This is a genomic window from Sanguibacter sp. HDW7 (assembly GCF_011300875.1).
Taxonomy (GTDB): domain Bacteria; phylum Actinomycetota; class Actinomycetes; order Actinomycetales; family Cellulomonadaceae; genus Flavimobilis.
This window is the reverse complement of the sequence record NZ_CP049862.1, coordinates 1,709,004-1,766,674: the sequence shown is the minus strand read 5'-3', so window position 1 is coordinate 1,766,674 and position 57,671 is coordinate 1,709,004. Positions and strand designations below refer to the sequence as shown.

Below are 57,671 nucleotides of genomic sequence, written 5' to 3'. Positions count from 1 at the left end.
CCGTAGCCACCGGGGGCAGGTGCATAGCCGCCCGACGTCGGGTACGGCTGCGCTGCCGGGGCTCCGTAGGGCTGCCCGGCAGGGGCTCCGTAGGGCTGCCCCGCGGGGACACCGTAGGTCGGGGCCGCGGTGGGGGGCGGAGGCGCGCCCGGGCCGGGCGTGGGCGTGCTGTACGGGTCGCTCCCTGGCATCGTCATGGCGCAAAAGTAGCAGGACGGCCGCGTGGAAGCGTTCTCGGTGCGGCCTCGTCGCGCCCAGGCATGTCGGTGCCCCGCGACGCAGTCGGCGCGGGGCACCCGGTCGGCCCGTCGGACGGGCGGAGCGTCAGTCGGCGCGGCGTGCGGCGACGACCTCGATCTCGACCTTCGCACCGCGCGGGAGGGCGACGACGGCGAAGGCTGACCGTGCCGGGAGGACCGGCCCGGTGAAGCGCGATGCGTAGACCGCGTTGACGTCGGCGAAGTCGTCGATGTCGGTGAGCAGGACCGTCGTCTTGACGACGTCGTCCAGGGTGAGGCCGTCCGCGGCGAGGACAGCCGCGACGTTCGTGAGCGACCTCGCGGCCTGGGTCGCGGCGTCGGTGCCGTCGACCTCGCCCGTGGCGGGGTCGATCGGGAGCTGGCCGGAGACGTGGACGAAGGGGTGGGCGACGACTCCCTGGCTGTACGGGCCGATCGCGCCGGGGGCGGCCTCGGTGGTGAGCGCGTGGGGGGCGGGGATCGTGGGCATGGTGCTCCTCGGTGGTGCAGGTGCCCGGTGCGGGGCGTTGCCCCGCACCGGGCAGGGTGTCAGTCGACGGTGGCGATCTCGAGCTTCTGACTGCGCCGGACCTTGATCTCGTAGGCCAGGAGCAGGCCTCCGACCCAGAGCGGGCCGACGACGAGCGCGGTGCGGTAGGCGTCGTTGAAGGCCATGAGGACGACGACGAGCAGCATGAACGCGAGCACGACCCAGGTCGTCACCTCGCCTCCGGGCATCTTGAACTGGAGCTTGGCGGCGGCCTCGGGGCCGATGCGACGGCGGAACTTGCGCTGGGTCACCATGATCATCGACCAGTTGATGATGCCTGCGATCGTCGCGATGGACATGAGGTACTTGAACGCGAAGTCGGGCCAGATGAGGACGACGATGACGGCGAGGACGGTGACGGCCGAGGACGTGAGGACGCCGGCGACCGGGACGCCGTTGGGGGACATCTGCTTGAGGTAGGCCGGGGCGTTGCCCTGGTGGGCGAGCGAGTAGAGCATGCGGCCGTTGGAGTAGAGCGCCGAGTTGTACACCGACATGACGGCGGTGAGGACGACGAGGTTGAGGATGTGGGCCGCCCCGGAGATCCCGACGTTGTCGAAGATCTGGACGAACGGGCTCATCTTTCCGTCGATGGTGCCCCACGGGATGACGGCCATGATGATGGCGAGCGCGCCGATGTAGAAGATGAGGATGCGCCAGATCACCTGGTTGATCGCCTTGGGGATCGAGCGACGGGGCTCGTCGGCCTCGCCGGCGGTGATCCCGATGAGCTCGGTCCCGCCGAAGGAGAACATCACGACGACCAGTGCGAGCAGTATCCCGCTGCCGCCTTGTGCGAAGAACCCGCCGTCGTCGACGAGGTGCGCGAACGAGGGATCGGGGAGCCCGGGGTTGTTGTTGATGCCCCAGACGACGACGACGAGGCCGAGGACGATCATGCCGATGACGGCCGCGACCTTGATCATGGCGAACCAGAACTCGAACTCGCCGAACGCCTTGACGCCGATGAGGTTGATCGCCGTGATGGACACGAGGAAGAAGGCCGCGGAGAGCCACTTGGGGACCCCGGGGAACCAGTAGTTGACGAAGCCGCCGACGACGGCGAGCTCGACCATCGCGACGGCGATGTAGTTGAACCAGTAGTTCCAACCGGAGACGAACCCTGCGCGGGCGCTCCAGTTCTTGTACGCGTAGTGGGAGAACGCCCCCGAGTTGGGGTCGTCGACGGACATCTCGCCGAGCGCGCGCACGACGAGGAAGATCATCGCGCCGCCGACGAGGTAGGCGAGGAGGATCGCGGGGCCGGCGAGGCCGATGGACTCGGCGGAGCCGTAGAAGAGGCCCGTGCCGATCGCGCCGCCGAGGGCGATCATCTGGATGTGGCGGTTCTTCAGCTCTCGCTTGAAGCCGCCGGTGGTGCCCTCGGGCGCGGTCGCGCGCTCGGGCGTGGTCTGGGTGGACATGCAGGTACTCCGGGTTCGCCGTTGAAGTGGGAGCAGTGCGCGCCGGGTCCGTGGGGTGACGGCCGGCGTGGCGGCGGCCCGGGGTGCTGGGCCGCCGCCGTCGGGGGTGTCAGTCGCGCACGGGGCGCAGGCGGGCGGTGAAGTGCCGCAGGACCTTGGGGGCCTCGATGATCTCGTAGCCGGGCACCGTCTCCGCGCGGTCGCGGATGGCGATGATGGCGTCGGCGATGACGTCGAGGTGCGACTGCGTGTAGACGCGACGGGGCATGGCGAGTCGCGTGAACTCGGCGATCGCCTGCTGCGGCTCGCCTGTGACGGGGTGCGGGTCGAGAAGGTAGGAGCCGATGTCGCAGGCGCGGATGCCGGCCTCGAGGTAGAGCTCGACGGCGAGGGCGTGTCCCGGGAAGCGGTGCCAGGGCACGTGGGGGAGCACGGCGCCCGCGTCGACGAAGACGCCGTGGCCGCCGACCGGGTCCTGGAACGGGACGCCGGCTGCGCGCAGGCGCTCGCCGAGGTACTGGTTCTGTCCGATGCGGTAGGCGAGGAAGTCCTCGTCGAGGCCCTCCTCGAGCCCGATCGCGAGGGCCTCGATGTCGCGGCCCGCGAGGCCGCCGTAGGTGAGGAAGCCCTCGAAGGGCACGACGGCGCCCTTGAGCTTGGCGACGAGCTCGGGGTTGTCGCGGACGGCGACGAGACCGCCCATGGAGACGATCGCGTCCTTCTTCGCCGACATCGTGAAGACGTCGCCGCAGTCGAAGGTGGCGCGGGTGATCTCGCGGATCGTCGCGTCCTTGAACTCGGGCTCGCGCTGCTTGACGAACCAGGCGTTCTCGGCGAAGCGCGCCGCGTCGATGACGAGGAGGATCCCGTGGTGGTGCGCGACGGCGGCCACCTCGCGCATGTTGGCGACGGAGACGGGCTGGCCGCCGACGGAGTTGTTCGTGATCGTCATGACGATCGCGGCGATCTGGTCGGCGCCCTTCTCGGCGATGAGGGCCTCGAGGGCGGGCACGTCCATGTTGCCCTTGAAGTCGGCGGGGATCGCGGGGTCGCGGCCCTCGGCGCAGACGAGGTCGACGGGAAGGCCGCCCGCGAGGCCGACGTGGCCGCGGGTGGTGTCGAAGAACGTGTTGGAGACGACGATCTGTCCGGGGGTGACGATCGAGGGGAAGAGGACCTTCTCGGCGGCTCGGCCCTGGTGGACGGGCTGGACCCAGTCGTACCCGAAGATCTCGTCGGTCGCCTTCATGAGGTGGTAGTAGCTCTTCGACCCGGAGTAGGCCTCGTCGCCGAGCATGATGCCGGCCCACTGCTGGTCGCTCATCGCGCCCGTGCCGGAGTCGGTGAGGAGGTCGATGTAGACGTCCTCGGCGCGGAGGCCGAAGCTGTTCCAGCCGGCCTCGGCCATGCGCTCGCGCCGGTACTCGGGCGTGGTCATGCGGATGGGTTCGACCATCTTGATCTTGAACGGCTCGGGGATGTACTTCAACGCTCTCTCCTTCGTGAGGGTGCACGTGGGGGCTGCGTCGCCCCGCGGGCCGCCTCTTCGCGACTCGCTTCAACGCTTGTTGAGAACCGTACAGAGACTGTTGAACTCTTCAACGGGACTTTGGTCACCTCAACACCTGTCGGCTATCTCGGGTACTGTGAGGGTTCCCGACGACGGGTGACGAGCAGGGAAGAGGATGATCGTGGGACCCCAGGCACCAGTGGAGACGAACGGCGTCGTCGCGACGCTCGCCCAGCTCGCGGAGCCGCTCGCGGCGATCATCCCCGGCGACTGCGAGGTCGTCATCCACGACCTCGGACGCCTTCCCGACTCGATCGTCGCGATCGCCGGTGGCCTCACGGGGCGCACCGTCGGCAGCCCCGCGACCGACATGCTCCTGCGCGCCGTGGCACGCGGCGAGGCGCGAACGACGCTCGGCTACACGAGCCGCACGGACGACGGGCGCGAGCTGCGTTCGTCGACGATCGTCGTGTCGGGAGCGGACGGCCGCGCGGTCGCCGCCCTGTGCATCAATGCCGACGTCTCGGCGTGGCGCGCCGTCGCGAGCCTCGTCGAGACGATGCTGCCCGCTGCCAGCCACGAGAGCGGCGGCACCAGCTCCGCGGAGGAGTACCCGCGGGACGTCGACTCGCTCGCCCACGGCCTGCTCTCCCGCGCGCTCGCCGACGTCGAGGTGCCCGTCGAGCTCATGCAGAAGCGGCACAAGCTCACTGTCGTCCAGGACCTGCGCGACCGTGGTTTCTTCCAGCTCAAGGAGAGCGTCGAGACCGCGGCGAAGGCTCTCGCGGTGAGCCGGTTCACCATCTACAACTACCTCAACGAGCTCGGGCCCGAGGAGTCCGCGGGCATGTGAGACGCGGGCGGTCGGGCGCGTTCGTACGCCGTCGTGGCCGTAGCATGGTGCGACGTGAACCCGACGATCGGTGTCCTGGCGCTCCAGGGCGACGTCCCTGAGCACGTGAAGGCCCTCGAGGCCGCAGGTGCGCGCGCTGTGCGCGTCCGCCGTGCTGCCGAGCTCGAGCAGGTCGACGGGCTCGTCCTGCCGGGCGGGGAGTCGACGACGATGAGCAGGCTCCTCGACGTGTTCGAGATGCGCGAGCCGCTGCTCGCGCGTCTGCGCGACGGCATGCCGGCCTACGGCTCGTGCGCGGGGATGATCCTGCTCGCGGACCGGGTGCTCGACGGCACGGCCGACCAGCGCTCGCTCGGCGGCATCGACATGACGGTGCGGCGCAACGCCTTCGGACGGCAGGCCGACTCGTTCCAGACGACGCTCGACCTCCGAGGTGTCGAGGGCGGCCCCGTGCCGGCGACGTTCATCCGGGCGCCCTGGGTCGAGGAGGTCGGCGCGCGCGTCGAGGTGCTCGCGACCGTGGGGGACGGCCCGGCCACCGGTAGGATCGTGGCAGTCGCGCAGGGCCCTCTCATGGCGACGTCGTTCCACCCGGAGATCACGGGCGACGCCAGGGTTCACGCAATGTTCGCAAGACTCGTCTCGAAGGAGCGGTAAGGCATGTCCGGTCACTCCAAGTGGGCCACCACGAAGCACAAGAAGGCGGCGATCGACGCCAAGCGCGGCAAGCTGTTCGCCAAGCTCATCAAGAACATCGAGGTGGCTGCCCGTACGGGCGGCGGTGACCCCGGGGGAAACCCCACGCTCTTCGACGCGATCCAGAAGGCCAAGAAGACCTCGGTCCCCAACGACAACATCGAGCGTGCCGTCAAGCGCGGCTCGGGTGCCGAGGCCGGTGGCGCGGACTACCAGACGATCATGTACGAGGGCTATGCGCCCGGCGGCATCGCCGTCCTCGTCGAGTGCCTCACGGACAACAAGAACCGTGCGGCAGCCGAGGTCCGCGTCGCGTTCTCGCGCAACGGCGGCCAGATGGCCGACCCGGGCTCGGTCTCGTACCTCTTCTCCCGCAAGGGTGTTGTCGTCGTCCCCAAGCAGGGCACGGACGAGGACGCCGTCATGGAGGCGACGCTCGACGCGGGCGCCGAGGAGGTCAACGACGAGGGCGACTTCTTCGAGATCCTCTCCGAGGCGACAGACCTCGTCGCGGTGCGCACGGCGCTCCAGGACGCAGGCATCGAGTACGACTCGGCCGACACGGTCTTCCACCCGTCGTTGGAGATCGAGGTCGACGTCGACCGTGCCCGCGCGGTGCTGCGACTCATCGACGCGCTCGAGGACTCGGACGACGTCCAGAACGTCTACTCGAACTTCGACGCCTCGGACGAGGTGCTCGCGGCGCTCGACGAGGACTGACCATCACTCCGGCGGCGCGTCGACCTGCGGGTCGACGCGCCGCCGTCGTCCCCGGACGGGGCAGGAAGGGGCTGACGTGAGGGTGCTGGGTGTGGACCCTGGGCTCACGCGCTGCGGCGTGGGCGTCGTCGACTCGTTGCCGGGCCGCCGGGCGAGGCTCGTCGCTGTCGGTGTCATCGAGTCGCCGCCGTCGCTGAGCCTCGACCTGCGGCTCCGCACGATCGCCGACGGGCTCGACGCATGGCTCGACGAGCACGTCCCCGACGTCCTCGCGGTCGAGCGCGTCTTCGCGCAGCACAACGTCTCGACGGTCATGGGTACCGCGCAGGCTGCGGGGCTCGCGATGGTCGCCGCGGCGCGTCGTGGCGTCCCTGTCGCGATGCACACGCCGTCGGAGGTCAAGGCCGCCGTGACGGGCAACGGACGGGCGGACAAGGCGCAGGTCCAGTCGATGATCGCGAAGATCCTCGGGCTCGCCGAGGCGCCGCAGCCTGCGGACGCGGCGGACGCGCTGGCACTCGCGGTCTGCCACCTGTGGCGCCCCTCGGGTGCGCTGCAGGGCGGTGACCATCACGAGCTGACGCCCGCCCAACGGGCATGGGCGGCCGCGGAGGACGCGGCGCGCCGCGGCGGGGGACGTCGGTAGCTCTTGCTACGGTGGTGCGGTGTTCGTACAGGTGTTTGAAGCGGTTGGTGCCATGCTGGTAGCCGACCCGGAGGGAGCGTCGTGATCGCCTCGGTACGTGGTGAGGTGCTCGCGGTCGGGATCGACCGCGCCGTCGTCGAGACGGGAGGCGTCGGGCTCTCCGTGCTCGCGACGCCGTCGACTCTCGCGCTGCTGCGTGTGGGGGAGCACGCGCGCCTCCACACGACGCTCGTCGTGCGCGAGGACTCCTTCACGCTCTACGGCTTCGCCGACGTCGACGAGCGCGAGACCTTCGACACCGTGCAGACGGTCTCGGGCATCGGCCCGCGGACCGCCCTCGCTATGCTTGCGGTGCTCTCGCCCGACGCCCTGCGGGGCGCGGTCGCCGACGGCAACCTCACGACGCTCATGAAGGTCCCCGGCATCGGCCGCAAGGGTGCTCAGCGGCTCGTGCTCGAGCTCGGCGACAAGCTCGGACCCGTGCGCGGCGGCGCGGCGGCAGAGGCTGCCGTGGCGGTCGTCGACCACCGCGTCAAGGTCGTCGAGGCGCTCGAGGGCCTGGGCTGGACGGCGCGGACCGCGGAGGACGCGGTGAGCGACGTGCTCACGGCGCGCGGTCACGCGGCGGACGAGCCGCTCGCCGAGGGCGACGTGCCCGACGTCCTGCGCGCCTCGCTGCGCATGCTCGGGGGTCGTCGTGGCTGAGGCGCCCGCGGAGCGGCTCCTCGACGGTGGTGCCGACGAGATCGAGCGTGCGGCGGAGGCCGCGCTGCGACCCCGCAGGCTCGAGGAGTTCGTCGGGCAGAAGACCGTGCGCGACCAGCTCTCCCTCGTCCTCCACGCCGCGCTCGGGCGTGGAGGCACCCCCGACCACGTGCTGCTCTCGGGGCCGCCCGGCCTCGGCAAGACGACGCTCGCGATGATCATCGCTGCGGAGCTCGGGACGTCGTTGCGCGTGACGTCGGGCCCCGCGATCACGCATGCGGGCGACCTTGCGGCGGTCCTTTCCTCGCTCGAGGAGGGCGAGGTCCTCTTCATCGACGAGATCCACCGGCTCGCGAGGCCGGCCGAGGAGCTCCTCTACATGGCGATGGAGGACTTCCGCGTCGACGTCGTCGTCGGGAAGGGGCCGGGCGCGAGCGCGATCCCGCTCGCGCTGCCGCCCTTCGTCGCGGTGGGAGCGACGACGCGCGCAGGGCTGCTGCCGGCCCCGCTGCGCGACCGCTTCGGCTTCACAGGTCACCTCGACTTCTACGACGCTTCCGAGCTCGAGCAGGTGCTCGTGCGGAGCGCGGGCCTCCTCGGGACGGTCCTCGAGCACGACGCCGCCGCCGAGATCGCCGGTCGCTCGCGCGGCACGCCTCGCATCGCGAACCGTCTGCTGCGTCGCGTGCGGGACTGGGCGCAGGTGCGTGGCGACGGCCGGCTCGACCTGCGCGCCGCGCGTGCGGCGCTCGAGGTGTACGAGGTCGACGTTCTCGGCCTCGACCGCCTCGACCGCGCGGTGCTCTCGGCGCTGTGCACGCGGTTCGGTGGCGGACCTGTCGGGCTCTCGACGCTCGCGGTCGCGGTCGGTGAGGAGCCCGAGACCGTCGAGACGGTCGCCGAACCGTTCCTCGTGCGCGAGGGGCTCATGAGCCGGACACCGCGTGGTCGGGTCGCGACTCCCGCGGCGTGGGCACATCTCGGGCTCGACGCACCGGCGTGAGCGTCGCGCGGGAACCTCGCGCGAGCGGCGGGCGTTGGACCTCGCGAACCGCCGCTAGACTGCGGCAGGCGAAGTCCACCCCCGAAGGAGCATCCTCGTCATGACCGACGTCACGAACCTCGCAGCCGGCGCAGCCGGTGGCGGCGGCGACATCTTCCTCTACGTCGTCCTCGGCGCCCTCGTCCTCATGATGTTCTTCGGCTCACGTCGGGCCAAGAAGCAGCAGCGTGAGGCGACGGCCTTCCGCGACAGCCTTGAGATCGGCACCGAGGTCATGACCGGCTCCGGCTTCTTCGGGACGATCGTCGAGGTCGAGGGTGACCGCATCACGCTCGCGTCGGTCGACGGCGCACGGACGACGTGGATCCGCCAGGCGGTGGCCAAGGTCGTCGAGCCGGTCGTCGAGGACGACGATGCCCTGACGTCCGACGACGAGCTCGACGGCACCGACGGGACGGACACGCCCGGGTCGTCGCAGGACGGGCGACCGACGAACGACTAGGCTCGGCGCGCGGCCCCTCGGGCGCACGTCGACTGAACCGGACCAGGCCTCCTGGTCCGCACACGGGAAGAGATCACTCTGGTGGCGAGCAGTACGAAGAAGACGCGTCCGCTGCGGACGCTCATCAGCCTCGCGATCCTCATCGCACTCGCTGCCGGCGGTCTTGCCGCAGGCGTGAAGTGGGGAGACGCGGACTGGACCCCGAACCTGGCGCTCGACCTCGAGGGCGGGACGCAGATCATCCTCACCCCGGTCGCGACCGACGGCTCGACGATCACCGAGGAGGACATCCGCCAGGCGATCAACGTCATCCGCCAGCGTGTCGACGCCTCGGGTGTCGCTGAGGCCGAGATCTCGAGCCAGGGTGGCCAGAACATCGTCGTCGCGCTCCCGGGCAAGCCCGACCAGGCGACGCTCGACCTGGTGCGTCGTTCGGCCCAGATGAACTTCCGTCCCGTGCTCGTCCAGGACTACGGCTTCGCTGCCGAGCCGACGCCGACCCCGTCGGCCACCGCGACCGACAAGGCCACGGACCAGGCAACGGACAAGGCCACCGACAAGGCTTCTGACGAGCCCACGACGACCGAGACCTCGGGCGGCACCGGCGGCAAGACGAAGGCCACCGCGACGTCGACCGACAAGGCGACGGACAAGGCCACGGACGGAGCGACCGACAAGGCCACCGACAAGGCCACGGACGAGCCCACCGCGACGCCGACGACGGCCCCGACGGCTGACCCGTCGAACCCTTCCGACCTCGCGCAGATCACGCCCGCGATCCAGAAGCAGTTCGACGACCTCGTGTGCGACCAGTCGAAGCTCACGGGTGGTGACTCCGGCGACCCGAAGGCGCCGCTCGTCACGTGCTCCGACGACGGCATCTTCAAGTACATCCTCGGCCCGGTCGAGATCCCCGGCACGCAGATCAAGAACGCGCAGTCCGGCCTCAAGGTCGTCGGCAACGCGACGACCAACGAGCCGGTCGTCAACATCGAGTTCACCGCTGAGGGCAAGGACGCCTTCTACGAGACGACCAAGCGTCTCGCTGGCCTCTACGCCCTGCAGGGCACGGGCAACGTCGCCCCCAACCTCTTCGCGATGGTGCTCGACGGCCTCGTCATCTCCGCCCCGTCGGTGGAGAATGCGATCCCGGACGGCCGCGCAGAGATCTCGGGCTCGTTCACGCGTGCGAGCGCGGCGACTCTCGCGAACCAGCTGAACTTCGGTTCGTTGCCGCTCGACTTCAAGGTGCAGAGCGAGATGGAGATCTCGGCGACCCTCGGGTCCGAGCAGCTCCAGAAGGGTCTGCTCGCAGGCCTCATCGGCCTCATCCTCGTCGTCGTCTACTCGCTGCTGCAGTACAGGGTGCTCGGCTTCGTCACCGTTGCGTCGCTCATCATGGCGACGATCATCACGTACCTCACGATCACCTACCTCTCGTGGCTGCAGGGCTATCGCTTGTCGCTCGCGGGTGTGACGGGCCTCATCGTGGCGATCGGTATCACAGCTGACTCGTTCATCGTCTACTTCGAGCGCATCCGTGACGAGCTACGTGACGGACGCGCCCTCGTGGGCTCGGTCGAGAAGGGCTGGGATCGTGCCCGCCGCACGATCCTCGCGTCCGACGCGGTCAACCTGCTCGCTGCGATCGTGCTGTTCTTCCTCGCGGTCGGCGGCGTGCGCGGCTTCGCGTACACGCTCGGTCTCACGACAGTCATCGACGTCATCGTGGTCTTCTTCTTCACCCACCCGCTCATGGAGCTGCTCGCGAAGACCCGCTTCTTCGGCGGTGGCCACCCTGCGTCGGGTCTCGACCCGCGTCAGCTCGGCGGACGTGCTGCGGTCTACCAGGGGCGGGGCCGCGTGCGGGCGCCGAAGGCGACCGCAGGCACGAAGGTCTCGGCCGAGGCCGCGCTCGGCGGCCTCGCGGGCGCCACGGCGACCGAGGTCGAGGACCGCCCGCTGACGATCGCCGAGCGCCGTGCGCTTGCGCAGAGCGAGGCGGAGGAGGCGACGACCGCGGTCGTGGCCGACGACGCCGCGATCGAGGCGACCCAGGACGATGCAACGCAGGCCGCGACCACCGAGGTCGCCGGCTCGGACGAGGAGAAGCACTGATGGCTCGCAGCGGGTTCTCCCAGTGGGGCAACGACCTCCACACGGGCCGTCGCTCGTACAACATCGTCGGCCGACGCAAGGGCTTCTTCGCGGCGTCGCTCGTCATCGTCGTGCTCTGCGCGCTCGTGCTCGGCATCCGGGGCTTCAACTTCGGTATCGAGTTCACGGGCGGTTCCGAGTTCACGATCTCCGGCATCTCGGACCGTTCGCAGTCGCTTGCGACTGACACCGTCGCTGAGGCCGGCGTCCTCGAGGCGCCGCGTGTGTCCTCGCTCGGGTCGTCAGCCATGCGGGTCCAGACCGTGCCGCTCGAGCAGGAGCAGATCGACGCCATCAAGGCCGGTCTCGCCAAGGCGTTCGAGGTCCCCGACAGCTCCGTGACGGTGACGACGATCGGTGCGACGTGGGGCAAGGACGTCTCGTCGAAGACGATCCAGGGCCTCATCGTCTTCGTCCTGCTCGTCACGGTCGTCATGACGGCCTACTTCCGCAACTGGCGCATGGCCGCGGGCGCGATCATCGCGCTGTTCCACGACCTCATCCTCACCCTGGGCGTCTACGCGCTCGTCGGCTGGGAGGTCACCCCGGCCACGATGATCGGCTTCCTCACGATCCTCGGCTACTCGATCTACGACACCGTCGTGGTCTTCGACAAGGTCCGTGAGAACACCGACGGCATCCTCGCGCAGAAGCGCTCGACGTACGAGGAGCAGGCGAACCTCGCGGTCAACCAGACCCTCGTGCGCTCGATCAACACGTCGGTCGTCGCACTCCTGCCCGTGAGCTCGATCCTCTTCATCGGTGCGTTCGTCCTCGGCGCGGGCACGCTGCGCGACATCGCGCTCGCGCTGTTCGTCGGCATGGCGGCAGGCACGTACTCGTCGATCTTCCTCGCGACGCCCCTCGAGGTCGCGCTGCGCGACCGCGAGCCCGCGATCAAGGCGCACACGGAGAAGGTCCTCGCGCTGCGCGCAGGCTCGGGCGAGGGCGAGGAGCTCTCGGCGTACGCCGTCGCGGGCAAGCTCCTCCCGGGCCAGCACCAGGGCCACTCGGCGCAGCCGAAGCGACGCAAGAAGTGACCGCACCGGTTCGTCGTTCGGCCGACGTCGCGATCGTCGAGGGCCTGCTGCGCGAGGTCCCGGACTTCCCGCAGCCGGGCGTCATCTTCCGTGACGTCGCGGGCGTCCTCGCCTCGGGCGAGGGACTCGCGGCGGCCACGCGGGCGATGGCCGACCTCGCGAGCGAGCTCGGTGAGTTCGACCTCGTCGCCGGCATGGAGGCCCGCGGGTTCCTCTTCGGAGCGCCGCTCGCGGCTCACCTCGGCACGGGGTTCATCCCGGTGCGGAAGGCCGGCAAGCTGCCTCCGCCCGTGCTCGGCGCGACCTATGAGCTCGAGTACGGGACGGCGACGCTCGAGCTGCGCGACGGCACGATCCCGGCCGGTGCGCGGGTGCTCGTCCTCGACGACATCCTGGCGACAGGCGGGACCGCGTCGGCCGGGGCGGATCTCGTCGAGCGCGCCGGTGGCACGGTCGTCGGGCTCGCGTTCCTCTTCGAGATCCCCGAGCTCGGCGGCCGCGAGCGGCTGGCCGGGCGCGAGGTGCGCTCGCTCATCGTCTGAGCACCTACGACGACGCAGGCGGCGCCGACCCCTCTCCGGGGGCGGCGCCGTCCGCGCGTCGGGGCGTCGCGACGTGCGGGGTCAGCCGTCGTCCGGTGTCCGGCGTGCGTCCTCGCGCGCAGGGACACCCGCGACGCGCCGTAGACTGTCCGTCTGCGGATCGTTCGACGTCGTCCGGGGCACGTGCCCGGACGCTGACGTCCCGGCGACGGGACGGACGGGAGGGGCCCATGACCGACGACACGAAGGCTCCGACCCCTGCGCGGGCAGCCTCGGACGCGGCCCCCACGGCGCCGACCCCGGCGCGACCGTCGTCGCTCATGCGCTGGTTCACGCCGCGTGCGGGTGCGTCTCCTGCGCTCGAGCCGGTGCTGCAGGCCGTGCGCACCAACCACCCCAAGGCCGACCTGGCCCTCATCGAGCGTGCGTACGTCACGGCGGAGAAGGCTCACCGCGGCCAGAAGCGCCGCTCGGGCGACCCCTACATCACGCACCCCGTCGCCGTGGCGACGATCCTCGCGGAGCTCGGCATGACCGAGCCGACGGTCGCAGCGGCGCTGCTCCACGACACCGTCGAGGACACGGACTACTCGCTCGACCAGCTGACGCGGGAGTACGGCGAGGAGATCGCCATGCTCGTCGACGGCGTGACGAAGCTCGACAAGGTGAAGTTCGGTGATGCCGCGCAGGCGGAGACCGTGCGCAAGATGGTCGTCGCGATGTCGCGCGACATCCGGGTGCTCGTCATCAAGCTCGCCGACCGGCTCCACAACGCGCGGACGTGGAAGTTCGTCCCGGCGGAGTCCGCGAGCCGGAAGGCCCGTGAGACGCTCGAGATCTACGCGCCGCTCGCGCACCGGCTCGGAATGAACACGATCAAGTGGGAGCTCGAGGACCTTTCGTTCCAGACGCTCTACCCCAAGGTCTACGACGAGATCGTGCGTCTCGTGGCCGAGCGTGCCCCGGCGCGCGAGGAGTACCTCGCGGTCGTCCGTGAGCAGATCGTCGCCGACCTGCGCTCCGCGAAGATCAAGGCCACCGTCACCGGCCGTCCCAAGCACTACTACTCCGTGTACCAGAAGATGATCGTCCGCGGGCACGACTTCGAGGACATCTACGACCTCGTCGGCACGCGGGTCCTCGTCGACTCGGTGCGCGACTGCTACGCGGCGCTCGGTGCGCTGCACGCGCGGTGGAACCCGGTCCCGGGCCGGTTCAAGGACTACATCGCGATGCCGAAGTTCAACATGTACCAGTCGCTGCACACGACGGTCATCGGCCCTGGCGGCAAGCCCGTCGAGATCCAGATCCGGACCTTCGAGATGCACCGTCGCGCGGAGTACGGCGTCGCGGCGCACTGGAAGTACAAGGAGGCCGCGAAGGCCGGCGCCGGGGGGCCCGACGCCGGCGCGGCAGACATGCAGTGGCTCCGCCAGCTCGTCGACTGGCAGCGCGAGACCGCAGACCCCACGGAGTTCCTCGACTCGCTGCGCTTCGAGATGGCGGGCCAGGAGGTCTACGTCTTCACGCCCAAGGGCGAGGTCATGGCGCTCCCGGCGGGCTCGACGCCCGTGGACTTCGCGTATGCCGTCCACACCGAGGTCGGGCACCGGACCATGGGCGCCCGCGTTAACGGGCGTCTCGTGTCGCTCGACTCGCCGCTCGAGAACGGCGACGTCGTCGACGTCCTCACGTCCAAGTCCGAGACCGCGGGGCCGAGCCAGGACTGGCTCGCGTTCGTCAAGAGCCCTCGCGCCCGCAACAAGATTCGGCAATGGTTCTCCAAGGGCCGCCGCGAGGAGGCCGTCGAGCACGGCAAGGAAGCGATCGCCAAGGCGATGCGCAAGCAGAACCTTCCGATCCAGCGGCTCCTCAGCCACGAGGCCCTCGCAGGGCTCGCCTCGGACATGCGTTACGCGGACGTCTCGGCGCTCTATGCGGCCGTCGGCGAGGCCCAGGTGTCGGCGCAGACCGTCGTCTCGCGGCTCGTGCAGTCGTTCGGCGGCGAGGACGGAGCCCAGGAGGACCTCGCCGAGGTCGCGCTGCCGGGCGCGACGCGCCGCCGTTCGCGCCAGGGAGACCCTGGCGTGGTCGTCAAGGGCGTCGACGACATCTGGGTGAAGCTCGCCAAGTGCTGTACCCCGGTGCCGGGCGACGAGATCGTCGGCTTCATCACGCGCGGTCAGGGGGTCTCGGTCCACCGGTCCGACTGCGTCAACGTCGAGGCGCTGCGGGACCAGCCGGAGCGCTTCGTCGACGTCGCGTGGAACGTCGGTGCGAGCACGCTGTTCCTCGTGCAGATCCAGGTCGAGGCTCTCGATCGCGCCAGGCTGCTCTCGGACATCACGCGGGTGCTCTCGGACAACCACGTCAACATCCTCTCGGCGTCCGTCTCGACGTCGTCGGACCGCGTCGCGACATCACGCTTCGTCTTCGAGATGGCGGAGCCAGCGCACCTTGCGACGGTGCTCAAGGCGGTGCGCAAGGTCGAGGGCGTCTTCGACGTCTACCGCGTCACGGGATCGCGCGCGACGCACTCGGGCTGACACCGTCGTCTCGAGGTGTCGGCTACGAAGCGGCCTAGGTGTCGTGCCCGGGTCTCTGGCGGGGGGAGACGAGTGCCGCGAGCTCGGCGACGACGTCGAGGGACTCGCTGGCCAACGGGCCCGGCGGATGTGCGCGCAGGCACGCGGCGAGCCGAGCCGTGTCGAGCAGCCCGTCGTGGCACAGGCGCTCGAGCGCAGGGAGCGAGAGCTCGCGCGGCACGTGCCTCGCGAGGTCGACCGCGGTGCGTAGCGGTCGCGTGACGAGGAGCCCGCCGAGGCCCTCGACGTCGTCGTCGGCGACCGTCGCCTGGTGGGTGCGCAGGTCCGGACGCCGGGTCGGTCGGTGCGCGGTCGGCGGGTAGAGCACCGCGAGCGTGCGCGGGTCGCCGTGGCCGGTGTGGACCCACACGGCGCTCAGCCGGCCGACGACGGTGCGGGGCGGGATGCGCGCGGCGAGGGCGACGAGCCGGTCCGTGCGCGTGACGGACGCACCGGGCAGGACTGCGACGTCGGGGGCGAGCATCACCAGGCGCCTCGAGGTGCGGAGCTCGGCGAACGCGACCGGGCCCCCGACATCCCCGGCGCGGACGGTGCGCGGGAGCGTCGTCGGGGGCGGTGTGAGGACGTGGCGCAGCAGCACGTCCCCAGGATGCGCGACGGCCCCGGTGGATCACCACCGGGGCCGTCGACCTGTGGACGGTGCGTCAGCCGCGAGCGTCCTCGGCGGCGCGGACGATCTGCTCGAGCCATGCGCGCTTGGCCGTGACGGCCTCCTCGAGCGAGCGGACCTTGCGGTCGTCACCCTTTGCGCGGGCGGCCTCGAGCTCGCCCTCGAGCTGGGCGATCGACGCCTCGAGCTGCGCAGCGGCGCCCTCGGCGCGTGCGCGCGTCTCGGGGTTGGTGCGTGCCCACTGGGCCTGCTCCGAGTCGCGGACCGCGGTCTCGACGGCGCGCATACGAGCCTCGACGCGTCCCATCGCGTTGCGCGGGACCTTGCCGGCCTCCTCCCAGCGCTCCTGGACGTCGCGCAGGACGGCCTTGGCGCGAGCGAGGTCGGTCACGGGCACGAGGGCTTCGGCCTCGACGAGCAGGGCCTCCTTGACCGTGAGGTTGGCCTCGTACTCGGCGTCGGTGGCGGCGTTGTCGGCGTCTCGGGCGGCGAAGAACGTGTCCTGGGCAGCGCGGAAGCGGGCCCAGAGCGCGTCGTCGTCCTTGCGGTTGGCGCGGCCCGCTGCCTTCCAGCGGTCCATGAGGATGCGGTACGCGCCCGCGGTCGCACCCCAGTCGGTCGAGGTCGCGAGGGCCTCGGCCTCGGCGACGAGCGACTCCTTGGCAGACTTTGCGGAGGAGTTGCGGGTCTCGAGCTCGGCGAAGAAGTGACGACGCTCACGGTCGAACGTCGTGCGGGCGTGGCTGAACCGCTTCCAGAGCGACTCCTCCGTCGGGCGGTCGATGCGCGGGCCGTTGCGCTGCGCGTCCTTCCACTCGTCGAGGAGCTGGCGGAGGCGGTCGCCCGACGGACGCCACTGGATCCGCGACGGGTCGGTGCCGGCGATCTCCTCGGCGGCCTCGACGATCGCGGTGCGGCTGGTGACCGCGGCCGCCCGGGCAGCGGTGCGCTCGGCGTCGAGCTCGGAGCGGCGCTGGGCGGCGCGCTCGCGCAGGCCGTCGAGGCGCGTGCGAAGGCCGGCGATGTCGCCGACGGCGGACGGCTCGGCGAGGTCCTCGGCGAGGCGCGCGAGCGTCTGGTCGATCTCCTTGACAGCGAGGTCCGCAGATCCGAGGCGTGCCTCGAAGAGGACGACCTTCGACTGGATCTCGAGAAAGCGGCGGATGTAGAGGGCCATGGCCTCCTCGGCGCTCACGCCGGGGAACTGACCGACGGCCCGCTCGGTGTCGCCCTCACGGACGTAGACGGTGCCGTCCTCGTCGACCCGGCCGAACGCAGCAGCGGCGAGGGCCTCGGCGGCGTCGTCGGGCGCGGCGACCGGGGCGGCGTCCGCGGGACGGGCCTGGGCGACGGCGCTCGGGCGCGGCGCGGGGCGGGGGACGGGGCGCGGGGACGGCCTCGGGCGTGCCGCGGCGGGTGCCACGTCGGCAGCGGGTGCCTCTTCGGCAGCAGGTGACTCGACAGCCGCGGGCTCCTCGGACGGTGCCTCGACGGCGGCCGCCTCGGCAGGAGCCTCGGGCTCGACGGCGAGGGTCTCCTCGGCGTCGACCTCGGCGGGAGCCTCCGGCTCGGCGGCGGCGTCCACAGCGGCAGGAGCCTCGGGCTCGGCGGCAGCGACCTCGGCGACGACCTCGGCAGGAGCCTCGGCGGCCTCGGGCTGGGCGGTCTCGGGAGCGGTGCCCTCGGTGGGCTCGACGATCGCGTCGTCGGCAGTGGGGGTGGTCTCGGACACAGGGCATCACTCCTCATGTTGTGACGCGTCCCGGTCGGCGCGACCGGGGCGACATCAGCGACTGTCCCCGCAGGGGGACCGGTGGGCGCCGGTTCGAGGACGAACACGGCCGTGGCCAGTCTAGGCACTTCACGGCGCGCGCGTGTGCGGGGGAGGCACCCTGTCCGCGCAGGGCTGACGGGACGCGCACGGCTAGCCTGGGCGTATGCCTGCCGTCGATGCGCCCGTGTTCCGCCTCACGACCCTCGTCGCACCGGTGCTCGGGGCCTCGTGCCACGTGCTCTCGGCGGCCGGGACGGGCCCGTGCGTCGTCGTCGACGCGGGCGGGGGAGTCGCTCCGGCGTTGCTCGCGCACCTTGCGGAGAACGGCCTCGAACCGGTCGCGGTGCTCGCGACGCACGGGCACCTCGACCACGTGTGGGACGGCCCGCTCGTCGCGGGCGACCTCGGTATCCCGTTCGTCCTCCACGCGGCCGACGCGCACCGGCTCACGGACCCGTTCGGGACGCTCGACCCGTGGGGTCCGCGCGGCCCGCTCGTCCAGGCGGTCGCGCAGCAGGGCGTCCGGACCGACGAGACGCGCGTCCCGGAGCACGTCGTGACGTTCGACGGCGCGTGCACCCTGCTCGTCGGGCCGGGCGGGCTGCTCGGCGACGACGTGCTCGGTCCGGGCGTGACGGTCGAGGCCGTCCACGCACCGGGGCACACCGAGGGCTCGACGCTCTACGTCGTGAACGGCGTCCCGGACGACGCCTCGGCGCTGCCGCGTCCGGGGCGGCCCGGCGGCACGCTGACGTCGACCGTGCTCACGGGCGACGTCCTCTTCGCGGGGAGCGTCGGACGCACCGACCTGCCCGGCGGTGACGGTGCTGCCATGGCGCGCACCCTGCGGGACGTCGTCGGGACGCTGCCCGCCGACGCGCTCGTGCTGCCCGGGCACGGCCCCGCGACGACCGTCGGGCACGAGACCGCGACGAACCCCTACCTCGCGCGCCGGTAGGATCGGGGACCATGGCACGCCCCACCCCTCTGTCCGGATTCCCCGAGTGGCGCCCCGAGGGGCGCGTCGTCGAGCAGCATGTTCTCGACGTCCTGCGCGAGACCTTCGAGCTCCATGGCTTCGCGGGCATCGAGACCCGGGCCGTCGAGCCGCTCGACCAGCTGCTCCGCAAGGGCGAGACCTCGAAGGAGGTCTACGTGCTGCGCCGCCTCCAGGAGGAGGAGGGAGCCGAGCCGGACAAGCAGCTCGGCCTGCACTTCGACCTCACGGTGCCGTTCGCGCGCTGGGTCCTCGAGAACGCCGGCCACCTCGCGTTCCCGTTCAAGCGCTACCAGATGCAGAAGGTCTGGCGCGGCGAGCGTCCCCAGGACGGCCGGTTCCGCGAGTTCGTCCAGGCGGACGTCGACGTCGTGGGCGACGGCGAGCTGCCGTACCACTATGAGGTCGAGCTGCCGCTCGTCATGGCCGACGCTCTCGGCCGTCTGCGCGACATCGGCGTGCCCGAGGTCCGCATCCTCGTCAACAACCGCAAGGTCGCCGAGGGCTTCTACCGTGGGCTCGGGCTCGACGACGTCGAGGCGGTCCTGCGTTCGATCGACAAGCTCGACAAGATCGGGCCGGACGCTGTCGCCGAGCTGCTCGCGGCCGAGGCCGGCGCGAGCGCGGCGCAGGCCGCCGCGTGCCTCGAGCTCGCCGCGACCAGCGGGTCGGACGTGACGGTCGTCGACCGTGTCCGGGAGCTCGCCGTGGCGCACGACGCTGTGACGGAGCTGCTCGAAGAAGGTCTCGCGGAGCTCGGAGCGCTCGTCGCCGCGGCTGCCGTGCGTGCCCCGGGCGTCGTCGTCGCTGACATGAAGATCGCGCGCGGCCTCGACTACTACACGGGCTCGGTCTACGAGACGGTGCTCGTCGGCCACGAGAGCCTCGGCTCCATCTGCTCGGGCGGCCGCTACGACACGCTCGCGTCCGACGGCAAGCGCACGTTCCCGGGCGTCGGTCTCTCGATCGGTGTCTCGCGACTCGTCTCGCGCCTCCTGTCCGACGGCCTCGTCGTCGCGACGCGCGGCGTGCCGAGCGCGGTGCTCGTCGCGGTGAACGACGAGGCCGAGCGGACGGTGTCCGACGACGTCGCCGCGGCACTCCGTGCCCGTGGCATCGCGTGCGAGGTCGCTCCGTCGGCCGCGAAGTTCGGCAAGCAGATCCGCTACGCCGACCGCCGCTCGATCCCGTTCGTCTGGTTCCCGCCGACGCCCGAGCACACGCGCGCCGACGGCTCCGTCGTGCCCGCGCAGGGCCACCAGGTCAAGGACATCCGCTCGGGCGAGCAGGTCGACGCGGACGCGTCGTCGTGGACGCCGCCCGCCGCGGACGCGCGCCCGACGGTCCGCGCCGTCACCGCCTGATCACCCCCGGGCCCACGGCCCGGGGAATCGGCTGGGGCGCCCGCGCGCCACGGCCTAGGATGGTACGACGTGCGCGTCGCCCTGCGGCGCGCCCACATCCGGCGCCGCCCCGTCTCGGCGGACCGCCCCCATACTTCCCGGAAGGAAGATCTCAGTGCTCCGCACACACCCCGCCGGCTCCCTCAGGGCCGAGCACGCAGGTCAGACCGTCACCCTCACGGGCTGGGTCGACCGTCGTCGCGACCACGGCGGCGTCGCCTTCATCGACCTGCGCGACGCCTCGGGCATCGCCCAGGTCGTCATCCGTGACGAGGCCGTCGCGCACCCGCTGCGCGCCGAGTTCGTGCTCCAGGTGACCGGCACCGTCGGCGCCCGCCCCGACGGCAACGAGAACACGAACCTCGCGACCGGCGCGATCGAGGTCGTCGCCGAGACGGTCGTCGTGCTCAACGAGTCGGCCCCGCTGCCGTTCCAGGTCTCGACCGCGCTCGACGGCACCGAGCAGATTGGTGAGGAGGCGCGTCTGCGTCACCGCTACCTCGACCTGCGTCGTCCCGCGCCCGCCGCCGCCCTGCGCATGCGCGCCAAGGCGAACGCCGCCGCGCGCCGCGTGCTCGACGCGCACGACTTCGTCGAGATCGAGACGCCGACGCTCACGCGCTCGACGCCCGAGGGTGCACGCGACTTCCTCGTGCCCGCGCGCCTCGCGCCCGGGTCCTGGTACGCGCTTCCGCAGTCGCCGCAGCTGTTCAAGCAGCTGCTCATGGTCTCGGGCATGGAGCGCTACTACCAGATCGCCCGCTGCTACCGCGACGAGGACTTCCGCGCCGACCGTCAGCCGGAGTTCACGCAGCTCGACGTCGAGATGAGCTTCGTCGAGCAGGACGACGTCATCGCGATCGGCGAGGAGATCATCACCGAGCTCTGGCGCCTCGGCGGCCACGAGATCTCGCTGCCCATCCCGCGCATGACGTTCAAGGACGCCATGGAGCGGTACGGCTCGGACAAGCCCGACCTGCGCTTCGGCCTCGAGCTCGTCGACCTCACGGCGTACTTCGCCGACACGACGTTCCGCGTCTTCCAGGCGCCGTACGTCGGAGCGATCCGCTTCCCGGGCGGCGCGGCCACGCCGCGTCGCGGCTTCGACGCCTGGCAGGAGTGGGCCAAGCAGCGCGGCGCCCGCGGCCTCGCGTACGTGACCTTCGGCGAGGACGGCGAGCTCGGCGGTCCCGTCGCGAAGAACCTCTCCGACGCGGAGCGCGAGGGCCTCGCGGCCGCGACCGGCGCGGAGCCTGGCGACGCGGTGTTCTTCGCCGCGGGTCGCGCGACGGACTCGCGTGCGCTCCTCGGCGCCGCGCGTCTCGAGGTCGGCCGCAAGGCCGGGCTCATCGACGAGTCGGCGTGGGCGTTCGTGTGGGTCGTCGACGCGCCGCTGTTCAAGCCCACGGGCGAGGACGACGACGTCGCGGTCGGCGAGGGTGCGTGGACGGCCGTCCACCACGCCTTCACGTCGCCGACGCCCGAGTGGATCGACACGTTCGAGGAGAACCCGGGCGAGGCGCTCGCGTACGCCTACGACATCGTCTGCAACGGCAACGAGATCGGTGGCGGCTCGATCCGTATCCACCGCCGTGACGTGCAGGAGCGGGTCTTCCGCATGATGGGCATCGGGCAGAAGGAGGCGCAGGAGAAGTTCGGCTTCCTCCTCGACGCGTTCAAGTTCGGCGCGCCGCCGCACGGCGGCATCGCGTTCGGCTGGGACCGCATCCTTATGCTGCTCACGGGCTCGGAGTCGATCCGGGACGTCATCGCGTTCCCGAAGTCTGGCGGCGGCTACGACCCGCTCACGCAGGCTCCGGCACCGATCACGGCTCAGCAGCGCAAGGAGGCCGGCGTCGACGCGAAGCCGGCCGCTCCCAAGGCCGAGACCGAGGCGCCCGCGGAGGCCTGAGCCACTGCCGGACACGGACGCCCCGGCGCGCATCCACGATGCGCGCCGGGGCGTTCCTGCGTCTTGAGGTCGGGTCGAGGCATGGTGCATCTCCTTGAAGCTCAACGTGATGCGACGACCACGAGAACCCGCCTGGTCGGAACCCGTCAATCCGTCGGGAGCGCGCGCGGCTCAGATGATGCGGCGAGGGACCTGCCCGTCCGGGTCGAACGCTCCGTGCCGTCGTCGCTCGTCGGGCGGCAGGTCGAGGGTCGGTGGGACAGGGCGTCGCCGGAGGTGGCGCCGCCACAGCACCACGAGCACGACGACCGCGACGACGGTGAACACCCAGTGCGGCCCGGCCAGGACGGTCCAGTCACGGAGCGCAGCCAGCCTCTCCTCGAAGTCCTCGAGACGCTCGGTCCGGCTACGGGCCACGAGAGCCGCGACCCACCACACGATCTCGTAGACCGCGACGACGGCGGTGACGGCGGTGAGCCGGCGGCGGCCTGTGCGATGGCGGACCAGGTCGGCCTCGTGCTCGGCGACGCGCGCCGCGTTGCGCATCTCGACGAGTGCCGCGGTCGCCGCACGTTCCGCACGGTCATGCGCTGCGGCGTCGTCCCGTCGCCCGAGGTCCGCCATGCTCAGTGCTCGAGGCCGAAGCGCTCGTGGACGCGGCGCAGCGGCGCCGGCGCCCACCAGTTGTACCTGCCGAGGAGCGTCATCGTCGCGGGGACGAGCAGCATGCGCACGAGCGTCGCGTCGAGGGCGACCGCGAACGCGAGCGCGAAGCCGACCTCCTTGATGACGAGCAGATCGCCGAAGATGAACCCGGCAAAGACGACGACGATGATCGCGGCGGCGGACGTGATGATGCGACCCGAACGCTGCAGGCCGAGGCGCACCGCCTCCTCGGAGTCGAGCCCCGAGTCGACGAGCTCCTTGATGCGTGCAAGGAGGAACACCTCGTAGTCCATCGCCAGCCCGAAGGCGAACGCGAGGACGAGCGCGAAGACGTACGTCTCGATGCCGCCCGTCGACGCGAAGCCGAGGAGCCCTTCGAGCCAGCCGTCCTGGAACGCGAGGACGAGCACGCCCATCGACGCTGCGAGCGACAGCCCGTTGGTGAGGAGCGCCTTGACCGGCACCACGATCGAGCCGGTCATGAGGAACAGCAGGACGAGCGTCGCGACGACGACGATCCCGACCGCCCACGGTGCGCGCGACGTGAGGGCGTCGAGGAAGTCGACCTGGTTGGCGGTCTGCCCGGTGACCCACGCGCGGTGCGGCGGGTCGAGCTCGCGCAGGTCGTGGACTGCCGCGACGGCGTCGGGGCCGCCCGCGTCGTCGTCGGTCGTGTCGATCGCGAGGACCGCGTACGTGCCGAGAGCGGACGGGCCGTGCACAGCGGTGACGAGGGGCAGTGCCTCGATCTCGGTGGCCCAGGCGGCGGCCTCCTCGAGCGTGCCCTCGACGATGACGACGAGGTCGGAGCCCGCTGTCGCGGGGTACTCGGAGGCGAGCTGCTCGACGAAGACGCGCTGGGGGTCGGAGGAGGGCAGCAGGTCGACGCCGGAGTTGCGCAGGTGGAGGTGCCCGAGCGGGAGCGCCATCGCGGCGAGGACAGCGACGCACCCGGCGAGCACCCACCACGGACGACGCTGGACGCGCTCGGCCCAGCGGGAGAAGACGCCCTCGTCGCTCTCGACGTCCGCGGTGCGGGCGAGCACCGCGCCGAGCTTGGGGACGCGCGTGAGGAGCCCGGGCCTCTCGAGGCGCGCGCCGGCGACGAGCAGCAGCGCAGGGACGAGCGTGAGCGCCGTCGCGACCGAGATGAGGACGATCGCGAGCCCTGCGAGGCCGATCGAGCGGAGGATCGCAGGCTCGAAGACCACGAGGCCGGCGATCGAGATCGCGACCGTGAGCGCGGAGAAGGCGACGGTACGCCCTGCCGTCGACATCGTCCGGACGAGCGCGACCTGGACGGCGCCGTCGCCACGCCGTCGGCGCATGCCGCCCTCGGACTCCTGGGCGCGCGCCCTCGCGAGCTCCTCGCGGTAGCGAGACACGATGAGCAGGCCGTAGTCGATCGAGAGGCCGATCGAGAGGAGCGAGACGACGTTGACGATGGAGGAGTCGACGTCGATGACGTGCGTGAGGCCGTAGATGACGCCGAGGCCCGCACCGATCGACGCGACCGCGCCGACCATGGGCATCGAGGCGGTGAGGAAGCCGCCGAAGACGAGCACCATGATGATGAGCGCGACGGGCAGCGCGACGACCTCGCCCGTGACGAGGTCGGACTTCACCTGGTCGGTGACCGCCTCGACGACGAGGCTCGTGCCGCCGACGAGGGTCGTCGCGCCGGGGACTGCGGCGACGATCGCGTCGTCGGCCTTCTCGAACGCCTGCACGACGGCCCGCTCGGCGCTCGCGAGCGCGTCTGCGTCGAGCGCCCGATCGAGCTCGGCGACCATGATGAAGCCCGAACCGGACACCGCGAGCAGCGGCTTGGCGGCGGGGTTCGCGATGCCGTCGGGCAGGGCGAACGGATCGACGACGGACGTGACGCCCGGCACGGCGGCGACCGCGGTGCGCGCCGTCTCGACGGCCTCGGGCAGCGCTGCGGCTGCGGGGTCGACGTCCGAGACCATCATGGTGATCATCGGTCCGGTCGTCGTGTGCTCGGCGAGGATCCTGTTGCCCTCGGCGCTCTCGGAGCCCGTGACGGAAGGCTCGCCGGTGCTCAGCCGGTCGAAGAGGTTGCCGCCGCCGGTCCCGACGAGCGCGATGAGCGCGCCGACGAGCGTGATGAGCGCCCAGGCGACGAGCGCGCGGCGAGGGTGACGGACGATCTTGCGGCCGAGTGATGCGAACACGGAGCCACTATCCCATCGAGACGTGCGCGTTCGCCACGAGCGAGGCCGGTCGGGACGACCGCGTGCAGCGCCGTAGGCTCAGGCCATGGACCTGTTCGAGACCGCGGGCACCGACGCCGCGGGCGTGCCGGAACCCTCCCGGGGCTCGCCGCTCGCGGTGCGCATGCGACCGCGGACCCTTGATGAGGTCGCGGGCCAGGCGCACCTGCTCGAGCCTGGCTCACCCCTGCGGCGGCTCGTCGAGCCGGGGGAGGGGTCGGGCCGTGCGGCGCCGTCGTCGGTCGTGCTGTGGGGTCCTCCGGGGACGGGCAAGACGACGCTCGCGTACCTCGTGGCGCGTGCTTCGGGGCGGCGTTTCGTCGAGCTGTCAGCGGTGACGGCGGGCGTCAAGGACGTGCGCACCGTCGTCGAGGACGCGCGCAGGCGGCTCGTCGCCGGCGGCGAGGAGACCGTGCTGTTCGTCGACGAGGTCCACAGGTTCTCCCGCACGCAGCAGGACGCGCTCCTGCCGAGCGTCGAGAACCGCTGGGTGACGCTCGTCGCGGCGACCACGGAGAACCCGAGCTTCTCGGTGAACTCGCCGCTGCTATCGCGCTCGCTGCTGCTCACGCTGCAGCCGCTCGGGGAGGACGACGTGCGCACGCTCGTCGAGCGTGCGGTGGCCGACGAGCGGGGTCTCGGCGGGGAGGTGACCCTCGACGACGATGCGCTCGATCATCTGCTGCGACTGTCCGGCGGTGACGCGCGCAAGGCGCTCACGGTGCTCGAGGCCGCGGCAGGCGCCGCGCTCTCGGAGGAGGGGCCGGGGGCGACTGTCGATCTGGCGACGGTCGAGAAGGCCGTCGACGTCGCCGCGGTGCGCTACGACCGGGCGGGCGACCAGCACTACGACGTGGTCTCGGCGTTCATCAAGTCGATCCGGGGCTCGGACGTCGACGCGGCGCTGCACTACCTCGCGCGGATGATCGTCGCGGGGGAGGACCCGCGGTTCATCGCGCGGCGCCTCGTCATCTCCGCGGCGGAGGACGTGGGTCTCGCGGACCCGAGCGCGCTGCAGACGGCGACCGCTGCCGCCCAGGCGGTGGCGCTCATCGGCATGCCGGAGGGGCGCATCGTCCTCGCGGAGGCCGTCGTGCACCTTGCGACGGCCCCGAAGTCGAACGCGGCGTACCTCGGGATCGACGCGGCGATCGCGGACGTGCGCGCGGGACGCGCAGGTGTCGTACCGACGCACCTGCGCGACGCGCACTACGCGGGCGCGCAGCGGATCGGGCACGGCCAGGAGTACGTGTACGCGCACGACGAGCCGCACGCGGTCGCGGCTCAGCAGTACCTGCCGGACACGCTCGTGGGCCGCCGCTACTACGACCCGAGCGACCGGGGATTCGAGCGTCAGGTGGGCCCGCGTCTCGAGGCGGTCCGGGAGATCCTCGCCCGAGCCCCGCGCCCGTCCGACCCGTAGGTGCGAGGCACCCGTGGGCGTCGGGTATGATGGACAGGTTGCCCTCGCGGGCACACCTGGGACCTCGGCCCTGACTTCGCTCCTGATCCGTCGGAGAGCGGTGCGTCGGCTGGTCCCGCACCCGGTCTCTCGGGTGTGACGTCAATATCCCACGACAGGATGGAACCACCGTGTCCTCTGTGACCCGTTCGCGCCGCCAGGTGCGCCTGAGCCGTGCCCTCGGCATCGCGCTCACCCCCAAGGCCGTCAAGCACTTCGAGAAGCGCCCGTACCCCCCGGGCGAGCACGGCCGCGCCCGCCGTCGCACCGAGTCGGACTACGCGGTCCGTCTCCGTGAGAAGCAGCGTCTGCGCGCCCAGTACGGTCTCCGCGAGAAGCAGATGGCCCGTGCGTTCGAGGTCGCCAAGAAGGACTCCGGCCTGACCGGTGAGGCGCTCGTCGAGATCCTCGAGATGCGTCTCGACGCGCTCGTCCTGCGCTCTGGTTTCGCCCGCACGATCCTCCAGGCTCGCCAGGCCGTCGTGCACCGCCACATCCTCGTCGACGGCAAGATCGTCGACCGCCCCTCGTTCCAGGTGAAGCCGGGCCAGACGGTCCAGGTCAAGCCGAAGAGCCAGGCCACGGTGCCGTTCCAGGTCGCCGCCGCCGGTGCGCACCGCGACGTCCTCCCGGCCGTCCCCGCGTACCTCGACGTCCAGCTCGAGAAGCTCTCCTTCTCCCTGGTCCGTCGCCCCAAGCGCGTCGAGGTCCCCGTGACCGCCGAGGTTCAGCTCGTCGTCGAGCACTACTCGCGCTGATCGCCCGAGAACCACGTCGGACGCCCCGCCGCTGCCTCGCAGCGTGCGGGGCGTTCGCGTACCCGGAGGGTGCGTGGCGTCCACGGTCGCGCAGGTCCCTCGGCAGGTAGAGTTGCCGGGTGCCCCGGACCGGAGGCACCCGCACCGGAAGGAAGCACGGATGTCACTCGGAGACGTGGCCGGACTCATCGCCGCGATCGCGTTCGTCCTGCTCGTCGGGCTGCTCGCGGTCCCGCTGCTCAAGCTCGGGCGTGTGCTCGACGAGGCGCGGGACGCGGTGCGTGAGCTCACCGAGCACACGGTGCCGATCCTCGACGAGGCGACGACGACCGTCGCGGAGACGAACGTCCAGCTCGCCAAGGTCGACACGGTGACGACGTCGGCCGCGCAGGTCGCGGAGAACGTCTCGGCGCTCACGGGCCTCTACGCGTCGGTGCTCGGCGGGCCGCTCATCACGGTGGCGAGCACGCTCCACGGCGTGCGCAAGGCGTCCGCCCGCGCGTTCTCGCGCGTGCGCGGGCTGGACCCGGACGACGCCGCCCCGGCGAGCCCGGCCCCTGACCTGCGTGGACGCCGCGGGAGCACCCGATGAAGCGACTCTTCTGGGTCGCGGTCGGCGTCGGACTCACCGTCGTCGTCATCCGCAAGGCGACCGAGCTGCGCGAGCGCTACAGCCCGCCGGCGGTCGTCGACCGCGCGGTCAAGGGCGCGACCGCTCAGGCGACGACGGTGCTGGGCCGCGTCCGCGAGGCCGCCGGTGCGTTCGGCGACGACCTCGTCGAGGCACGGGACCGTCGTGAGGCTGAGCTCCATGAGGCGCTCGCCGCCGAGGGCCGGGCGCCCGCCGACCGCACGGACGCCCGGGGCCAGGCCCGCCACCTGCGTGAGCAGGCGCGCACCGCGGCACGCTGGGGAGCCGAGCCGGTCGACCCGGCGTCGTCGGGAGGGGACTACCCCGGCCGCACGACGCGGATCGACGACGAGGACGACCTGCCGTACTCCTTCTAGGACCTCCCGGGGCCCTACCCTGACCTTCGGCGCCACGGCGCCGGCCCATGCACGACCACCAGACACACGAGGACACCATGCGTACCGCCGACATCCGCCAGCGTTGGCTCGACCACTTCGAGGCCCGGGGCCACCACATCGCACCGAGCGCCTCGCTCATCTCGCCGGACCCGTCGCTGCTGTTCACCGTCGCCGGCATGGTGCCGTTCATCCCCTACATCATCGGGACCGAGCCCGCACCGTACCCGCGCATCGCCTCCGTGCAGAAGTGCATCCGTACGAACGACATCGAGAACGTCGGCCGCACGACGCGCCACGGCACCTTCTTCCAGATGAACGGCAACTTCTCGTTCGGCGACTACTTCAAGGAAGGCGCGATCGACCTCGCCTGGGAGCTCCTCACGGGCTCGCAGGACGCGGGCGGCTACGGCTTCGACGGCGACCGCATGTGGGTGACGCTGTGGGACCAGGACACGGAGTCCTTCGACGTCCTCACGCGCAAGATCGGCATCGACCCGAAGCACATCGTGCGGCTCCCTCGCGAGGAGAACTTCTGGGACACGGGCCAGCCCGGCCCGGCCGGCCCCTGCGCGGAGTTCCACTACGACCGCGGACCTGAGTACGGACCTGAGGCCGTGGGCGGTGACGTCGACCCCGGCGGCGACCGCTACCTCGAGATCTGGAACCTCGTCTTCGACCAGTTCCTGCGCGGCGAGGGCACGGGCAAGGACTACCCGCTCGTGCGCGAGCTCGACCAGAAGGCCATCGACACGGGCGCGGGCCTCGAGCGCATGGCGTTCCTGCTGCAGGACAAGCAGAACCTGTACGAGATCGACGAGGTCTTCCCCGTCATCGCGGCGACGCAGGAGCTCACGGGTTCGACGTACGGCCAGGGCGGCGAGAACGACGTGCGTATGCGCGTCATCGCGGACCACGTGCGGTCCTCGCTCATGCTCGTGGCCGACGGCGTGCGCCCGTCGAACGAGGGCCGTGGCTACGTGCTGCGCCGCCTGCTGCGCCGTGCGGTGCGCTCGCTGCGCCTGCTCGGCGTGCAGGAGGCCGTGCTGCCGCAGCTGCTCCCGGTGTCGCGCGACCAGATGGTGAACTCGTACCCGGAGATCGGTGCGGACTTCGACCGCATCGCCGACGTCGTCTACGGCGAGGAGGACGCGTTCCTGCGGACGCTCGCCTCGGGCACGACGATCCTCGACACCGCGGTGTCGAAGGCGGTCAAGGCTGCGGGGGAGGGCACGCCCGTCCTCGGCGGCGACGCGGCCTTCGCGCTGCACGACACGTACGGCTTCCCGATCGACCTCACGCTCGAGATGGCGGCGGAGCACGGCGTCCAGGTGGACGAGCCTGCGTTCCGCTCGCTCATGGCCGAGCAGAAGGCGCGTGCGCGTGCCGACGCGGTCGCGAAGAAGGCCGGCCACACGGACGTCGCGGTGTGGGAGTCCATCAAGTCGGACATGTCCGCGCCCGTCGCGTTCCTCGGCTACACCGAGTCCTCGGTGCGCGCCGCGGTCGTCGGGCTGCTCGTCGACGGCGTCCCCGCGCCCGCGGCGACCGCCCCGGCGAACGTCGAGATCGTCCTTGACCGCACGCCGTTCTACGCGGAAGCCGGCGGCCAGCTCGCGGACGAGGGCGTCATCCGTCTCGACGGCGGCGCCGTCGTCGAGGTCGACGACGTGCAGGCACCCATCAAGGGTCTCAACGTCCACCGCGGCCGTCTGGTCGACGGCACGCTCACGGTCGGTGAGTCGGGCGAGGCGACGATCGACACCGGGCGCCGCGGCGCGATCGCGCGCGCGCACTCGGCGACGCACCTCATCCACAAGGCGCTGCAGGAGTCGCTCGGCAAGGACGCGACGCAGGCCGGCTCGGAGAACGCGCCCAGCCGCATCCGCTTCGACTTCCGTCGTGGCTCGGCCGTGCCGGCCTCGGCGCTCGCCGAGATCGAGGAGCGCGTCAACTCGCGCCTCCAGGAGGACCTCGAGGTCACCGAGGCGATCATGACGCTCGACGAGGCACGGGCCTCGGGCGCGATGGCGCTGTTCGGCGAGAAGTACGGCGAGCGCGTGCGTGTCGTCTCGATCGGCGGCGACTGGTCGCGCGAGCTCTGCGCGGGCACGCACGTGCGTCGTTCGGGCGAGCTCGGTCTCGTGACGCTCCTCGGCGAGGCGTCGATCGGCTCGGGCGTGCGGCGCGTCGACGCGCTCGTCGGAGCGGGCGCGTACGCGTCCCACGCGAAGGAGCGCGCGATCGTCGGCCAGGTCTCCGGCATGCTCGGGGCGCGTGGCGAGGAGGTCGCGGACCGCGTGGCGAGCCTCATGACGCGCCTCAAGGACGCTGAGAAGGAGCTGGCGTCGCTGCGCCAGGCTCAGCTGCTCGCCGTCGCGGGCACCCTCGCGTCGTCCGCGGTCGACGCGGCCGGAGTGCGGGTCGTGGCTCACGACGCGGGCGAGGTCGCAGGTGCGGACGACCTGCGGGCGCTCGCGCTCGACGTGCGCGGTCGCCTCGGCGACGCGTCCGGCGCCGTGGTCGCCGTCGCGGGCGTGACGGGCGGTCGTCCGCTCGTCGTCGTCGCGACGAACGCGGCGGCCCGCGAGGCCGGCGTGCGCGCCGGTGCGCTCGTCAAGGCCGCGACCGCGGTCCTCGGCGGCGGTGGCGGCGGCAAGGACGACCTCGCGCAGGGCGGTGGCTCGGACGCCACGGCGGTCGCGGCGTCGCTCGAGGCCGTGACGGCGGCGGTCGCCGCCCGATGACGGGACTTCCGCGGGGCGCTCGCCTCGGGGTCGACGTGGGCTCGGTCCGCGTCGGCCTCGCGGCGAGCGACCCCGACGGGCTCGTCGCGACGCCTGTCGAGACGCTCGCCCGGGACGGCGAGCACGCCGACGGTACGGTCCCGGCGGATCTTGTGAGGATCGCCTCCGAGGTCGGTGAACGCGGTGCACCCGTGGTGTACGTTGGCTTGCCGAGGCACCTCAAGGGCACCGAGGGCGTCGCCGCCGAGGCCGCACGTGCATATGCGGAACGGCTCGCGGCGCTCGTGGCACCCACCGAGGTCCGTCTCGTCGACGAGCGCATGACCTCGGTCTCCGCGCACCAGGCGCTCCACGCGTCCGGACGTGCGGGGCGCAAGCACCGTGCGGTCGTCGACCAGGTGGCTGCCGTCATCATCCTGCAGACCGCCCTTGACGGTGAGCGCGCGAGCGCCCGCCGTTCCGGAACCGTCGTCGACATCCCTGCCCCGACCGACGACTGATTGTGAAGGACCGAGCGTGACCGACCTGTTCTCCCAGCCACAGCCCCGCGCGCCCCAGGCACCGCAGCCTGAGCGTTCCCGTGCTGCGAGCCGGAACAACCCCGCTGCGCGCCGTCGGCGCAAGCAGCGTCGCACACGCCTGGCGATCGTGCTCGTCGCTTCGCTCGCCGTGGTCGGCGGTGCCGGGTACTTCCTCGCGGGCAGGCTCCCGGACATGTTCACGACGGAGAAGGCCCCCGTCGACTTCGCCGGCCCCGGCACCGGCGAGGTGCTCGTCAAGGTGCCACGCGGCGCGTCAAGCTCGGCGATCGGCTCCGCGCTCGTCGAGGCCGGCGTCGTGAAGTCGCAGGACGCGTTCGCTGATGCGCTCAGCGCGCACGCGAACGCCCAGGGCAAGGCGGCGGTGCTCAACTACGGCACGTACTCGCTCAAGGAGGGCATGACGGCGAAGGACGCTCTCGCCGCGATGCTCGACCGGAAGAACCTCAAGCAGGACGGCGTCACCGTCATCGAGGGCCGCTGGGTCTCCGAGACGTTCGAGCGGCTCTCCTCGGTGACGGGCATCCCGGTCGCGGACTTCGAGAAGGCGGCGAAGAAGCCTGAGGACCTCGGACTGCCCGAGGTTGCCAAGGGCGAAATCGAGGGGTGGCTCGCTCCGGCGACGTACCCGTTCGAGTCGGACACGACAGCGGTGGACCTGCTGTCGACGATGATCGCGAAGCAGAAGACCGTGCTCGACGACCTGGGTATCGGAATGGCCGACGCGCAGAAGGTGCTGACGATCGCGTCGATCGTCGAGGCCGAGGCCCCGGCGAAGGAGCGGGGCAAGATCGCGCGGGTCATCGAGAACCGGCTCGACCAGGGGTGGAAGCTCGACATGGACTCGACCGTGAACTTCCTCGTCGGCAAGCGCCCGAGCGACATGGGGCTCACCAAGGCGGAGCTCGCCACGGACAGCCCCTACAACACGCGGCGGTTCGCGGGTCTGCCTCCCGGCCCGATCGGCTCGCCGGGCAAGGCCGCGATCGAGGCGGCGCTCGACCCGACGCCCGGCGACTGGATGTTCTTCGTCACGGTCAACGGTGAGACGGGCGAGACGAAGTACTCGACGACCAACACTCAGCACAACCTGTACAAGGCCGAGTTCCAGGCCTGGCAGAAGGACTACAACGAGCGCATGGCGAAGAAGGACCAGGAGAAGGAGGGCTCCGAGTGAGGCGTGCGGGCGTCCTCGGGCACCCGATCGAGCACTCACTGTCCCCGGTCCTCCACCGTGCCGCGTACGCGGCTCTCGGTCTCGACTGGGAGTACGACCGTCACGACGTCGAGGAGGACGGCCTCGGTGCGTTCCTCGCGGGCTGCGGCCCTGAGTGGGCGGGCCTGAGCCTCACGATGCCGCTCAAGCAGACAGTTCTTGGGCTGTGCGACCACGTGGAGCCGCTCGCCGAGGTCGTCGGCGCGGTCAATACCGTGCTGCTGCAGCCGTCTGGCCGCGTGCGGACGGTCGTGGGCGCGAACACGGACGTCCACGGGATCGTCGCGGCGTTGCGCGAGGCAGGCTACGACGCTCCTGCGGGACGTCCTGCGCGGGCGGTCGTGCTCGGCGCGGGGGCGACCGCGGCGTCGACGCTCGCGGCGCTCGGGGAGCTCGGAGTCACGGACGCGGTCGTGCTCGTGAGGTCGCTCGCACGTACGGGTTCCCTGCGCCGCGCCGCGCACCGCATGGGCGTCGAGCCGACGTTCGGCAGGCTCGAGGACGCGCCGCGCGCACTCGTCGGCGCGGACGTCGTCGTGTCGACGGTGCCCGGGGCGGGCGCCGATGCCATCGCCGAGTCGCTCGTCGCGGCGGCCGACGAGGTCGGGGGAGTGCTGCTCGACGTCGTCTACGACCCGCGTCCGACGGCGCTCCAGGCGGCGTGGCGCGGCCTCGGCGGCGTCGACGCGCCGGGGGAGCGGATGCTGCTGCACCAGGCGGCCGAGCAGGTGCGACTCATGACGGGTCATGCGCCGCCGGTCGCCGAGATGAGCGACGCGCTCGAGGCCGAGCTCGCGCGACGCGCCTGACCCCGACACCGGGTGATGATCCTGTGAAGGGGCGCCGCGCGCTTCAGTAGCGTCGTCGGACTGCCGATAACGAGTGGTGCACCGACCCTGGTGCCACCGGAGGGACGGCAGACATGAAGCAGCTCGGAGAGATCCTGCTCGAGGAGGGGCTCGTCGACGAGTCCCAGCTCATGCACGCGCTGGACGTGCAGGTCGAGCGCGGTTCGTCGCTCGGGCGTGTGCTCGTCGAGCTGGGGATCCTCTCGGAGGACGATCTTGTCCGCGCGCTCGCTCAGCAGGTGGGGCTCGAGTACGTGGACCTCGACGAGTTCGCCGTCGACCGCGCAGCGGTCGCGCTGGTCTCGGCCGCGGTCGCCCGCAAGTACACGGTTCTGCCCATCCAGTTCCGGGACGACCTGCTCGTCGTCGCGATGTCGGACCCGGGCAACGTCATGGCGCTCGACGACATCCGCCAGACAGCTCGCATGCAGGTCATGCCGGTCGTCGCCTCGCACGACAACCTCGTGCGCGCGATCGACCGCTACGTGCGTGCCGACCACGAGATCGACGAGCTCGCCGGCGCGCTCGAGGAGCAGCAGGACGAGGTCGAGATCGACCTCGCGAACCTCGGCGGCTCGGTCGACGACGACGCGCCCATCGTCCGGTACGTCAACCTGCTTGTCACGCAGGCGATCACCGACCGCGCCTCGGACATCCACATCGAGCCGACGGAGAAGGACCTGCGGGTCCGCTACCGCATCGACGGCGTTCTCCACGAGATGCAGCGCTCGCCCAAGCAGATCGCTGGCGGTGTCATCTCGCGCGTGAAGATCCTCTCGGACATCGACATCGCGGAGCGACGCAAGCCGCAGGACGGGCGCATGTCGGTGACGCACAACGGCAAGAAGATCGACCTCCGTGTCGCGACGCTGCCGACGGTGTGGGGCGAGAAGATCGTCATGCGAATCCTCGACAACTCGACCGCGAGGCTCGACCTGCGTGACCTGTCGTTCAGCGACTCGAACTTCGAGATCTACCAGGAGTCGTACAAGAAGCCGTACGGGATGATCCTCGTCACGGGCCCGACTGGTTCGGGCAAGTCGACGACGCTGTACGCGACGCTCAACGCGGTGTCGAAGCCGGAGATCAACGTCATCACGGTCGAGGACCCGGTCGAGTACCGGCTCGAAGGCATCAACCAGGTGCAGGTCAACCCGAAGGCCGGCCTGACGTTCGCGAGCGCGCTGCGCTCGATCCTGCGTTCGGACCCCGACGTCGTGCTCCTCGGTGAGATCCGCGACCACGAGACGGCGCAGATCGCGATCGAGGCGGCGCTCACGGGTCACCTCGTGCTCTCGACCCTCCACACGAACGACGCTCCGTCGGCCGTGACGCGTCTCGTCGAGATGGGCATCGAGCCCTTCCTCGTGGGATCAGCGCTCGACTGCGTCGTCGCCCAGCGTCTTGCGCGCAAGCTGTGCGACAAGTGCAAGGAGCAGTATGTGCCTGAGGACGAGGAGCTCACGGGGGCGAGGTTCCCGTGGCTGCCGGGGGAGCAGAAGCCGGTGCTCATGCGCCCGGTGGGCTGCACCACGTGCTCGGGCACGGGCTACCGCGGGCGTCTGGCGCTGCACGAGGTCATGCAGGTGACCGAGGCGATCGAGCGGCATGCCGTCGCCGGGTCGTCGTCTGCCGACATCGCGCGCGAGGCGCAGGCCTCGGGCATGCAGACGCTGCGGCACGACGGGTGGGGCAAGGTCCTCGAGGGCCGGACGACGATCGAGGAGATCCTTCGCGTCGTCGCGTGACCTGGGCCCGAGCCTCAAGTCGGAGCGCGGGTGCGCCGATAACGACGTCGGGCGCGCTGTGCGCCGTGGAACGAGAGGTCTTCGATGAACGAGACGATGCCACCGTCGGGCACCCGGTGGACGGCCCAGGGATTCCCTGAGCGACCCGCCGCTGTGCAGCAGCAGTCGTGGTCGGCACCCGTCGGGGGAGCGCCGCAGGCACCTCTTCCCGGTGACGCGACCAGCGCGTTCGCTGCGGGCCTCGGACGGCCGCCCGCGCAGGCTGCGCCCGTGGCGCCGGTCGCCCCGCAGGCGGCGGCCCCGATCCAGCGCACGTCGACCGCGACGTTCCTTCCGGGCGGGACCATGCCGGTCGCTCCTGAGCCGGTACGTCGTGCGCCGCACCAGGTGAGCCCGTCTCGGCGTGCCGTGTCGAGCGGCGCGCCGATCGCCCAGGGCGGGCAGGCCGCTGCCGCAGCGCAGGCGGCCTCGTGGTCCGCAGCTCCGCCGACCCAGCCCGCGGGGTCTGGCGCGCCGGGTCAGCTCGCGCCCGCACAGCCCGTCACGGCGCGCCCACAGCCGATGGCCGCGCCCGAGCAGCCGTCGGTGCCGTCGCAGCCTGCGCAGCGTCCGGCGGCGAGCGCCGGCGTCTCGGGCTCGGCGCGCGTCTCGATGTCGACGAATCTCGAGGAGGGCGACGTCGACATCGACGCGTTGCTGCGCGAGGTCGTCGCGAACCGCGGCTCCGACCTTCACCTTACGGCGCGCTCGGCGCCGATGATCCGTCGTGATGGCGGCCTCGTCGCGCTCGACGGGTACCCCGAGATGCACGCCGAGGGCCTGCGTCGCTCGATCTATCGGAATCTCACGCAGAAGCAGCGCGAGACGTTCGAGGAGAACCTCGAGCTCGACTTCGCATACCAGGTGCGCGGGGGTTCGCGCTTCCGCGTCAACATCTACCAGCAGCGTGACGCGGTCGGTGCGGCCTTCCGTGTCATCCCCTCGGAGATCAAGGCGCTCGAGGAGCTCGGCGTCCCGCCGATCGTCGGGTCGTTCGCAAACCTGCCGCGTGGCCTCGTCCTCGTCACGGGTCCGACGGGTTCGGGCAAGTCGACGACGCTCGCCGCGATCGTCGACCTCGCGAACCGCACGCGCGCGGACCACATCATGACGGTCGAGGACCCGATCGAGTTCCTCCACGAGCACAAGAAGGCCCTCGTCAACCAGCGAGAGGTCGGGACGGACACGCACTCGTTCGCGCAGGCGCTCAAGCACGTGCTGCGTCAGGACCCGGACATCATCCTCATCGGTGAGCTCCGTGACCAGGAGACGATCTCGACGGCGCTCACGGCGGCCGAGACGGGCCACCTCGTCTTCGCGACGCTGCACACGCAGGACGCCGCGCAGACGATCGACCGTGTCATCGACGTCTTCCCGCCCACGCAGCAGGACCAGATCCGCGTCCAGCTCGCGGCAACCATCCGTGGTGTCGTCTGCCAGACGCTGTGCAAGCGTGCCGACGGCCCGGGCCGCGCGGTCGCGACCGAGGTCATGGTCGCGACGCCCGCGATCGGCAACCTCATCCGTGAGGGCAAGACGCACCAGATCTACTCGTCGATGCAGGCGGGCAAGGCCGAGGGCATGCACTCGATGGACCAGCACCTCGCGGACCTCGTGCAGCAGGGCCGGATCTCGTACGAGACCGGTCTGGAGAAGTGCCACCACGTCGAGGACTTCAACCGTCTCGCGGGTCGTTCGGGCGGTGTGGCAGGCGGCGGCTTCAACAACGACGCCTCGGTCATGGGGGGCTACTGATGGCTAGCGTCGAGACGAAGCAGTTCGAGTACACGGTCCGCGACACCAAGGGCCGGATCGTCAAGGGCCGCCTCGAGGCGGCGAACGAGGCAGCGGTCGTGGGGCGTCTGCGCACCATGGGGTTGGCCCCGATGTCGATCAACGAGGTGAAGACCTCGGGCCTGCAGAAAGAGATCTCCTTCGGTGAGGGCAAGGTCGGGCTCAAGGACCTCGCGATCATGTCGCGTCAGTTCGCGACGATGGTCTCCGCAGGTCTCTCGCTGCTGCGCGCGCTCAACATCCTCGCGGACCAGACCGAGAACAAGAAGCTTGCGTCGACGCTCGGGCAGGTGCGCAACGACGTCGAGACGGGCGGCTCCCTCTCGAGCGCCCTCAAGAAGTTCCCGGACGTCTTCCCGCCGCTCATGGCGAACATCATCCGCGCGGGCGAGACCGGCGGGTTCCTCGAGCAGGCGCTCCTCTCGGTCGCCAACAACTACGAGGCGGAGGTCAAGCTCCGCGCGAAGATCAAGTCGGCGATGACCTACCCCGTCGTCGTCTTCATCATGGCGATTCTTGCCGTCATCGGCATGCTCCTGTTCATCGTGCCGGTGTTCGAGAAGATGTTCGACGGCCTCGGCGGCACGTTGCCGGCGCCGACGCTCTTCCTCGTCTGGCTCTCAGGAGTCATGAAGTGGCTCGCACCGGTTCTCGCCGTGGGTGCTGTCTTCTTCTCGGTGTGGTGGAGCAAGAACAAGAACTCAGACGCGGTGCGGTCGAAGGTCGACCCGGCGAAGATCAAGCTCCCGGTCTTCGGCACGCTCTTCCAGAAGGTTGCGATCGCGCGCTTCACGCGTAACTTCTCGACGATGCTCGGCGCGGGTGTGCCGATCCTCCAGGCTCTCGATATCGTCGGCGAGACCTCGGGCAACTGGGTCATCGAGAAGGCGATCGAGGACGTGCAGGGCTCGGTGCGTAACGGTCAGGCACTGTCGAAGCCACTTGCCCAGCACACGGTCTTCCCACCCATGGTCGTCCAGATGATGGCGGTCGGTGAGGATTCGGGCGCTATGGAGACGATGCTCCAGAAGATCTCCGAGTTCTACGACCAGGAGGTCGAGGCAGCGACGGAGCAGCTGACGTCGCTCATCGAGCCGCTCATGATCGCGTTCCTCGGCGTGGTCGTCGGCGGCATGATCGTGGCGCTCTACATGCCGATCTTCTCCATCTTCGAACTCATGGGCTGACCGGCCAATACGTCGTCGAAGTTTTTCGCAACACACGCTCAAGTCAGCGACGAAGGTGCCGATGTAGGAGGTGGCGCACAAGTCGGCAACGACCTGGGCCCCACTACCACTCAGCTCGAACTGCAAGGAGATCATCATGATCGCTCGCGTTTCCAAGGCGCTCAACAAGAAGGACGGCGACAAGGGCTTCACCCTCGTCGAGCTTCTCGTCGTCGTCATCATCATCGGCATCCTCGCTGCCATCGCGATCCCGCTGTACATGGACCAGCAGAAGAAGGCCAAGGACGCCGCTGCGAAGTCGGACCTCGCCAACGCGCGCATCGCGGTCGCGACGGCGCTCGTCGACACGCCGGACGCCTTCCCGGCGGACCTCGCTGCGGCCGGCTTCACGGGCTCGGACGGCGTCACCACGACGATCGCGTCGTCGGACATCGCTGCGGGCACCTTCTGCCTGTACGCGACGGCTCCCGCCGGCAAGCTCAAGGACTTCTCGACCGACGAGACCGGCAAGATCTACCAGTCGGCCGACTGCTCCTGATCTCGCCTGCGCCCTCGGCGTAGCCACGGTGCGGGCCGGGTCGACTAGACCCGGCCCGCACCGACATGTTTCCAGAGCCCGAGAGGACGCGACATGAGCCGGAACTGTGATGTGATGCGTGACGACGGCTTCAGCCTCGTCGAGATCATCGTCGCGATGATGCTCTTCGTCGTGCTGCTCCTCGGGCTCATCCCGGTCTTCGTGCAGTCGCTCTCGTTGACGAGCAGGTCTGCGAGCGTGACGACGGCGTCGCGCATCGCGAACTCCCAGGTTGAAGCAGCGCGCACCCTCCAGCTCCCGGTCGGCGACGAGCCTCGCTGCGTCCGGTTCCAGAAGGCCCTCGAGTCCGAGCTTGCCAAGGGTCTCGACGAGCACCCGGTGCTCGATACCGCCATCACCGACGGTCGTTCCTCAACGCCTCTGACAGTCACCCACGAGGCGACGTGCGACACGCTCGACAACCGCGCGGTCGACTTTCGGGTCCAGGTGATGCAGGGATCCAAGATCCTTGCAGACGTGACGACGGAGTACTGGCTCAATGGCTGACACGCCTCGAAACCCCATCGGCCCGCGACTGCGTGACGACCTTCGGTCAGACCGCGGCGCCTCGCTGGCCGAGCTTCTCGTGTACATCATCATCATGGTGATCCTCACCGCGCTCATCGCGGCGACGTTCATCAGTGGCCGCGGGGTCCAGCGTGACCAGAAGGCGCTCGCCGACGCGTCGAACAACGCGCAGCTCGCCGCCGCGACGATCGAGGGCAGCGTCCGCAACGCCGCGAAGATCCAAGTGGAGACCACTGTCTTCAACGGCGATCTGCTCGTCGTCAAGACCCGTGTCGGTGAGGACAACAAGGCCGCCGCCAGCTGGCGATGCAAGGCCTGGTTCTACGACGAGCCCACGCGCACGATCTATGAGCGTACGGACACTCCGGGACCCGGCTCTGCCACGGTCGGTATCACTGCCCGACCAGACCTCGAGGAGTGGCGTATCGTCGTCGGCAACGTGAGCCGGGCGAGGGACGAGGGAGGGAACATCGTCCCGATCTTCCGGACGACCGGCGTCGGGGGTGGAGCGATGATCCGCTTCGACAGTACGTCCGCGCGGGAGGATTCTCCCGTGCGGATCAACACGACCGTCATCCCGCGTATCCAGGGACAAGGCATCGGTGAGGAGACCTGCGGTGAGTATCTCTAGGCTTCGAAGGCTGTGTTCTGACGACAGCGGCAACATGCTCATCATGGTGATCGGGCTCGGCTTCACGTTCCTCATCCTTGCGCTCACGATGTCGATCTCGAGCACCTACGCCGCAAAGGTGTCGACCGAGGCTCGCGCAGGTGTGCAGGCGCAGGCTGCGGCCGATCTCGGCATCGACAACGCGCTCAAGCAGATCAACAACGTCGTCATCGGCGAGGAGTCGATGTTCCGGTGCGAGATCATCTCGTCGGTGAGCACCGAGAGCGGGACGGCCGACGTCGTGACGAAGGTCGCCTACCGGCTCGCCGGCTCGAGCGAGACGGATCCGTACACGTGCAGTGGCGCGCTCGCCGACGGCACCGAGGTTGTCGCGGCCGAGATGATCGCGACGGCGTCGATGGACGTGACATCGACGAGCGGGACGAAGGCTGTCATGCGGTCGGTCAAGCAGAAGGTCGAGATCACGCCGGACGAGCCGCTTCCCCCGTTGTTCAAGTACGGCTTCTTCTCGAACGGTAATCTCCACACGACGAACAACTTCAAGGTCGATGGGGGCGGCGTCTTCACCAACGGCAACTTCGAGTGCAACTCGAACGCGCAGGTCTTCGGTGACGTCGCGGCGATCGGCAAGGCCGACCTCTCGAACGCGTGTTACCTCAAGTCCCTGTGGACCAGCGGCGCGGTCAACTGCAACAGCGGCGCAACCGTCGATGGCGCGCTGACTGTCGCCTCCTCCGTGCGGACATACCTGAGCTCCGGCTGCAAGATCAATGGCGATACCTGGACCAACGGTCCTCTCGAGACCCAGAACACAGTCATCATGGGGAATGCGCTCTCCGCCAAGGGGCACATTCTCCAGCAGAGCGACTCGACGATTACGGGCTGGGCCCAGGCCGCCTCGACTGTCACGGGCGGCACCGTCGGTTCAGCGCGTGTCGAGAACATGCCGTCCGACCCGCCGGCGGGTCCGGTCAACCAGAAGATGCCCACCATCTACTGGAGCGACCTCGTGGGGCCCGACGCGGGCAACCCGGCGGTCGTCACGTATCAGAGCTGGCTCAAGGAGAACGCGACCCGGAACGGCGCCGCGTCGTGGGCGGACGCTCTGAATCCCTCCAAGCCTTGTGCCGCGGCAGCCAGCCCCAGCTGGGGCATCAACGGTAACCTTATAGGTCCGTCGACGGCGACAGTGATCGATGCCCGCGCCTGTGAAGTCCTGTTCCAGGGAGATGGATCGACGAAGCCACTCGTCCTCACCGTCAAGGCGGACACGACGTTTGTGGTCAAGGCGTTCACCTCGTCGAACGCGCTTCTCATCAAGGGTGCCGACCCTGCGAAGAAGTATGTGGTCCGCTTCATCGTGCCGCTCGACGAAGGCCAGAAGTCGTGCACCGGTGCGGGCGCGGGTAGGGGCAACATCGTCATCAACTCGGGTGGCACGGCGTTCGATGCGAACGTTGCAACGTTTGTCTACACGAACGGCACCGCGGAGCTCACCAACGGCGTGCAGTTCCACGGCTCGCTCTACGCGTGCGAGACGAACGTTTCCGTCAACACGCACATCACCTACGCGGACGGCACGCCGCCTGGCATGACCGACGACGGCGATCAGAAGTACCTCTTCGCCCCGGTCATGAGGTTCGACGTACGCCCGTGATCTACCTCTACATCCTCGTCGCCCTGCTGGGGCTCGCGATCGGCTCGTTCCTCAACGTCGTCATCTGGCGCGTCCCGAGGGGCGAGTCGGTCGTGTCGCCGCCGAGCGCATGCCCGCGCTGCGGGCACGCGATTCGGGCCGGCGACAACGTTCCGGTTCTCTCCTGGATTCTGCTCCGGGCTCGGTGCCGCGACTGTGGTGAGCCCATCTCGGTGCGATACCCGGTCGTCGAGGCTGCCACCGGTGTGCTCTTCGTGCTCGTGCTAGCGCGCTTCGGCGTGACGGTTGAGCTTGCGGCCTTCCTCCTGGTCGCGGGGGTCGCCCTGGCTCTCACCCTCATCGATCTCGACACGCGCCGGCTGCCCGATGTGCTGACGCTCGGTGTCGTACCGGTACTCGTCGCGTTGCTTGCTGTCGCGAGTGCGGTCTCAGGCGACTGGACGGCACTCTGGCGGGCGCTTGCGGGAGGTGCCGCACTCTTCACGTTCTACTTCGTGCTGCTGCTCATCTATCCGTCCGGCATGGGTTTTGGCGACGTGAAGTTTGCGCTCTCGCTCGGGCTCGTCATGGGATATGTCGGGTGGGGGACCCTTGTCGTCGGTGCGTTCGCGGCGTTCCTGCTCGGGGGCGTGCTGAGCATCGCGTTGCTGGCGACCGGCAAGGCCACCCGTAAGTCAGGGCTGCCCTTCGGCCCGTGGATGGCTGCCGGCGCCGCCGTCGGGATCGGTTTCGGGGAGCAGATCGCTCACGCGTATCTCAGCCTTCTCGTCTGAGCCGTCCCAGAAGTTCCGCCTGGACGCTCAAGTTGAGCCTCCGGGCCGCCGATAACTGCGTTGGCGTGCGAGAACATGCCAACACCCCCGGAGGAAGACTGTGGCAAAGACGAGAGTCGTCGGCCTCGACATCGGAACCAGCGCAGTGCGCGCCGCCGAGGTCGAGTTCGGCTCGGGCGGACCCGGGGCGTCGCGTGCGACGCTCCACCGGTTCGCAGAGATCGCGCTCCCTGCGGGCGCTGTGCGTGACGGCGAGGTCGTCGAGACCTCGACAGTGGCCGGCGCGCTCAAGCAGCTGTGGCAGAAGGGCGGATTCTCGACCAAGAAGGTTCACATCGGTGTCGGGAACCAGCGCGTCATCGTGCGAGACCTCGAGCTGCCCTGGATGCCGCTCGCGGCGATCCGCAAGACGCTCCCGTTCCAGGCCCAGGAGCTCCTCCCCGTCGCGGTCGACAGCACGCTGCTCGACTTCTACCCGACGAGCGAGTCGGTGAGCGAGACGGGACGCGTCGCGCAGGGTCTCTTCGTCGCCGCGGTGCGCGAGACCGTCACGCAGAACGTCCTCGCGTGCGAGTCCGCCGGTCTCACTCCGGAGGTCGTCGACCTCAATGCTTTCGCCCTGACCCGGTCGCTCGTCCAGGGCGACCTCATGCGTCGCACGGTCGCCATCGTGGAGATCGGCGCGCGCATCACGACGATCGTCATCGTGGTCGACGGCAAGCCCCGCCTCGTGCGCCACCTGGCGCAGGGCGGGGACAACGCCACCGACGGCGTCGCGGCCGCGCTCAAGACGACGCAGGTCGAGGCAGAGCGACTCAAGCGTGAGATCGGCATCGGCCACGGGTACAACCCGGAGCTCGCTCCTGCCGCCGATTCGATCTCGCACGTCTCGACGACGCTCGTCGAGGCGATCCGCGGCACCCTCGGGTACTTCACCCAGAGCAATCCGCAGACTCCCGTCGAGACGCTCGTCCTCACCGGCGGGGCGGTCATGCTCCCGGGTCTCGGACAGTTCGTGGCGAGCGCGACGCGGCTCCCCGTGACGCTCGGAAGCCCGCTGCAGCACATGGAGGTCGCGCGCAGTGCCGGTGACGCACGTTCCGTCGACTCACGCATCGCCCTCCCCGTCGGTCTCGCGTACGGAGTCGCGTCATGAGCCTCTCGTTGAGCAAGAAGTCCTCCACCTCGGGCGCCGTGTCCAAGTCGCAGAAGGGCATCGGGGCGACGTTGCTGCCACAGGTCAATCTCCTTCCGACCGATGTCACGGACGCACGCAATCTCAAGAAGCTCAAGGCCGTTCTTGCCGTTGTGATCGCACTGGTCCTCGTGCTCGTGGGGGGGCTGACGTTCGTCGCCTCGGGGCTCGTCTCCAAGGCACAGGGTCGTGTCGACGCGGCGAATGCGGAGACGACGCGGCTGCAAGTCGAGCAGCGCAAGTACGCCGAGGTCCCGATCGTGCTTGGTCGGATCGACGAGACGGAGAATGCCCTCTTCAGGTCCGGGATGGGTGACGTCAGGTGGAAGCCGACGATCGACGCCCTGACGTCCCAGATTCCGGAGGAGCTCGAGGTTCGGAAGCTCGTCATCGAGGGCTGGGACGCGGCGCAGGGTTCGATCAGCCTCAACGATCCGTCGCAGCGTTCGGGGCTGCACACGCGCATCTCCATCGAGATGGTGTCGAAGACGTTGCCGGACGTCGCCAAGCTCTTGGCCGACCTCGAGGCGTTGCCCACGGTTGAGTCCGCTCGGCTCTTCAGCTCTGAGGTCGAAGAGGGCGAAGGGGACGACTTCACGCACTCCACGATCGCGTCGGTCACCCTCAATGGACTTGCGGCTTCCGGCACGACCTTCCCTAAGGAGCTGCGCTGATGCGTAACCCACGCAAGACCTGGATAGCAGGCACAGTGATCGTCTCACTCGTCCTCGTTCTGGCCGGGTGGTTCCTTCTCGTGCAGCCGAAGCGGACCCAGGCGGCTGAGCTCAACGTGCAGGCGGACGGACTCGTCGCGGCGAACGTTTCGCTCGCGGCGAAGGTTGCGACACTGCGCAAGCAGTTCGCGCAGCTTGACGACTTTAAGGCGGAGCTGGCCGCGCTCCAGGTGCGCCTGCCATTCGACGGGGCGGTGCCGCGGCTCATCGTGGACCTTGACAAGCTTGCCGAGGAGAGCGAGGTGATGCTGACCTCGGCGAGCGTCGGACAGGCGCAGGAGGTCGCCACCCTCACCGGCGATCGGAAGAAGGAGGCGGACTCCGTTACGGACACCCTCAAGGGGTCAACGGACGACGCCAAGAAGGACGACGCCAAGGACGACGGCACGGCCAAGGGGGACGAGGCCAAGGAGTCGTCGGACGGTACCCCGTCCGCTGAGCCCAGCGCGAAGCCCAAGGCCGACGCCGCGAGCGAGAAGCTCGTTGCGTTCACGACTACGCTGACGTTCTACGGCACCTTCAACGAGGCGAGCGCATATCTTGACGCGATCCAGACCAAGCTCCCGCGGTACTTCCTCGTCTCGAACGTCGAGGCGACCTCGCTCGAGGAGCAGGAGGTGAACGGACGTAAGTTGGAGGACGGCGACGTCGAGTACGTCATCACGGGCGCGTTCTACATCTTCACGGACAAGAACCAGAGCCTTGACCCGTACGAGGAGGGTGAGACTGAAATCAAGCTCCCTTCGCGCAAGGACTCGGACAACCCGTTCTCGCGCGACATCAAGTCGGGCAAGGACTGACGTCTCCGCTTTGCGCGACGACGCCCCCGTCACGACCGCACTGCGGACGTCACGGGGGCGTCGTCGTCCCACGTGAAAGGATCGCGCCATGCTGCGCTGGATGACCTCAGGTGAGTCCCACGGCCCGTCGCTCGTCGGAGTGATCGAGGGCCTTCCCGCGGGTGTCGAGGTGACGAGCCAGGACGTCCGTGACGCGCTCGCTCGTCGGCGCCTCGGCTATGGACGGGGTGCGCGCCAGAAGTTCGAGCAGGACGAGCTCCGCGTGCTCGCCGGCGTGCGCCACGGCGTCACGCAGGGCGGCCCCGTGACGTTCGAGATCGCGAACTCCGAGTGGCCCAAGTGGGTCGACGTCATGGCCCCTGACCCGGTCGAGTTGGACGCGCTCCAGGTGGACGCCGGGACGGGCGACGTGCGTGAGATCGCGCGCAACAAGAGGATCACGCGTCCTCGGCCGGGCCACGCGGACCTCGTCGGCATGCGAAAGTACGGTTTCGATGATGCACGCCCCGTGCTTGAGCGTGCTTCGGCGCGCGAGACCGCGACGCGTGTCGCCCTGGGTGTGTACGCGGCGGCCTTCCTCGAGCAGGCCGTCGGCGTGCGGCTCGTGTCGCACGTCGTCGGAATCGGCCCTGTGAGCGTCCCTGATAGCGCCGCGGTTCCCACGCCCGATGACACCGCGACGCTCGACGCCGACCCGGTGCGTTGCTTCGACGCTGCGACGTCGGCCGCGATGGTCGCGGAGATCGACGACTGCCACAAGGCAGGTGACACGCTCGGGGGAGTGGTCGAGGTGCTCGCCTACGGGGTGCCCACGGGGCTCGGCACCTACGTGCACTCCGACCGCCGTCTCGACGCGCGTCTTGCGGCCGCGATCATGGGCATCCAGGCGTTCAAGGGCGTCGAGGTCGGCGACGGCTTCCGCACGGCGACGCGTCGTGGCTCGGAGGCTCACGACGAGATCGACGTCGTCGACGGCCGCATCACGCGCGCCACGAACCGCGCAGGCGGCGTCGAAGGCGGTATGTCCAACGGCGAGGTGGTGCGCGTGCGTGGGGCCATGAAGCCGATCTCGACCGTGCCGCGCGCCCTGCGCACCGTTGACACGGCGACGGGGGAGGCCGCCAAGGCGCAGCACCAGCGCTCCGACGTCTGTGCGGTGCCCCCGGCCGCCGTCATCGCCGAGGCGATGGTGGCGCTCACGCTCGCTGACGCCGTCCTCGAGAAGTTCGGAGGCGACTCCGTCGCCGAGATCCGACGCAACTATGAGGCCTACCTCGAGTCCATCCCCGAGCACATGCGCTGACCACGGTCGACGTACGGCGAAGGGCGGGATCCGTGAGGATCCCGCCCTTCGCCGTACCAGGGTCACGTGCGAGGCGTCTTGGGGGCGGCGTCGCCGCCCCCAAGACGAGCCGTTACTTGACGGTCACCTTCGTGGTCTTGCCGTACGCACCCGAGCCCAGCGCGTTCTTGGCCTGGACGCGGAAGTAGTACGACTTCTTCGACGCCGCCTTCGTCCACGTGTAGCTGCGGGACTTCGACGAGAGCGCCTTGAGCGTCTTCCATGACTTGCCGTTCGTCGAGTACTGCACCGTGTAGCCCGTGACCGTCGAGCCGTTCGAGGACGCGGCCTTCCACGTGACCTTGACGGTCTTCTTCTTCGTGGAGCTGGCCTTGACGGTCGGGGCCAGGGGCTTGCCGGCCGGGGTGACGATCTTCGAGGCCGAGGCCCGGCTGTTCCCGACCTTGGACGTGGCGATGACCCGCACCTCGGTCTTGAGACCGTTCTTCAGGCCGGTGACCTTTGCCGAACGCGCCGTCGAGGCCGCGCGCGTCGACTTCCACGCGCTCCAGCGGCCCGTCGAATACTGACGGGTCTGGACGAGGTAGCCGGTCACGCCGCTGTTCGCCGACGTCGGAGCGCCCCAGCGTGCTGTGACGTAGCCGCTCGCGCGGCTGACGGTGCCGATGCGCGGGGCTGATGGCGCGATCTGAGCGGTCGAAACCACGACTGTCCGGCTCCACGGGCTCTGACCCGCGGTGTTGGCAGCCGCGACCTGCACCGCGTACTGGGTGCCCGGCTTGAGGCCCGGGACCGTCCGGGACTGTCCGGAACCGACGACGATGTTCGTCCAGGACGGGTCGAGGCCGTCGGCACGTGCAGCTCCGTAGCGGAGCAGGTAGCCCGGGGCGATCGCGCTGCCGCGGGTGACACCCACGAGGTCGGACCAGGTCGCCGTCACGACGCTGGCGTTCGCCGTGAGCTTGAGGCCCGATGGCGTGCCCGGTGCCGTGATGACGGTGAGCGACCCGTCCTTGACGGTCGTCGCGAGGACTGGTCGCGTGCTCGCGGTGGTGAGCACGGGCGGCACCGCGCGCACGTCGTAGGTGTACGCAGTGCCATAGGCGAGCGCGATCGTCGGGACGTAGGAGAGCGCCGAGGTCTCGATCGCGGTGGTGCTCGCGAGACCCTTGCTCGCAGGTGCCACGCGCACGAGGTACCGGGAGGCACCCGGCACCGCGGACCACGCGATCCGCGCCTCGCCGGCCTTGACACCGGCAAGTGTGCCCGACGTCAGGGTCACGGTAGCCCGGGGGACGGTGAACCTCTGCGCGGGCGAGTCATACGAGACGTTGCCCTGGCTCGTCGAGGAGACGGACCACTCGTAGGTCGCGCCAGGCAGGAGACCGGTGGCGGTCACTGAACGGGCGCTCGTGGTGTAGGTCGTCGTCCGGGCGTCTGTCGTCGAGCGGAACTTCACCGTGTACGAGTCGGCCGTCGCGTTGTTCTTCCACGAGAGCGCTGCCGAGGTACCGGACGCCGACTGCTTCGCAACGAGGTTGCTCGGTGTCGCGCCACCGATGGTGAAGTCGACGCGCGGGGACTCCTGGGCAACCTTGCCCACCGGGTCGATGACGGCCCACGCGAACGAGTACTCACCCGTCGGGAGCGCCTTCATAGTCGTCACGGCGGCGCTCGGCGCGCTGTAGCTCTGAGCAGCGATGACCGAGGGCTGGTCGACCCGGAGGGTCGTGTGAGTCTGGTCCATGCCCCGCTTGTAGATGTTCACCTGGTAGCCGCGGTTGGCACCGCCGAGAGCGGACGCCGACGTCGGCGTCATGCGCAGGAGCTTGGCGCCGCCGACGTCTACGACGGTGCCGGCGGCGGGAGTGGGAGCCGAGCGGAGGAACGACGTGTCGCCCTTGGTGTTGGGGAGCTCGCGCCATTCTGTGGGTTTCTTCCAGTCGGCAGAGCTCGCGAACACTTCGATCTTGTAGGCATCGTCCGAGGTGGTGGTGCTGTTGAGCTCAAAGACGCCAGTCATCTGGACGGTCGCCGTCGTGGTCCTCAACGTCGCGATGATCGTCGAGCCATCCGCGTCGCTGTAGATGTTGACAAGGTAGCCGGTCGCGCCGGTGACAGGCTGCCACTCGATCCGAGGGCTCACGACCTGCGTCGGCGACGCGAGCGGCACGACTTGTGCCGCAGCGCCTCCTGCGGAGCGGTCCGAGTCCCTCACCGTGAAGTACCCCACAGTCGACGAGATCGTCGTCGACGCCATCGTCCGCGGGTTCACGGCCGCCGAATAGGCGTACGTGTCAGCCGCGCTGACGTTGATCGCCCGGACCCGGGCGAGATACAGATCGTCGCCGGGTCGGATCGCTGAGTTGTCGTCCGTCGACCAGAGGCAGTCGTAGGCACCGGCAACCTTCTTCGGGTCGGCGATGTAGGACGGACCGACAATCGTCGCCGATGTCGACCCGGTACGGCACGTGAGGACCTTGGACTTGTCACGCTGCCGCGTGACCGTCACCTCATAGAACGTCGCACGTGGCACCGGGTTCCACGCGAGGTAGAAGCGGTCGAAGTCGAGCGCCGAAGGAGCGGCCCCTGTCGCGGAGATGTTCGTGAACGCAAGGTCGACCGTCGCGTCGGACGTCGTGGCGGACTCGTCAAGCGTCATGCGCTTGGCAAACTGCCGGGTCCCCGAGTATGTGACCGAGCCGTTGGGTGCCTTCGCTCCGACACGCCAGTAATACGTGCCGTTGAGGAGTGTGTGCACGGGGGTGAACGCAGTGCTGGCCACCTCGGCGTCGACGATGACGGCCGTAGGAACGAAGTTCGGGTCGGTGCTCAGCTGGAAGACGTACGACCGAACGCCGTCGACCGAGTTCCACCGAAACTCCGGGTCGTTGAGAAACGCGGCGTGCGCGGGTGTCACGAGCCCGGGACCCGGAACCGTGTCCTCGAACTTCGGCACGGTGAAGGACCTGGTCGCGCTCGGCGTGCCCGCGACGTCGCTGCGGTGCGTCGGCAGTGGGAAACGTGGCGTGACCGACCACTCGTAGGTACCTGCCGGGAGGAGCGCCGGCGTCCAGGTCGTGTCTACGACGTTCTTGAGCGTCGGTGTGGCGCCGCTCGAGGCGCCGTACGTGAGGTCGTACGACGACGCGCCGGTGACAGGCTGCCACGTGAACGTCACTGCGGTCGGGAAGGCCACGTCCGCGCCCTGCGCAGGGGCGAGCAGCGTCGTCGTCGGGGCCTCGGCCCGGACGAAAGAGCCGACGTTAGCTGCCGCAATGTCTGTGGTGACGCCGACCGGGACGACACGCCAGAAGAGCTGACGATCGCCGTTCGTCCCCCACAGGGGCGTGGTCGGGACCCAGCGGAGCCCGTACGTCGTCACCGAGTCGACCACGCTCGAGCCGAAGCTCTCGGTCTCGGCGATCTCGACCTTGTACTGGGTCGCGCCCGGCACCGGCTGCCAGGCGAGCACGATGTCGCCCGTGCGGCCAGTTGCCGTTGCTGAGGAGTTGAGCGTGACGATTGCGCCCGTCGTCGCCGACGCCGGGAGCGCGGAGAGCAGCCCGAGGGCCAGAACTGCGGCCGTCGCCCCTGCGACGATCCGTGGAGTACGCATGAAGATCCCCCAGAGGAGTGAGATTGTCGCGACTATCGGTCTGATATCGGCAAGTCTGCTGGTCGCCTTGAGGAGGACGGTCCAGATCGAACATCGGGGTGAGCCGGAGCTTCGATCTGCGCGGCACGGGACTCGCCCGCTCTGGCCGCCCACGCCCGGTACCCTCTCCTACGTGCCCCACAACGTCATGCCCCGCGTCGTCCTCGCCGGTCCGCCCGGCTCCGGCAAGTCCACGGTCGCTGCGGCGCTCGGCGCCGCGACGGGCTGGTCCGTGCGCGACACGGACGCCGATGTGGAGGTCCGGGCGGGCAAGCCGATCAGCGACATCTTCCTCGACGACGGCGAGCCCGCGTTCCGCACTCTCGAGCGTGAGGCCGTCGCCCTCGCCGTCGCGGAGCACGACGGCGTCCTGGCTCTCGGCGGGGGTGCGGTGCTCGCACCCGAGACGCAGGAGGTGCTCGCGTCGTACGCCGCTGCGGGTGGCACCGTCGTGTTCCTCGACGTGTCGCTCGCGCAGGCCGCGCCGCGCGTCGGTTTCAACGTGTCGCGCCCGCTGCTGCTCGGCAACCCGCGCGCGCAGTGGCAGCAGCTCATGACCGCGCGCCGTCCCGTGTACGAGAAGGTCGCGACGCTGCGCGTCGACACGGACGAGCTCACGCCCGACGACGTCGCGGCGACGATCCTCGCGGCGCTCGGCGCCGCACCCGCGCCCGCGGACGGCGCACAGCAGACCGCACCCACCGAGGGGGACCAGAAGTGACCACCGCACCCGTCCGTGTCACCGTGCGCGGCGAGCAGCCGTACGACGTCGTCATCGGCCGCCACCTTCTCGGCGAGCTGCCGACGATGCTCGGGCCTGACGTCCGTCGCGTCCTCGTCCTCGCGCCGGCCGCGCTCGGCGCGACCGCCGAGGCGATCCGCTCCGACCTCGCTGCGCAGGGCTACGAGGCCATCCAGGCGGAGGTCCCCGACGCCGAGGAGTCGAAGACCGCCCAGGTCGCGGCGTTCTGCTGGCAGGTGCTCGGCCAAGCCGGATTCACGCGCTCGGACGCGATCGTCGCCGTCGGCGGAGGCGCGACGACGGACCTCGGCGGGTTCGTCGCCGCGACGTGGCTGCGCGGCATCAAGGTCGTCCAGGTTCCGACGACGATCCTCGCGATGGTCGACGCGGCCGTCGGCGGCAAGACCGGCATCAACACGGCCGAGGGCAAGAACCTCGTCGGCGCGTTCCATCCGCCGGCAGGCGTCCTGTGCGACATCGACGCGCTCGAGTCCCTGCCCCGCTGGGACTTCGTGGCGGGCCTCGCTGAGATCGTCAAGTGCGGCTTCGTCCACGACGCGCGCGTGCTCGAGCTCATCGAGACGCATGCGGCCGAGCTCACGCAGGGCGCGAGCGGCGTCCCTGAGGACGTGCTCGTCGAGCTCATCGAGCGTGCCGTCGCCTGGAAGGCTGCCGTCGTCGCGGAGGACCTCAAGGAGTCCGGGCCGCGCGAGTTCCTCAACTACGGGCACACGTTCGGTCACGCGATCGAGAACGTCGAGCGCTACCAGTGGCGCCACGGCGCGGCCGTGTCCGTCGGCATGGTGTTCGTCGCGGAGCTCGCACGGCTCGCCGGCCGCCTGAGCGACGCCGACGTCGACCGTCACCGGTCCGTCCTGGAGTCCCTCGGCCTGCCCACGACCTACCGCGGTGACCGCTGGGAGCAGCTCCTCACGGCCATGCGCCGCGACAAGAAGAGCCGTGGCGACACGCTGCGCTTCGTCGTCCTCGACGGCCAGGGACGACCGAGCCGTCTCGAGGGTCCCGACCCGACGCTGCTCGTCGCGGCGTACGCGGAGATCGCGGCCGACGCTCCCACGCAGGGGCACCGCGTCAGCCTGTAGCCACCCCGAGCTTCGCTCCGGGAACGCGAGAGCCCGGCACCCCCACCACGTGGGATGCCGGGCTCTCGCGCGCGGGGTGTCAGCCCCAGCGGGTCACGAGGGTCACGGTGTGCTTCTCCGACCAGTTGTCGGTGTGGTCCCACGCGAGCAGGTCGTCGGCGCAGAGCGACCGGCCCGTGACAGCGGCGTCGTCGACCCGCCACAGAGTCTCGCCGTCGACGTCGTAGACGAGCTGGCCCGCGCCGGCGCCGAGCGCCGACCACGTGACGCGTGAGCCGCACTGCTGCACGCCGAGGAACGTCGTGTCGGACGGTGCGCCGATCGCGACGGCCGAGCCGTCGGCCGCGTCGACGACGTACAGGACTCCCTGGCGCGTGAACGTCAGCGTGTCGCCGCCACCCGCGAGGTCCGCGATGGTGCCCTGCGCGCCCGGGTTGGCGGACGCGCCGACCGAGACGATCTCCTGGTAGCGACCGTCGAGCAGGACCGAGACGCCGACCGTGTCGAGGGGGTTCTGTGCGCCGTCCTCAGTCACGCCGTCGCCGAGCCGCAGCACCGCCACGCCGCCGTCGAACACGACGGGAGTCGTCGCGCCCTTGACCTCGACGCGGACCTTGCCGCCCTCGAGCGGCACGGACAGCACCTGGACGCGGCTCGTGCCGTCCTGCTCGACGTACGCCGAGTTGAAGTAGACGCGACCGTCGTGGACGACGGGCTTGGGCGCCGCGATCGCCGGGTGGACGTTGCCGGGCACGCCGAGGTCCTTCGACTCCGCGATGGTCCTCACGCCGCCGTCGGTCCCTGCCACGCGGATGCGCCAGCGAGCGTTCGCGATGTCGGCCGTGAGGGACTCGACCCAGACCGTGGCGTCCTTCGTCACGTACGCGCCCACGGGCAGCGCTGCCGCCCGCGAGAGCTCGGAGAGCTTGCCCTCGAAGTAGCTGCCGAACGTCGCGTCGCCCGCGAGCGTGCCGTCCTTCGCGAGGAAGCCCTCGGGGAGCCCTGCGAGCATCGTGGTGCCGTCGGGACGCACGGCCACGGCGGTCGCCGCGAAGCCTGAGGCCGTCACGGGCGGCGTCTCGACGACCACGTTGTACTGCGTGCCCTCTGCCGCCACCTTCGCGGTCGCGACGTCGACGACCTTCGCGACGAGCGGGGCGCCGTCGGGACCACGCAGCTCGTTGACCGTTGTGCCGATCGACGTGCTCTTCTGGGTCGGCGGCGTGGGTGTCGCGCCTGGTGTGCACGCCGCCGTGAGCGCGAGGCCGGCGACGGCGAGGAGGACGGCGCCTCGGCGGGCGGGGGTGCTGAACGGGGGAGTCATGAAGGACCTCTCAGGTACGGGCGTCGTCGTCCGACCAGGAGCCCTGGGCCCCGGTGGCAGCGCGAGCCTAACCACGGGCGCGAGCCGCGGCGCGGCGGGAGGGTCCGTCGCGACGAAGTGTGCGGGGTCCACGTACGGGACAGCCCCTACCGAGCGTCGACGGCGCCACGACGGGTTCCGCGCGCGCCGCGACCGCAGGGCGGGACGCCCGCCGGTCGGCGGCCGCGGACCGCTACGCTCGCCGCATGACGCGCGTCCTCGTCCTCAACGGTCCCAACCTCGGTCGCCTCGGTGTGCGTGAGCCCGAGGTCTACGGTCACGCGACGCTCGCCGACCTGCGGTCGGCGTGCGAGGGCTGGGCCGCTGCGCTCGGCCTCGAGGCCGACGTACGGCAGACCGACGACGAGTCCGAGATCGTCGCCTGGCTCCACGAGGCCGTCGACACGCGCTCCGACGTCGTCGTCAACCCGGCGGCGTTCACGCACTACTCCTACGCGCTGCGCGACGCCGCCGCCCAGGTGACGGACGTCGGTCTGCGGCTCGTCGAGGTCCACATCTCCAACCCGTACGCGCGCGAGGCGTTCCGGCACCTCTCGGTCGTCGGACCTGTCGCGACGGGGACCGTCGCGGGCTTCGGGCTCGACTCCTACCGGCTCGCGCTCTCGGCGCTCGCCGGCGCCTGAGCCCGGGTGGGTGGCGTACGCCACCCACCGCGTTCGCTGCCGGACGCCCGGCAGGATCGCTATACTCGACCAGTTGCGGCGGCAGCCGCCATCGAGGCGTGCCCCGCACGGCCCACCCCGCCCGCGTGCGGACGGGCTGCCGGCACCACCGACACTTGACACCCCCAAGAGGAAGTTGAACCGTGGCGACCACGAACGACATCAAGAACGGCACCGTGCTCCGGCTCGACGGCCAGCTCTGGACCATCATCGAGTTCCAGCACGTCAAGCCCGGCAAGGGCGGCGCGTTCGTCCGCACCAAGATGAAGAACGTCGTCACGGGCAAGACCGTCGACAAGACGTTCAACGCGGGCCTGAAGATCGAGACCGCGAACGTCGACAAGCGGAACTACCAGTACCTGTACAAGGACGGCGACGACTTCATCTTCATGGACACCGACACCTACGACCAGGTGCCGGTCTCGGCCGCGGTCGTCGGCGACGCGGTCAACTACATGCTCGAGAACCAGATGGTCCTCGTCGCGCAGAACGAGGGTGTGCCGCTCTACATCGAGCTCCCCGCGTCCGTCGTCCTCGAGATCACGTACACGGAGCCGGGCCTCCAGGGCGACCGTTCCACCGGTGGCACGAAGCCCGCGACGCTCGAGACCGGTGCCGAGATCCAGGTCCCGCTCTTCCTCGAGCAGGGCACCAAGGTCAAGGTCGACACCCGCGACGGCTCCTACCTGGGTCGCGTGACCGACTGACGTGGCTGCCCGGAGCAAGGCCCGCAAGCGGGCCGTCGACGTCCTCTTCGAGGCGGAGCAGCGCGACGTCGCCCCGCTGACGATGCTCGCGGACCGCATCACGTCCCCCGGGACGGAAGCGGCGCTGCCGCAGTACGCGTGCGACCTCATCGAGGGGTACGACGCGCACGCGGCGCGCATCGACGAGGTCCTCGAGACGTACTCGAACGGCTGGACGCTCGACCGCATGCCCGCGGTCGACCGGGCGATCCTGCGCCTCGCGACGTGGGAGATCGTCTACAACGACGACGTCCCCGACGCGGTCGCGATCGACGAGGCCGTCGAGCTCGCGTCGGCGCTGTCGACCGACGAGTCGCCGAGCTTCGTCAACGGCCTGCTCGCGCGCATCATGGAGCTCAAGCCGACGCTGCTCGGCTGAGCGCCTCGCTCGCCCCAGGGCCCTGCACCCCGTCCGGGGTGCGGGGCCCTGGTCGCTCCACCTACTCGTCCGTAACCTACGGCGCCGTAGGTTAGCCTTGAGCCATGGATCTTGCCGACCGTCCCTGGCTCTCCTCGTACGCGCCCGGCGTCGCCGCCGACGTCGTGATCCCCGACGAGCCCCTTCATGCCGTCATCGAGCGCAACGCTGCCGCGTTCCCCGACCGCATCGCGCTCGACTTCCTGGGACGGCGCACCACGTACCGCCAGCTCGCGGCCGAGGTCGCGCAGGCAGCCGGCGTCCTCACGCGCCTCGGCGTCGCACCGGGTGACCGCGTCGCGATCGCCCTGCCGAACTGCCCGACGCACGTCGTCGCGTTCTACGCCGTCCTGCGCGTCGGCGGCGTCGTCGTCGAGTGCAACCCCACGTACACGCGCGACGAGCTCGCCCACCAGATCGCCGACTCAGGCGCGAAGGTCGCGATCGCGTGGGAGCCCACGGCGGCCCGCCTCCTCACGGTCCAGGCCGACGCGGGCGTCGATACCGTCGTCGCAGTCGACCTCACGCGCGACCTTCCCGGAGCCAAGCGCCTCGCGCTCAAGCTGCCCGTCGCGACTGCCCGCGCGCTGCGCGGCCAGATGCGTGGCGACGTCCCCGACGGCACGCCCCGCTGGGAGGAGCTGCTGCGCGACGCTCGCCCCGTGCCCGCGAGCTACCCGTCGCCCGGCTCCGACGACCTCGCGCTCCTCCAGTACACGGGCGGCACGACCGGCACGCCCAAGGCCGCGATGCTCACGCACCGCAACCTCGTCGTCAACGCCCTCCAGGGTCAGGAGTGGACGCAGCTCGGCATGGACCCGGCTGCCGGCCCGAGCCGCGGCCTGTCCGACGACGTCGTCTACGGCGTCCTGCCGTTCTTCCATGCCTTCGGCCTGACGCTCTGCCTCTCCTTCGCGCTGCGCATCGGGGCGACGCTCGTCCTCCTGCCGAAGTTCGACGTCGAGCAGTTCCTCGCTGCGCAGAAGCGCGTGCCGGGAACGTTCCTGCCGGCCGTCCCGCCGATGCTCGACCGCATCGCCAAGGCGGCACCCGCCGGCGAGGTCGACCTCACGTCCTTCCAGTTCGCGATCTGCGGCGCCATGCCGTTGCCCGGCGCCGTCGCGTCGGCCTGGGAGGCTGCGACCAACGGTTACGCGATCGAGGGCTACGGCATGACGGAGACGTCGCCCGTCGCGCTCGGCTCACCGTGCTCCGACGCACGTCAGCCCGGGATGCTCGGCGTGCCGTTCCCGTCGACGTACATCCGGGTCACCGATCAGGAGGACCCGACCGCCCTCGTCCCCGCCGGCGAGCGTGGCGAGCTGCTCATCTCCGGGCCGCAGGTGTTCCAGGGATACTGGAACCGCCCCGAGGAGAGCGCCGACAGCCTCGTCGAGATCGACGGCCGCACGTGGGTGCGCACGGGTGACGTCGTCGTCGTGCAGCCCGACGGCTTCGTCAAGCTCGTCGACCGCATCAAGGAGATGATCATCTCCGGCGGCTTCAAGGTGTACCCGTCGCAGGTCGAGGACCGGCTCCGCGAGATGCCCGGCATCGAGGACGTCGCCGTCGTCGGCGTGCCCGGGGGAGACCTCGGCGAGCGCGTCGTCGCCGCGATCGTCCTCGCGACCGACGTCGCGGCAGCGATCGACCTCGAGCAGGTGCGCGCGTGGGGCGAGGAGAAGCTCGCGCGCTACGCGCTGCCGAAGCAGCTCGAGATCGTCACGGAGCTGCCCCGCTCCCAGATCGGCAAGGTCCTGCGCCGCGTGGTCCGCGACGACATCATGAGCCGCAAGCAGGCGTAGGGCGCAGCCTCCTCAAGGTCGGTTGCACGCTGAACCTCCGCAGCGGTCCGTGCGCGCAAGGAGCCCCGCGCTCTCTCGGGACCTTTGTCCCGGTGCGCTCCGGCGGTGCCGGGTGAGGGTGGGGCCAGGAGGGCACCATGATCGAGATCTACTTCGCGTCCAGCTCGTCGGGCATGGTGCGCCAGTTCGCCGAGCGGCTCGGGCGTCCGGCGCACGACCTCGGCGACCGCGATGTCCGGCGCAGCGTGCCCGAGGGGCCGTGGGTGCTCATCACCCCGTCCTACAAGACCGGCAACCCCGACAACGACACGATCCCCGAGCCCGTCCGCCGGTTCCTCCGTGACCCGGTGACGCGACGACGGATGGTCGGGATCATGGGCTCCGGCAACCGGAACTTCGGCTCGCACTACCAGGCTGCCGCGCGCACGATCGCGCGGATCTCTGGCCGTCCGGTGCTCTTCGAGTTCGAGCTTCAGGGAACCCAGTGGGACGTCGCGGACGCGCGCAAGGTCCTCGACGAGCTCGAGGTCGCCCTCGAGGCCGCTCACTCCGCCTGAGGGCCCGGCCGCCCGGGCGGACAGGGCAGCCACAGTGGCGCACGCCACAGCGACCGCTCCGTGGACGAGCCCGCGTGCGTGAACGACGCGGGCGTAGAGTCGTCGACCGACAGGCTTTCCTTTAACAGACCGTCCAGAGAGGCGGAGAAGGAGGTCGCCACATGGCTGGCGCACCCATGCCCGGCGGCGAGGGGACCACGGTCCTCGGCGCCCCCGAGATCGCCCGGGCACTGACCCGGATCGCT

At 70.3% G+C, this 57,671-nt stretch carries 52 protein-coding genes (2 of these 52 cut by a window edge); 42 read left to right on the top strand and 10 right to left on the bottom strand.

Annotated features, from left to right (window positions below; all coding sequences use genetic code 11):
* The 4 genes from G7063_RS08205 to G7063_RS08190 form a co-directional block, all read right to left on the bottom strand.
* A protein-coding gene (locus G7063_RS08205) for a PPC domain-containing protein (RefSeq protein ID WP_166413966.1) crosses the window boundary here: on the bottom strand, positions 1 to 197 show its 5' portion. The gene continues 664 nt to the left of window position 1, outside the view; 197 of the gene's 861 nt are visible here — the first part of the coding sequence; the start codon lies at positions 195 to 197; its stop codon lies beyond the left edge, outside the window.
* A 127-nt stretch (positions 198 to 324) separates the two neighbouring features.
* On the bottom strand, positions 325 to 729 hold the full coding sequence (locus G7063_RS08200; protein ID WP_166413965.1) for a Rid family detoxifying hydrolase: 405 nt from the start codon (positions 727 to 729) through the stop codon (positions 325 to 327).
* A 59-nt stretch (positions 730 to 788) separates the two neighbouring features.
* Positions 789 to 2,213 (bottom strand): amino acid permease, encoded by a 1,425-nt coding sequence (locus tag G7063_RS08195; RefSeq protein ID WP_206188123.1) that lies wholly within the window; start codon positions 2,211 to 2,213, stop codon positions 789 to 791.
* A gap of 109 nt (positions 2,214 to 2,322) precedes the next feature.
* Positions 2,323 to 3,702, bottom strand: a complete 1,380-nt coding sequence (locus G7063_RS08190) for a tryptophanase (RefSeq protein ID WP_166413964.1) — start codon at positions 3,700 to 3,702, stop codon at positions 2,323 to 2,325.
* Between the two features lie 196 nt (positions 3,703 to 3,898).
* Between G7063_RS08190 and G7063_RS08185 the strand changes: the two genes are divergently transcribed.
* The 11 genes from G7063_RS08185 to G7063_RS08135 all read left to right on the top strand — a co-directional run bounded on the left by G7063_RS08185 (position 3,899) and on the right by G7063_RS08135 (position 15,133).
* A complete protein-coding gene (locus G7063_RS08185) occupies positions 3,899 to 4,576 on the top strand; it encodes a transcriptional regulator (RefSeq protein WP_166413963.1) in 678 nt (225 codons plus the stop codon).
* Positions 4,577 to 4,630: 54 nt separating this feature from the next.
* Positions 4,631 to 5,233: a pyridoxal 5'-phosphate synthase glutaminase subunit PdxT gene (gene pdxT / locus G7063_RS08180; RefSeq protein ID WP_166413962.1), complete on the top strand. Its 603-nt coding sequence runs from the start codon at positions 4,631 to 4,633 to the stop codon at positions 5,231 to 5,233.
* A gap of 3 nt (positions 5,234 to 5,236) precedes the next feature.
* Positions 5,237 to 5,992: a YebC/PmpR family DNA-binding transcriptional regulator gene (locus G7063_RS08175; RefSeq protein ID WP_166413961.1), complete on the top strand. Its 756-nt coding sequence runs from the start codon at positions 5,237 to 5,239 to the stop codon at positions 5,990 to 5,992.
* A gap of 76 nt (positions 5,993 to 6,068) precedes the next feature.
* Entirely contained in the window at positions 6,069 to 6,638 is a 570-nt protein-coding gene (gene ruvC, locus G7063_RS08170; protein WP_166413960.1) for a crossover junction endodeoxyribonuclease RuvC, read from the top strand.
* An 81-nt stretch (positions 6,639 to 6,719) separates the two neighbouring features.
* Positions 6,720 to 7,343 (top strand): Holliday junction branch migration protein RuvA, encoded by a 624-nt coding sequence (gene ruvA, locus G7063_RS08165; RefSeq protein WP_166413959.1) that lies wholly within the window; start codon positions 6,720 to 6,722, stop codon positions 7,341 to 7,343.
* Positions 7,336 to 8,346 (top strand): Holliday junction branch migration DNA helicase RuvB, encoded by a 1,011-nt coding sequence (gene ruvB, locus G7063_RS08160; protein ID WP_166413958.1) that lies wholly within the window; start codon positions 7,336 to 7,338, stop codon positions 8,344 to 8,346. The genes ruvA and ruvB overlap by 8 nt, the downstream gene beginning before the upstream one ends.
* Positions 8,347 to 8,446: 100 nt before the next feature.
* Positions 8,447 to 8,848 carry a preprotein translocase subunit YajC gene (yajC, locus tag G7063_RS08155; protein WP_166413957.1) on the top strand — a complete coding sequence of 134 codons (402 nt, stop codon included), beginning with the start codon at positions 8,447 to 8,449 and terminating at the stop codon, positions 8,846 to 8,848.
* An 81-nt stretch (positions 8,849 to 8,929) separates the two neighbouring features.
* Positions 8,930 to 10,966: a protein translocase subunit SecD gene (gene secD / locus G7063_RS08150; RefSeq protein WP_240916005.1), complete on the top strand. Its 2,037-nt coding sequence runs from the start codon at positions 8,930 to 8,932 to the stop codon at positions 10,964 to 10,966.
* Entirely contained in the window at positions 10,966 to 12,045 is a 1,080-nt protein-coding gene (secF, locus tag G7063_RS08145) for a protein translocase subunit SecF (protein WP_166413956.1), read from the top strand. The genes secD and secF overlap by 1 nt, the downstream gene beginning before the upstream one ends.
* Positions 12,042 to 12,587, top strand: a complete 546-nt coding sequence (locus tag G7063_RS08140; protein ID WP_166413955.1) for an adenine phosphoribosyltransferase — start codon at positions 12,042 to 12,044, stop codon at positions 12,585 to 12,587. The genes secF and G7063_RS08140 overlap by 4 nt, the downstream gene beginning before the upstream one ends.
* A gap of 230 nt (positions 12,588 to 12,817) precedes the next feature.
* The gene (locus G7063_RS08135) at positions 12,818 to 15,133 is read left to right on the top strand and encodes a bifunctional (p)ppGpp synthetase/guanosine-3',5'-bis(diphosphate) 3'-pyrophosphohydrolase (RefSeq protein WP_166413954.1); all 2,316 of its coding nucleotides are present in this window, start codon (positions 12,818 to 12,820) and stop codon (positions 15,131 to 15,133) included.
* A 34-nt stretch (positions 15,134 to 15,167) separates the two neighbouring features.
* On the opposite strand, the gene G7063_RS08130 is transcribed toward G7063_RS08135, so the two are convergent.
* Complete coding sequence (locus G7063_RS08130) at positions 15,168 to 15,773, bottom strand: type IV toxin-antitoxin system AbiEi family antitoxin (RefSeq protein WP_166413953.1); 606 nt, start codon at positions 15,771 to 15,773, stop codon at positions 15,168 to 15,170.
* Positions 15,774 to 15,837: 64 nt separating this feature from the next.
* Complete coding sequence (locus G7063_RS08125) at positions 15,838 to 17,535, bottom strand: DUF349 domain-containing protein (protein WP_240916004.1); 1,698 nt, start codon at positions 17,533 to 17,535, stop codon at positions 15,838 to 15,840.
* 205 nt (positions 17,536 to 17,740) lie between these two features.
* Here G7063_RS08125 and G7063_RS08120 point away from each other — a divergent pair, with 205 nt between their 5' ends.
* The 3 genes from G7063_RS08120 (at position 17,741) to aspS (ending at position 21,889) form a co-directional block, all read left to right on the top strand.
* Complete coding sequence (locus G7063_RS08120; RefSeq protein WP_166413952.1) at positions 17,741 to 18,535, top strand: MBL fold metallo-hydrolase; 795 nt, start codon at positions 17,741 to 17,743, stop codon at positions 18,533 to 18,535.
* 11 nt (positions 18,536 to 18,546) lie between these two features.
* Positions 18,547 to 19,938 (top strand): histidine--tRNA ligase, encoded by a 1,392-nt coding sequence (gene hisS, locus G7063_RS08115; protein ID WP_166413951.1) that lies wholly within the window; start codon positions 18,547 to 18,549, stop codon positions 19,936 to 19,938.
* 154 nt (positions 19,939 to 20,092) lie between these two features.
* Positions 20,093 to 21,889 (top strand): aspartate--tRNA ligase, encoded by a 1,797-nt coding sequence (gene aspS, locus G7063_RS08110; protein WP_166413950.1) that lies wholly within the window; start codon positions 20,093 to 20,095, stop codon positions 21,887 to 21,889.
* A gap of 171 nt (positions 21,890 to 22,060) precedes the next feature.
* Here aspS and G7063_RS08105 read toward each other — a convergent pair whose 3' ends face one another.
* Together G7063_RS08105 and G7063_RS08100 are read right to left on the bottom strand one after the other, a co-directional pair.
* Positions 22,061 to 22,513 carry a hypothetical protein gene (locus G7063_RS08105; protein WP_166413949.1) on the bottom strand — a complete coding sequence of 151 codons (453 nt, stop codon included), beginning with the start codon at positions 22,511 to 22,513 and terminating at the stop codon, positions 22,061 to 22,063.
* Positions 22,514 to 22,515: 2 nt separating this feature from the next.
* Positions 22,516 to 24,750, bottom strand: coding sequence for an MMPL family transporter (locus tag G7063_RS08100; RefSeq protein ID WP_166413948.1), 2,235 nt, complete (start codon positions 24,748 to 24,750; stop codon positions 22,516 to 22,518).
* Between the two features lie 85 nt (positions 24,751 to 24,835).
* Here G7063_RS08100 and G7063_RS08095 point away from each other — a divergent pair, with 85 nt between their 5' ends.
* The 20 genes from G7063_RS08095 to aroC all read left to right on the top strand — a co-directional run bounded on the left by G7063_RS08095 (position 24,836) and on the right by aroC (position 46,351).
* Positions 24,836 to 26,212 carry a replication-associated recombination protein A gene (locus G7063_RS08095; RefSeq protein WP_166413947.1) on the top strand — a complete coding sequence of 459 codons (1,377 nt, stop codon included), beginning with the start codon at positions 24,836 to 24,838 and terminating at the stop codon, positions 26,210 to 26,212.
* 170 nt (positions 26,213 to 26,382) lie between these two features.
* Complete coding sequence (rpsD, locus tag G7063_RS08090) at positions 26,383 to 27,009, top strand: 30S ribosomal protein S4 (protein WP_166413946.1); 627 nt, start codon at positions 26,383 to 26,385, stop codon at positions 27,007 to 27,009.
* 160 nt (positions 27,010 to 27,169) lie between these two features.
* A complete protein-coding gene (locus G7063_RS08085; protein ID WP_166413945.1) occupies positions 27,170 to 27,601 on the top strand; it encodes a DUF948 domain-containing protein in 432 nt (143 codons plus the stop codon).
* The gene (locus G7063_RS08080) at positions 27,598 to 28,017 is read left to right on the top strand and encodes a hypothetical protein (protein WP_166413944.1); all 420 of its coding nucleotides are present in this window, start codon (positions 27,598 to 27,600) and stop codon (positions 28,015 to 28,017) included. The genes G7063_RS08085 and G7063_RS08080 overlap by 4 nt, the downstream gene beginning before the upstream one ends.
* A gap of 77 nt (positions 28,018 to 28,094) precedes the next feature.
* Positions 28,095 to 30,782, top strand: a complete 2,688-nt coding sequence (gene alaS, locus G7063_RS08075; protein ID WP_166413943.1) for an alanine--tRNA ligase — start codon at positions 28,095 to 28,097, stop codon at positions 30,780 to 30,782.
* Positions 30,779 to 31,282, top strand: coding sequence for a Holliday junction resolvase RuvX (gene ruvX, locus G7063_RS08070; RefSeq protein WP_166413942.1), 504 nt, complete (start codon positions 30,779 to 30,781; stop codon positions 31,280 to 31,282). Before alaS ends, ruvX begins: the two co-directional genes overlap by 4 nt.
* Before the next feature lie 16 nt (positions 31,283 to 31,298).
* Complete coding sequence (mltG, locus tag G7063_RS08065) at positions 31,299 to 32,498, top strand: endolytic transglycosylase MltG (RefSeq protein WP_166413941.1); 1,200 nt, start codon at positions 31,299 to 31,301, stop codon at positions 32,496 to 32,498.
* The gene (locus G7063_RS08060; RefSeq protein WP_166413940.1) at positions 32,495 to 33,346 is read left to right on the top strand and encodes a shikimate dehydrogenase; all 852 of its coding nucleotides are present in this window, start codon (positions 32,495 to 32,497) and stop codon (positions 33,344 to 33,346) included. Before mltG ends, G7063_RS08060 begins: the two co-directional genes overlap by 4 nt.
* A gap of 113 nt (positions 33,347 to 33,459) precedes the next feature.
* A complete protein-coding gene (locus tag G7063_RS08055; protein WP_166413939.1) occupies positions 33,460 to 35,133 on the top strand; it encodes a GspE/PulE family protein in 1,674 nt (557 codons plus the stop codon).
* 84 nt (positions 35,134 to 35,217) lie between these two features.
* A complete protein-coding gene (locus G7063_RS08050) occupies positions 35,218 to 36,927 on the top strand; it encodes a PilT/PilU family type 4a pilus ATPase (RefSeq protein ID WP_304610647.1) in 1,710 nt (569 codons plus the stop codon).
* Positions 36,927 to 38,153, top strand: coding sequence for a type II secretion system F family protein (locus G7063_RS08045; protein WP_166413938.1), 1,227 nt, complete (start codon positions 36,927 to 36,929; stop codon positions 38,151 to 38,153). Before G7063_RS08050 ends, G7063_RS08045 begins: the two co-directional genes overlap by 1 nt.
* A 136-nt stretch (positions 38,154 to 38,289) precedes the next feature.
* Positions 38,290 to 38,691: a prepilin-type N-terminal cleavage/methylation domain-containing protein gene (locus tag G7063_RS08040; RefSeq protein WP_166413937.1), complete on the top strand. Its 402-nt coding sequence runs from the start codon at positions 38,290 to 38,292 to the stop codon at positions 38,689 to 38,691.
* Between the two features lie 93 nt (positions 38,692 to 38,784).
* Positions 38,785 to 39,237 (top strand): prepilin-type N-terminal cleavage/methylation domain-containing protein, encoded by a 453-nt coding sequence (locus G7063_RS08035; protein WP_166413936.1) that lies wholly within the window; start codon positions 38,785 to 38,787, stop codon positions 39,235 to 39,237.
* The gene (locus G7063_RS08030; protein ID WP_166413935.1) at positions 39,230 to 39,889 is read left to right on the top strand and encodes a hypothetical protein; all 660 of its coding nucleotides are present in this window, start codon (positions 39,230 to 39,232) and stop codon (positions 39,887 to 39,889) included. Before G7063_RS08035 ends, G7063_RS08030 begins: the two co-directional genes overlap by 8 nt.
* A gap of 34 nt (positions 39,890 to 39,923) precedes the next feature.
* A complete protein-coding gene (locus G7063_RS08025) occupies positions 39,924 to 41,546 on the top strand; it encodes a hypothetical protein (RefSeq protein WP_166413934.1) in 1,623 nt (540 codons plus the stop codon).
* A complete protein-coding gene (locus G7063_RS08020; RefSeq protein ID WP_166413933.1) occupies positions 41,543 to 42,319 on the top strand; it encodes an A24 family peptidase in 777 nt (258 codons plus the stop codon). Before G7063_RS08025 ends, G7063_RS08020 begins: the two co-directional genes overlap by 4 nt.
* A gap of 100 nt (positions 42,320 to 42,419) precedes the next feature.
* Positions 42,420 to 43,475, top strand: a complete 1,056-nt coding sequence (pilM, locus tag G7063_RS08015; RefSeq protein ID WP_166413932.1) for a type IV pilus assembly protein PilM — start codon at positions 42,420 to 42,422, stop codon at positions 43,473 to 43,475.
* On the top strand, positions 43,472 to 44,188 hold the full coding sequence (locus G7063_RS08010) for a hypothetical protein (protein ID WP_166413931.1): 717 nt from the start codon (positions 43,472 to 43,474) through the stop codon (positions 44,186 to 44,188). The genes pilM and G7063_RS08010 overlap by 4 nt, the downstream gene beginning before the upstream one ends.
* Entirely contained in the window at positions 44,188 to 45,048 is an 861-nt protein-coding gene (locus tag G7063_RS08005; RefSeq protein ID WP_166413930.1) for a hypothetical protein, read from the top strand. Before G7063_RS08010 ends, G7063_RS08005 begins: the two co-directional genes overlap by 1 nt.
* Before the next feature lie 88 nt (positions 45,049 to 45,136).
* Positions 45,137 to 46,351: a chorismate synthase gene (gene aroC, locus G7063_RS08000; RefSeq protein WP_166413929.1), complete on the top strand. Its 1,215-nt coding sequence runs from the start codon at positions 45,137 to 45,139 to the stop codon at positions 46,349 to 46,351.
* 112 nt (positions 46,352 to 46,463) lie between these two features.
* Here the strand turns inward: aroC and G7063_RS07995 are convergent, their stop codons facing one another.
* Positions 46,464 to 49,970, bottom strand: a complete 3,507-nt coding sequence (locus tag G7063_RS07995) for a fibronectin type III domain-containing protein (RefSeq protein WP_166413928.1) — start codon at positions 49,968 to 49,970, stop codon at positions 46,464 to 46,466.
* 187 nt (positions 49,971 to 50,157) lie between these two features.
* Here G7063_RS07995 and G7063_RS07990 point away from each other — a divergent pair, with 187 nt between their 5' ends.
* Both G7063_RS07990 and aroB read left to right on the top strand, forming a co-directional pair.
* A complete protein-coding gene (locus tag G7063_RS07990; RefSeq protein ID WP_166415266.1) occupies positions 50,158 to 50,730 on the top strand; it encodes a shikimate kinase in 573 nt (190 codons plus the stop codon).
* Entirely contained in the window at positions 50,727 to 51,854 is a 1,128-nt protein-coding gene (gene aroB, locus G7063_RS07985; RefSeq protein ID WP_166413927.1) for a 3-dehydroquinate synthase, read from the top strand. The genes G7063_RS07990 and aroB overlap by 4 nt, the downstream gene beginning before the upstream one ends.
* A 79-nt stretch (positions 51,855 to 51,933) precedes the next feature.
* Here the strand turns inward: aroB and G7063_RS07980 are convergent, their stop codons facing one another.
* Complete coding sequence (locus G7063_RS07980) at positions 51,934 to 53,178, bottom strand: hypothetical protein (RefSeq protein ID WP_166413926.1); 1,245 nt, start codon at positions 53,176 to 53,178, stop codon at positions 51,934 to 51,936.
* A 245-nt stretch (positions 53,179 to 53,423) separates the two neighbouring features.
* On the opposite strand from G7063_RS07980, the gene G7063_RS07975 reads away from it, so the two are divergent.
* From G7063_RS07975 to pyrR, 6 genes are all read left to right on the top strand, one after another.
* Positions 53,424 to 53,861: a type II 3-dehydroquinate dehydratase gene (locus G7063_RS07975; RefSeq protein WP_166413925.1), complete on the top strand. Its 438-nt coding sequence runs from the start codon at positions 53,424 to 53,426 to the stop codon at positions 53,859 to 53,861.
* Positions 53,862 to 54,043: 182 nt separating this feature from the next.
* Positions 54,044 to 54,607 carry an elongation factor P gene (efp, locus tag G7063_RS07970; protein WP_166413924.1) on the top strand — a complete coding sequence of 188 codons (564 nt, stop codon included), beginning with the start codon at positions 54,044 to 54,046 and terminating at the stop codon, positions 54,605 to 54,607.
* A gap of 1 nt (position 54,608) precedes the next feature.
* Positions 54,609 to 55,025, top strand: coding sequence for a transcription antitermination factor NusB (nusB, locus tag G7063_RS07965; protein ID WP_166413923.1), 417 nt, complete (start codon positions 54,609 to 54,611; stop codon positions 55,023 to 55,025).
* Between the two features lie 104 nt (positions 55,026 to 55,129).
* Complete coding sequence (locus G7063_RS07960; protein ID WP_166413922.1) at positions 55,130 to 56,869, top strand: AMP-binding protein; 1,740 nt, start codon at positions 55,130 to 55,132, stop codon at positions 56,867 to 56,869.
* Positions 56,870 to 57,006: 137 nt separating this feature from the next.
* Positions 57,007 to 57,426 carry a class Ib ribonucleoside-diphosphate reductase assembly flavoprotein NrdI gene (gene nrdI / locus G7063_RS07955; RefSeq protein ID WP_166413921.1) on the top strand — a complete coding sequence of 140 codons (420 nt, stop codon included), beginning with the start codon at positions 57,007 to 57,009 and terminating at the stop codon, positions 57,424 to 57,426.
* Positions 57,427 to 57,587: 161 nt separating this feature from the next.
* Positions 57,588 to 57,671, top strand: the beginning of a protein-coding gene (gene pyrR, locus G7063_RS07950) for a bifunctional pyr operon transcriptional regulator/uracil phosphoribosyltransferase PyrR (protein WP_240916003.1). Its footprint extends 495 nt past the window's final position; the window shows 84 of its 579 coding nt (coding positions 1–84); the start codon lies at positions 57,588 to 57,590; its stop codon lies beyond the right edge, outside the window.

Bases quoted from the DNA above. Each gene is read 5' to 3' on its own strand.
- G7063_RS08200 (WP_166413965.1), bottom strand. From the start codon at position 729: ATGCCCACGATCCCCGCCCCCCACGCGCTCACCACCGAGGCCGCCCCC.
- G7063_RS08195 (WP_206188123.1), bottom strand. From the start codon at position 2,213: ATGTCCACCCAGACCACGCCCGAGCGCGCGACCGCGCCCGAGGGCACC.
- G7063_RS08185 (WP_166413963.1), top strand. From the start codon at position 3,899: ATGATCGTGGGACCCCAGGCACCAGTGGAGACGAACGGCGTCGTCGCG.
- G7063_RS08175 (WP_166413961.1), top strand. From the start codon at position 5,237: ATGTCCGGTCACTCCAAGTGGGCCACCACGAAGCACAAGAAGGCGGCG.
- yajC (WP_166413957.1), top strand. From the start codon at position 8,447: ATGACCGACGTCACGAACCTCGCAGCCGGCGCAGCCGGTGGCGGCGGC.
- secF (WP_166413956.1), top strand. From the start codon at position 10,966: ATGGCTCGCAGCGGGTTCTCCCAGTGGGGCAACGACCTCCACACGGGC.
- G7063_RS08135 (WP_166413954.1), top strand. From the start codon at position 12,818: ATGACCGACGACACGAAGGCTCCGACCCCTGCGCGGGCAGCCTCGGAC.
- G7063_RS08120 (WP_166413952.1), top strand. From the start codon at position 17,741: ATGCCTGCCGTCGATGCGCCCGTGTTCCGCCTCACGACCCTCGTCGCA.
- hisS (WP_166413951.1), top strand. From the start codon at position 18,547: ATGGCACGCCCCACCCCTCTGTCCGGATTCCCCGAGTGGCGCCCCGAG.
- G7063_RS08105 (WP_166413949.1), bottom strand. From the start codon at position 22,513: ATGGCGGACCTCGGGCGACGGGACGACGCCGCAGCGCATGACCGTGCG.
- G7063_RS08095 (WP_166413947.1), top strand. From the start codon at position 24,836: ATGGACCTGTTCGAGACCGCGGGCACCGACGCCGCGGGCGTGCCGGAA.
- G7063_RS08085 (WP_166413945.1), top strand. From the start codon at position 27,170: ATGTCACTCGGAGACGTGGCCGGACTCATCGCCGCGATCGCGTTCGTC.
- G7063_RS08080 (WP_166413944.1), top strand. From the start codon at position 27,598: ATGAAGCGACTCTTCTGGGTCGCGGTCGGCGTCGGACTCACCGTCGTC.
- alaS (WP_166413943.1), top strand. From the start codon at position 28,095: ATGCGTACCGCCGACATCCGCCAGCGTTGGCTCGACCACTTCGAGGCC.
- ruvX (WP_166413942.1), top strand. From the start codon at position 30,779: ATGACGGGACTTCCGCGGGGCGCTCGCCTCGGGGTCGACGTGGGCTCG.
- G7063_RS08055 (WP_166413939.1), top strand. From the start codon at position 33,460: ATGAAGCAGCTCGGAGAGATCCTGCTCGAGGAGGGGCTCGTCGACGAG.
- G7063_RS08050 (WP_304610647.1), top strand. From the start codon at position 35,218: ATGAACGAGACGATGCCACCGTCGGGCACCCGGTGGACGGCCCAGGGA.
- G7063_RS08045 (WP_166413938.1), top strand. From the start codon at position 36,927: ATGGCTAGCGTCGAGACGAAGCAGTTCGAGTACACGGTCCGCGACACC.
- G7063_RS08040 (WP_166413937.1), top strand. From the start codon at position 38,290: ATGATCGCTCGCGTTTCCAAGGCGCTCAACAAGAAGGACGGCGACAAG.
- G7063_RS08035 (WP_166413936.1), top strand. From the start codon at position 38,785: ATGAGCCGGAACTGTGATGTGATGCGTGACGACGGCTTCAGCCTCGTC.
- G7063_RS08030 (WP_166413935.1), top strand. From the start codon at position 39,230: ATGGCTGACACGCCTCGAAACCCCATCGGCCCGCGACTGCGTGACGAC.
- G7063_RS08025 (WP_166413934.1), top strand. From the start codon at position 39,924: ATGCTCATCATGGTGATCGGGCTCGGCTTCACGTTCCTCATCCTTGCG.
- G7063_RS08010 (WP_166413931.1), top strand. From the start codon at position 43,472: ATGAGCCTCTCGTTGAGCAAGAAGTCCTCCACCTCGGGCGCCGTGTCC.
- G7063_RS08005 (WP_166413930.1), top strand. From the start codon at position 44,188: ATGCGTAACCCACGCAAGACCTGGATAGCAGGCACAGTGATCGTCTCA.
- aroC (WP_166413929.1), top strand. From the start codon at position 45,137: ATGCTGCGCTGGATGACCTCAGGTGAGTCCCACGGCCCGTCGCTCGTC.
- G7063_RS07995 (WP_166413928.1), bottom strand. From the start codon at position 49,970: ATGCGTACTCCACGGATCGTCGCAGGGGCGACGGCCGCAGTTCTGGCC.
- G7063_RS07990 (WP_166415266.1), top strand. From the start codon at position 50,158: ATGCCCCGCGTCGTCCTCGCCGGTCCGCCCGGCTCCGGCAAGTCCACG.
- G7063_RS07980 (WP_166413926.1), bottom strand. From the start codon at position 53,178: ATGACTCCCCCGTTCAGCACCCCCGCCCGCCGAGGCGCCGTCCTCCTC.
- G7063_RS07975 (WP_166413925.1), top strand. From the start codon at position 53,424: ATGACGCGCGTCCTCGTCCTCAACGGTCCCAACCTCGGTCGCCTCGGT.
- G7063_RS07960 (WP_166413922.1), top strand. From the start codon at position 55,130: ATGGATCTTGCCGACCGTCCCTGGCTCTCCTCGTACGCGCCCGGCGTC.
- nrdI (WP_166413921.1), top strand. From the start codon at position 57,007: ATGATCGAGATCTACTTCGCGTCCAGCTCGTCGGGCATGGTGCGCCAG.